This is a genomic window from Micromonospora narathiwatensis (genome assembly GCF_900089605.1).
In the GTDB taxonomy this organism is placed as follows: domain Bacteria; phylum Actinomycetota; class Actinomycetes; order Mycobacteriales; family Micromonosporaceae; genus Micromonospora; species Micromonospora narathiwatensis.
Window position 1 is genome coordinate 4336226 of record NZ_LT594324.1, and the last position, 57369, is coordinate 4393594.

The 57369-nt window shown below is 73.9% G+C and carries 49 protein-coding genes and 2 pseudogenes (2 of these 51 only partly in view); 22 read left to right on the top strand and 29 right to left on the bottom strand.

Annotated elements, in window-relative coordinates; genetic code table 11:
* Nucleotides 1-892, bottom strand: the 5' portion of a protein-coding gene (locus GA0070621_RS18655; protein ID WP_091197602.1) for an alpha-amylase family protein. The gene continues 761 nt to the left of window position 1, outside the view; the window shows 892 of its 1653 coding nt (coding positions 1-892); its start codon is at nt 890-892; its stop codon lies beyond the left edge, outside the window.
* A 79-nt stretch (nt 893-971) separates the two neighbouring features.
* Between GA0070621_RS18655 and GA0070621_RS18660 the strand changes: the two genes are divergently transcribed.
* Nucleotides 972-1571 carry a DUF1349 domain-containing protein gene (locus GA0070621_RS18660; protein WP_091197605.1) on the top strand — a complete coding sequence of 200 codons (600 nt, stop codon included), beginning with the start codon at nt 972-974 and terminating at the stop codon, nt 1569-1571.
* Nucleotides 1572-1657: 86 nt separating this feature from the next.
* On the opposite strand, the gene GA0070621_RS18665 is transcribed toward GA0070621_RS18660, so the two are convergent.
* The 5 genes from GA0070621_RS18665 to lysX all read right to left on the bottom strand — a co-directional run bounded on the left by GA0070621_RS18665 (nt 1658) and on the right by lysX (nt 9451).
* On the bottom strand, nt 1658-3220 hold the full coding sequence (locus tag GA0070621_RS18665; protein ID WP_091197607.1) for a cellulose binding domain-containing protein: 1563 nt from the start codon (nt 3218-3220) through the stop codon (nt 1658-1660).
* A 174-nt stretch (nt 3221-3394) separates the two neighbouring features.
* Nucleotides 3395-4822, bottom strand: coding sequence for a carbohydrate-binding protein (locus GA0070621_RS18670; protein WP_091197611.1), 1428 nt, complete (start codon nt 4820-4822; stop codon nt 3395-3397).
* Nucleotides 4823-4897: 75 nt separating this feature from the next.
* On the bottom strand, nt 4898-5641 hold the full coding sequence (locus GA0070621_RS18675; protein ID WP_091197614.1) for a YidC/Oxa1 family membrane protein insertase: 744 nt from the start codon (nt 5639-5641) through the stop codon (nt 4898-4900).
* Nucleotides 5642-5764: 123 nt separating this feature from the next.
* The gene (locus tag GA0070621_RS18680) at nt 5765-6043 is read right to left on the bottom strand and encodes a DUF6412 domain-containing protein (protein ID WP_091197616.1); all 279 of its coding nucleotides are present in this window, start codon (nt 6041-6043) and stop codon (nt 5765-5767) included.
* A gap of 78 nt (nt 6044-6121) precedes the next feature.
* Complete coding sequence (gene lysX / locus GA0070621_RS18685) at nt 6122-9451, bottom strand: bifunctional lysylphosphatidylglycerol synthetase/lysine--tRNA ligase LysX (protein ID WP_167667051.1); 3330 nt, start codon at nt 9449-9451, stop codon at nt 6122-6124.
* Nucleotides 9452-9757: 306 nt separating this feature from the next.
* Between lysX and GA0070621_RS18690 the strand changes: the two genes are divergently transcribed.
* From GA0070621_RS18690 to GA0070621_RS18705, 4 genes are all read left to right on the top strand, one after another.
* On the top strand, nt 9758-10915 hold the full coding sequence (locus tag GA0070621_RS18690) for a carboxylate-amine ligase (protein ID WP_091197622.1): 1158 nt from the start codon (nt 9758-9760) through the stop codon (nt 10913-10915).
* A 51-nt stretch (nt 10916-10966) separates the two neighbouring features.
* Nucleotides 10967-12349, top strand: coding sequence for an FAD-dependent oxidoreductase (locus GA0070621_RS18695; RefSeq protein ID WP_091202597.1), 1383 nt, complete (start codon nt 10967-10969; stop codon nt 12347-12349).
* A gap of 99 nt (nt 12350-12448) precedes the next feature.
* The gene (locus tag GA0070621_RS18700) at nt 12449-13870 is read left to right on the top strand and encodes a WGR domain-containing protein (RefSeq protein ID WP_091197623.1); all 1422 of its coding nucleotides are present in this window, start codon (nt 12449-12451) and stop codon (nt 13868-13870) included.
* 244 nt (nt 13871-14114) lie between these two features.
* Nucleotides 14115-14984 carry an aminoglycoside phosphotransferase family protein gene (locus GA0070621_RS18705; RefSeq protein WP_091197626.1) on the top strand — a complete coding sequence of 290 codons (870 nt, stop codon included), beginning with the start codon at nt 14115-14117 and terminating at the stop codon, nt 14982-14984.
* A gap of 6 nt (nt 14985-14990) precedes the next feature.
* On the opposite strand, the gene GA0070621_RS18710 is transcribed toward GA0070621_RS18705, so the two are convergent.
* Nucleotides 14991-15800 (bottom strand): Fpg/Nei family DNA glycosylase, encoded by an 810-nt coding sequence (locus GA0070621_RS18710; RefSeq protein WP_091197629.1) that lies wholly within the window; start codon nt 15798-15800, stop codon nt 14991-14993.
* Between the two features lie 143 nt (nt 15801-15943).
* On the opposite strand from GA0070621_RS18710, the gene GA0070621_RS18715 reads away from it, so the two are divergent.
* Nucleotides 15944-16609: a DMT family transporter gene (locus GA0070621_RS18715; RefSeq protein ID WP_231921075.1), complete on the top strand. Its 666-nt coding sequence runs from the start codon at nt 15944-15946 to the stop codon at nt 16607-16609.
* A 97-nt stretch (nt 16610-16706) separates the two neighbouring features.
* Here the strand turns inward: GA0070621_RS18715 and GA0070621_RS18720 are convergent, their stop codons facing one another.
* A complete protein-coding gene (locus GA0070621_RS18720; RefSeq protein WP_091197635.1) occupies nt 16707-17075 on the bottom strand; it encodes a winged helix-turn-helix transcriptional regulator in 369 nt (122 codons plus the stop codon).
* Between the two features lie 105 nt (nt 17076-17180).
* Between GA0070621_RS18720 and GA0070621_RS18725 the strand changes: the two genes are divergently transcribed.
* From GA0070621_RS18725 to rocD, 3 genes are all read left to right on the top strand, one after another.
* On the top strand, nt 17181-17819 hold the full coding sequence (locus GA0070621_RS18725) for an NAD(P)-dependent oxidoreductase (RefSeq protein ID WP_091197638.1): 639 nt from the start codon (nt 17181-17183) through the stop codon (nt 17817-17819).
* 167 nt (nt 17820-17986) lie between these two features.
* Complete coding sequence (gene ddaH, locus GA0070621_RS18730) at nt 17987-18808, top strand: dimethylargininase (RefSeq protein ID WP_091202598.1); 822 nt, start codon at nt 17987-17989, stop codon at nt 18806-18808.
* Nucleotides 18808-20022 (top strand): ornithine--oxo-acid transaminase, encoded by a 1215-nt coding sequence (gene rocD / locus GA0070621_RS18735; RefSeq protein ID WP_197674082.1) that lies wholly within the window; start codon nt 18808-18810, stop codon nt 20020-20022. The genes ddaH and rocD overlap by 1 nt, the downstream gene beginning before the upstream one ends.
* A 58-nt stretch (nt 20023-20080) precedes the next feature.
* Here the strand turns inward: rocD and GA0070621_RS18740 are convergent, their stop codons facing one another.
* From GA0070621_RS18740 to GA0070621_RS18765, 6 genes are all read right to left on the bottom strand, one after another.
* Nucleotides 20081-21235 (bottom strand): FHA domain-containing protein, encoded by a 1155-nt coding sequence (locus tag GA0070621_RS18740; protein WP_091197641.1) that lies wholly within the window; start codon nt 21233-21235, stop codon nt 20081-20083.
* Between the two features lie 160 nt (nt 21236-21395).
* Complete coding sequence (locus GA0070621_RS18745) at nt 21396-22445, bottom strand: fatty acid desaturase family protein (protein ID WP_091197644.1); 1050 nt, start codon at nt 22443-22445, stop codon at nt 21396-21398.
* 123 nt (nt 22446-22568) lie between these two features.
* Nucleotides 22569-26114 (bottom strand): SCO7613 C-terminal domain-containing membrane protein, encoded by a 3546-nt coding sequence (locus tag GA0070621_RS18750; RefSeq protein ID WP_091197647.1) that lies wholly within the window; start codon nt 26112-26114, stop codon nt 22569-22571.
* A 47-nt stretch (nt 26115-26161) separates the two neighbouring features.
* A complete protein-coding gene (cutA, locus tag GA0070621_RS18755; protein ID WP_091202602.1) occupies nt 26162-26482 on the bottom strand; it encodes a divalent-cation tolerance protein CutA in 321 nt (106 codons plus the stop codon).
* Between the two features lie 56 nt (nt 26483-26538).
* Entirely contained in the window at nt 26539-27561 is a 1023-nt protein-coding gene (locus tag GA0070621_RS18760) for a 1-acyl-sn-glycerol-3-phosphate acyltransferase (protein WP_091197649.1), read from the bottom strand.
* Nucleotides 27561-28394, bottom strand: a complete 834-nt coding sequence (locus GA0070621_RS18765; RefSeq protein ID WP_091197651.1) for a patatin-like phospholipase family protein — start codon at nt 28392-28394, stop codon at nt 27561-27563. Before GA0070621_RS18765 ends, GA0070621_RS18760 begins: the two co-directional genes overlap by 1 nt.
* Before the next feature lie 175 nt (nt 28395-28569).
* Between GA0070621_RS18765 and GA0070621_RS18770 the strand changes: the two genes are divergently transcribed.
* Nucleotides 28570-30117 carry a serine/threonine-protein kinase gene (locus GA0070621_RS18770; RefSeq protein ID WP_167667053.1) on the top strand — a complete coding sequence of 516 codons (1548 nt, stop codon included), beginning with the start codon at nt 28570-28572 and terminating at the stop codon, nt 30115-30117.
* A 4-nt stretch (nt 30118-30121) separates the two neighbouring features.
* Here GA0070621_RS18770 and GA0070621_RS18775 read toward each other — a convergent pair whose 3' ends face one another.
* From GA0070621_RS18775 to GA0070621_RS18815, 10 genes and pseudogenes are all read right to left on the bottom strand, one after another.
* Nucleotides 30122-31183 (bottom strand): glycosyltransferase family 4 protein, encoded by a 1062-nt coding sequence (locus GA0070621_RS18775; protein WP_231921076.1) that lies wholly within the window; start codon nt 31181-31183, stop codon nt 30122-30124.
* A 126-nt stretch (nt 31184-31309) separates the two neighbouring features.
* On the bottom strand, nt 31310-31978 hold the full coding sequence (locus GA0070621_RS18780; RefSeq protein ID WP_091197659.1) for a BON domain-containing protein: 669 nt from the start codon (nt 31976-31978) through the stop codon (nt 31310-31312).
* A 223-nt stretch (nt 31979-32201) separates the two neighbouring features.
* The gene (locus GA0070621_RS18785; RefSeq protein WP_091197662.1) at nt 32202-33854 is read right to left on the bottom strand and encodes a trypsin-like peptidase domain-containing protein; all 1653 of its coding nucleotides are present in this window, start codon (nt 33852-33854) and stop codon (nt 32202-32204) included.
* Between the two features lie 62 nt (nt 33855-33916).
* Nucleotides 33917-35032 (bottom strand): annotated as a pseudogene (locus GA0070621_RS18790) (HAMP domain-containing sensor histidine kinase); the annotation flags it as partial.
* Nucleotides 35033-35310: 278 nt separating this feature from the next.
* Nucleotides 35311-35467: pseudogene (locus GA0070621_RS31295) on the bottom strand (two-component sensor histidine kinase); the annotation flags it as partial.
* Complete coding sequence (locus GA0070621_RS18795) at nt 35464-36165, bottom strand: response regulator transcription factor (protein ID WP_091202603.1); 702 nt, start codon at nt 36163-36165, stop codon at nt 35464-35466. The pseudogene GA0070621_RS31295 and the gene GA0070621_RS18795, both read right to left, overlap by 4 nt.
* A gap of 85 nt (nt 36166-36250) precedes the next feature.
* Complete coding sequence (locus tag GA0070621_RS18800) at nt 36251-36868, bottom strand: PadR family transcriptional regulator (protein WP_091197667.1); 618 nt, start codon at nt 36866-36868, stop codon at nt 36251-36253.
* Complete coding sequence (locus tag GA0070621_RS18805) at nt 36865-37701, bottom strand: DUF4097 family beta strand repeat-containing protein (protein ID WP_091197671.1); 837 nt, start codon at nt 37699-37701, stop codon at nt 36865-36867. Before GA0070621_RS18805 ends, GA0070621_RS18800 begins: the two co-directional genes overlap by 4 nt.
* A gap of 112 nt (nt 37702-37813) precedes the next feature.
* Nucleotides 37814-38740, bottom strand: coding sequence for a lysophospholipid acyltransferase family protein (locus GA0070621_RS18810; protein ID WP_091197674.1), 927 nt, complete (start codon nt 38738-38740; stop codon nt 37814-37816).
* Nucleotides 38737-39516, bottom strand: coding sequence for a GNAT family N-acetyltransferase (locus GA0070621_RS18815; protein WP_091197676.1), 780 nt, complete (start codon nt 39514-39516; stop codon nt 38737-38739). Before GA0070621_RS18815 ends, GA0070621_RS18810 begins: the two co-directional genes overlap by 4 nt.
* Nucleotides 39517-39727: 211 nt before the next feature.
* On the opposite strand from GA0070621_RS18815, the gene GA0070621_RS18820 reads away from it, so the two are divergent.
* The 5 genes from GA0070621_RS18820 to GA0070621_RS18840 all read left to right on the top strand — a co-directional run bounded on the left by GA0070621_RS18820 (nt 39728) and on the right by GA0070621_RS18840 (nt 46530).
* Complete coding sequence (locus tag GA0070621_RS18820; protein ID WP_091197679.1) at nt 39728-40384, top strand: hypothetical protein; 657 nt, start codon at nt 39728-39730, stop codon at nt 40382-40384.
* A gap of 163 nt (nt 40385-40547) precedes the next feature.
* A complete protein-coding gene (locus GA0070621_RS18825) occupies nt 40548-41486 on the top strand; it encodes an ABC transporter ATP-binding protein (RefSeq protein ID WP_091202605.1) in 939 nt (312 codons plus the stop codon).
* The gene (locus GA0070621_RS18830) at nt 41483-42307 is read left to right on the top strand and encodes an ABC transporter permease (RefSeq protein ID WP_091197681.1); all 825 of its coding nucleotides are present in this window, start codon (nt 41483-41485) and stop codon (nt 42305-42307) included. Before GA0070621_RS18825 ends, GA0070621_RS18830 begins: the two co-directional genes overlap by 4 nt.
* 252 nt (nt 42308-42559) lie before the next feature.
* Nucleotides 42560-46258 carry a multifunctional oxoglutarate decarboxylase/oxoglutarate dehydrogenase thiamine pyrophosphate-binding subunit/dihydrolipoyllysine-residue succinyltransferase subunit gene (locus tag GA0070621_RS18835; protein ID WP_091197685.1) on the top strand — a complete coding sequence of 1233 codons (3699 nt, stop codon included), beginning with the start codon at nt 42560-42562 and terminating at the stop codon, nt 46256-46258.
* 92 nt (nt 46259-46350) lie between these two features.
* Nucleotides 46351-46530 (top strand): DUF6104 family protein, encoded by a 180-nt coding sequence (locus tag GA0070621_RS18840; RefSeq protein ID WP_091197688.1) that lies wholly within the window; start codon nt 46351-46353, stop codon nt 46528-46530.
* A 20-nt stretch (nt 46531-46550) separates the two neighbouring features.
* Here GA0070621_RS18840 and GA0070621_RS18845 read toward each other — a convergent pair whose 3' ends face one another.
* Nucleotides 46551-47138, bottom strand: coding sequence for a TetR/AcrR family transcriptional regulator (locus tag GA0070621_RS18845; protein WP_091197691.1), 588 nt, complete (start codon nt 47136-47138; stop codon nt 46551-46553).
* Nucleotides 47139-47187: 49 nt separating this feature from the next.
* Between GA0070621_RS18845 and GA0070621_RS18850 the strand changes: the two genes are divergently transcribed.
* The 3 genes from GA0070621_RS18850 to GA0070621_RS18860 all read left to right on the top strand — a co-directional run bounded on the left by GA0070621_RS18850 (nt 47188) and on the right by GA0070621_RS18860 (nt 50960).
* Entirely contained in the window at nt 47188-47691 is a 504-nt protein-coding gene (locus tag GA0070621_RS18850) for a GNAT family N-acetyltransferase (protein ID WP_091202607.1), read from the top strand.
* A 78-nt stretch (nt 47692-47769) separates the two neighbouring features.
* Entirely contained in the window at nt 47770-49842 is a 2073-nt protein-coding gene (gene pta, locus GA0070621_RS18855) for a phosphate acetyltransferase (RefSeq protein WP_091197695.1), read from the top strand.
* Nucleotides 49839-50960 carry an acetate/propionate family kinase gene (locus GA0070621_RS18860; protein WP_091197698.1) on the top strand — a complete coding sequence of 374 codons (1122 nt, stop codon included), beginning with the start codon at nt 49839-49841 and terminating at the stop codon, nt 50958-50960. Before pta ends, GA0070621_RS18860 begins: the two co-directional genes overlap by 4 nt.
* 229 nt (nt 50961-51189) lie before the next feature.
* On the opposite strand, the gene GA0070621_RS30070 is transcribed toward GA0070621_RS18860, so the two are convergent.
* Nucleotides 51190-51366 carry a hypothetical protein gene (locus GA0070621_RS30070; protein WP_167667056.1) on the bottom strand — a complete coding sequence of 59 codons (177 nt, stop codon included), beginning with the start codon at nt 51364-51366 and terminating at the stop codon, nt 51190-51192.
* 158 nt (nt 51367-51524) lie between these two features.
* On the opposite strand from GA0070621_RS30070, the gene GA0070621_RS18865 reads away from it, so the two are divergent.
* The 3 genes from GA0070621_RS18865 (at nt 51525) to GA0070621_RS18875 (ending at nt 54219) form a co-directional block, all read left to right on the top strand.
* Nucleotides 51525-52502, top strand: a complete 978-nt coding sequence (locus GA0070621_RS18865; RefSeq protein ID WP_091202608.1) for an alpha/beta hydrolase family protein — start codon at nt 51525-51527, stop codon at nt 52500-52502.
* A 156-nt stretch (nt 52503-52658) separates the two neighbouring features.
* Nucleotides 52659-53198 carry a nucleotidyltransferase domain-containing protein gene (locus tag GA0070621_RS18870; protein WP_091197702.1) on the top strand — a complete coding sequence of 180 codons (540 nt, stop codon included), beginning with the start codon at nt 52659-52661 and terminating at the stop codon, nt 53196-53198.
* Between the two features lie 58 nt (nt 53199-53256).
* Nucleotides 53257-54219, top strand: coding sequence for an alpha/beta hydrolase family protein (locus tag GA0070621_RS18875; RefSeq protein ID WP_091197705.1), 963 nt, complete (start codon nt 53257-53259; stop codon nt 54217-54219).
* A gap of 14 nt (nt 54220-54233) precedes the next feature.
* On the opposite strand, the gene GA0070621_RS18880 is transcribed toward GA0070621_RS18875, so the two are convergent.
* From GA0070621_RS18880 to GA0070621_RS18890, 3 genes are all read right to left on the bottom strand, one after another.
* On the bottom strand, nt 54234-55196 hold the full coding sequence (locus tag GA0070621_RS18880) for a zinc-binding dehydrogenase (protein WP_197673911.1): 963 nt from the start codon (nt 55194-55196) through the stop codon (nt 54234-54236).
* Nucleotides 55197-55265: 69 nt separating this feature from the next.
* On the bottom strand, nt 55266-56441 hold the full coding sequence (locus GA0070621_RS18885) for an NAD(P)-dependent malic enzyme (RefSeq protein ID WP_091197708.1): 1176 nt from the start codon (nt 56439-56441) through the stop codon (nt 55266-55268).
* A gap of 140 nt (nt 56442-56581) precedes the next feature.
* Nucleotides 56582-56938 carry a S24/S26 family peptidase gene (locus GA0070621_RS18890; protein WP_167667057.1) on the bottom strand — a complete coding sequence of 119 codons (357 nt, stop codon included), beginning with the start codon at nt 56936-56938 and terminating at the stop codon, nt 56582-56584.
* Between the two features lie 83 nt (nt 56939-57021).
* Here GA0070621_RS18890 and sodN point away from each other — a divergent pair, with 83 nt between their 5' ends.
* A protein-coding gene (gene sodN / locus GA0070621_RS18895) for a superoxide dismutase, Ni (protein WP_091197712.1) crosses the window boundary here: on the top strand, nt 57022-57369 show its 5' portion. Its footprint extends 57 nt past the window's final position; the window shows 348 of its 405 coding nt (coding positions 1-348); it begins with the start codon at nt 57022-57024; its stop codon lies beyond the right edge, outside the window.

Here is a 57369-nt window from a genome sequence, read left to right on the forward strand (position 1 = left end):
GCGCCGGGGTGTCCCGCAACGCCTCGATCACCGGCTCCGGGTCCTGCCGGGCCAGGGCGAGCATCAGCCGCCCGTTGAGCATGAAGTCGAAGAGCATGTGGATCCGGTTGGCCGAGCCGCCGCTGTCGCCGAAGTATGTCGGGAGCTGGTCGGGCTCGACGTTCGCCTCGGCCAGCAGGACCGCGTCGCCCCGCCGCCACTGCACGTACTGGCGCAGCTCGGTGAGGAATTCCAGGTCCTTCGGCGAGTCCGGGTTGCCGGGCTCGGTCAGCTCGATGATGAACGGTACGGCGTCCATCCGGAACCCGGAGACACCGAGTTGGAGCCAGAAGGACAGGATCTTCTTGATCTCGGCGCGGACCTCCGGGTTGGCGATGTCGAGGTCCGGCTGGAAGTTGTAGAAGCGGTGGTAGAACCAGGCCCTGGCGGTCCGGTCGTAGCTCCACGTCTCGCTCTGCTCGCCGGGGAAGACCATGCCCTGGTGGCGGTCCGGTGGCTCTTTCGCGGACCAGACGTACCAGTCCCGGTAGGGCGAGTCGGGCGAGGAGCGCGCGGACTGGAACCAGGGGTGCTCGTCCGAGGTGTGGTTGACCACCAGGTCGATGACCACCTGGATGCCCCGGTTCCGCGCCTGGTGCAGCAGCTCGGCGAAATCGCCGAGGGTGCCCAGGCGTGGGTCCACGTTGTAGAAGTCGGTGACGTCGTAGCCGCCGTCCCGCCGGGGGGACGGGTGGATCGGATGCAGCCACAGGCAGGTCACGCCGAGCCGGGCCAGGTAGTCCAGGCGGCCGATGAGCCCCCGGATGTCGCCCACCCCGTCGCCGTTCGAGTCCGCGTACGTGTCGATGTCGAGGCAGTAGACGACCGCCTCCTGATACCACCGCTCGCCCATGCCCGGTCTACTTCTCCCCGCCGCGTCGCCGGCAAACCAGGGCCCTCCTCCGGGGTCGCCGGGCGGGTACGGTGCCGGCATGAGCCTCGACAGCCACCCCGTCGACTGGTCCGCCGGCACCTGGCTGAACCCGCCGGCACGCACCGAGGAGTCCGGCGACGGCCTGCTGGTCGAGCCGCGCGGGGGCAGCGACTTCTGGCGGCGGACCAGCTACGGCTTCGTACACGACGACGGGTCGGCGTTGCTCGCGCCGTTCCCCGTGGACAGTGCGGTGGAGGTCAGCTTCCGCCTCGACTACGGCGCGCAGTTCGACCAGGCCGGGGTGCTGGTCCGGGTGGACGACCGGCGGTGGACCAAGGCGGGGGTGGAGGTCAGCGACGGGCAGCCGCAGGTCGGCGCGGTGGTCACCGACGAGGTGTCGGACTGGTCGGTCGCCCCGGTGCCCGAGTGGTCGGGGCGGGAGGTGACCGTCCGGGTCAGCCGGGTCGGGGACGCGCTGACCGTACGGGCCCGGGTGGACGGCGAGCCGTGGCGGCTGGTCCGGCTGGCCCCGCTGGACCCGACGGCCGAGGCGTCGGCCGGGCCGTACTGCTGCTCGCCCAGCCGGGGCGGCCTGGTGGTCCGGTTCACCGGCTGGCGGCGGGGGCCGGCGGACGCCGCGCTGCACCCGGAGGACTGACGCGCCGCGAGGTGGTGCGGATCCACCGGCGCCGTACGCGGCGCGACCGGCGGTCGGTGACCGCCGGTCGCTGACCGCGACGCCGCTCAGTACTTCGCGGTGATCGAGGTGAACTCCCAGGTGTTCTGGGCGATGCCGGAGCAGTTGGAGACGACGCCGCCACCCGGGCAGGCCCGGTCCCGGTTGACCGACCAGAAGGTGAACCGGGCCAGCCCTCGGGCCTTGGCCCAGTCCCGGATCTGGGTCCAGGTGGCCGGGGAGGTCAGCTCCTGCTGGTCGGAGAGGCCGTTCATGCCGGAGATGCCCATGTGGGCGTACGCGGTGGCGTCGGACCAGCCGAACGCGGTCTTCAGCGCGTTCTTCAGCCCCTCGGCCGCGTTGACCGTGTTCTGGTACATGTTCGCGCCGCCACCGAAGTCGAACGGCATGATGGTGAAGACGTCGATGTTGGCACCGAGCGCGGCGGCCTGGTTGATCAGCCGGGTGCCCCACCAGGACGGGCCGGTGGTCGACGTGCCGATGGTGACGATCGTTTTGATCCCCGGGTTGTTCTGCTTGACGATCTTCAGGGCGCCGAGGATCCGGTCCTGCACCGCCTCGTTCTCGAACTCGTCGGTGTTCTCGATGTCGATGTCGATGGCCTTCAGGCCGTACGCGTTGATGACCTGCTGGTACGCCCCGGCGAGGGCGCTCGCCGAGGAGCAGTTCGGGCCGAGCTTGTTGCCGCTCCAGCCGCCGAAGGACGGGATCACGTCACCGCCGGCCGCCCGGATCGCGGCGATGGTGTTGGCGTGCGCGCCGCCGGTGAGCGGGCCGCTGCCGTCCCAGGCCGGCGTGCAGCCGCCGCCGGAGAGCACGAACGCGATGGTGAACCACTTGACCCCGGTCGCGCTCATCACGGTGGACGGCGCGGGCGGGTCGCCCCAGCCCGGGTAGAGGTAGGGCGCGGCGGCCATCGCGCCGGTGCCACCGCCGGTGCAGCCGGTGGTGGTGGCCGACACGGCCGCCGACTTCGCCGACTCCCCGCTGGCGTTGTACGCGGTCACCGTGTAGCCGTACGTCGAGCAGGCGGCGAGGCCGGAGACGGTGGCCGAGGTGCCGGTGACGGTGGCCTTCACGGTGTTGCCGTCGTACACCCGGTAGCCGGTGACCGTGCCGGACACGGCGTTCCAGGCCAGCGAGACCGACGTGTTCGTGGTGCCGGTGACCCGCAGGCCGCCCGGGGTGGCCGGCGCCCCCGGGTTGCCGCCGCCACCGCCGCACGGACCGCCGTTGACGGTGCAGTTGGTCGGGTCGCCGTTGCCGTTGACGTTGAAGCCGAAGGTGGTGCTGGCGCCCGGGGCGAGGGTGCCGTTCCAGGACTGGTTGACGGCGGTGACGTGCTGGCCGGAGGCGGTCAGCAGGGCGTCCCAGTACACGCCGAGGCTACTGCCGGCGGGCAGGTCGAACTGGACGTTCCACGAGGTGATGGTCGATGAGCTGTCGTTCTTGACGGTGAACTTCGCCTCGTACCCTGTACCCCAACTGGATACGCGGGTGAAGGCGGCGGTGGCGGCGGAGGCGGGCGGCGCGGCCACGACGGTGGCCGCGACCAGGGCGGTGGCGAGCGCGGCGGCGAACGTCGCCACGCGGGTAGTGCGGAGTCTCACGGCGTCCTCCAGGGACCGGTGTGGTGGGAGGTGCCGGCCTGGCCGGGCCGACATGGCGAGGCATTCATGACTGTCGACGTCAGCGCCTATTATTAAGACTGTTAACTGTTTCTGTCCAGAGGGGTCCGGGCGTGAAGCGGGGCCCGTCCCGGAGGACGGGCCCCGCGCTCCCGGTCAGCGCCGGAAGGTGAACCAGTTGACGTTGACGAAGTCGGCGGGCTGGCCACTGGAGAAGGTCAGGTAGACGGTGTGCCGGCCGGTCACCGAGGCGACGTTGCCCGGCACCGAGCGCCAGCTCTGCCAGCCGCCGGTGTTGGCGATCGCGAAGCTGCCGATCGGCGAGTTGCTCAGGCTGTCCACCCGGACCTCGACCAGCCCGCTCACCCCGGCCGCCGCGCCGGAGGCGACCCGGGCCAGGAAGTCCCGCGGCGGGCTGCTGCCGAAGTCCACGTTGTCGTAGCGGACCCAGTCACCGTTGCTCAGCGAGCCGATGTCCTGACCGCCCTCGGAGCACGCCTCCACCTGCACCCCGTTCTGGGCGTTGAACGCCTCGGCCTGGATCGTCGAGTACGCGTCCACCACGCCTCCCGGCGGCGGGGTGGTCGGCGGCGCGGTGGTCGGCGGCGGGGTGCCGCCACCCCGGGTGTAGACGGCCACGTAGTCGACCAGCATCGGACGGCCGGAGACGGTGGCCGAGGTCGGCGTGGTGGTGCCGGCCACGCCGTTCGGGAAGCCGCCGCCCATCGCCACGTTGAGCAGCATGAAGTAGCCGCCGTGGTTGGTCATCTGCCCCCAGTACGAGCCGACCTGGCTCTGGCTGACGGTGTGGAAGAGTTGGCCGTCGACGTACCAGCGGAGCTGCTGGGGGCTGACCGAGGCGTCCCACTCGAAGCGGTACGTGTGGAACGCCGCCTGGCAGGTGCTGCCCGGGCAGGCCCGGGAGTTGCCGATGCCGTTGAACTCGTTGCACGGCCCACCAGGGGCGACGCCGCAGTGCAGCACCCCCCAGACCGAGTTGATCCCGTTGACGTTCTCCATCACGTCGAACTCGCCGACGCCCGGCCAGTTCTGGTAGTTGCCCCGGTACGGCGAGCCGAGGGCCCAGAACGCCGGCCAGTAGCCGGCCGCCTCCGCGCCGGTGACGTTCGGCATCTGGATCCGCCCCTCCAGGGCGAGGACTCCCCCGGCCGGCGGCTTGAAGTCGGTCCGTACGGTCTCGATCCGGGCCGAGGTCCACCGGCCGGAGCCGTCCCGCAGCGGGGTGATCCGCAGGTTGCCGGTGCCGTCCTGGCTGAGGTTGGCGGTGTTCGAGGTGTACGTCTGGATCTCGCCGGTGCCCCAGTTGGCCGGGCCGCCCGGGTAGCTCGTGCCGGTGTCGATGATCCAGTTGGCGGACGAGGGCAGGGTGCCGGCGGCGCCGGTGAAGTCGTCGCTCCACACCAGACTCCAACCGGACGGCGGGGGCGGGACGGCGGCGTGGGCGGTCATCGTGACGGTGGCCAGCGCGGTGGTGGTGGCGACCACGGCGGCCGCCAGGGAGAGCCGCCGGCGCGACCGGCGCACGGCGGACGGGGCGGCGGACGCCGCCGGGACAGGATTCATCGGAATGCCTCTCTGCGGGGACGGGGCGAGAGAGCGCTCTCTGGTTGCGATTTGTACGCCCCGCCCCCGCACTTGTCAACGTTCGTCGATGCCTGCCGGCTGCGGCCGGCGCAGGACGGCCTGCTCCAGGGCGGTCCACCCGGTCGTGGTGACCAGATAGAGCACCGCCGCCAGCGGCACCACCAGAGCCACCAGCACCGACGTGTACGGCAGCAGCGGCACCAGCCGACCCAGGGCGGCGGCGGGGCCCTCGGTGGGCGTACCGGTGGCCGCGGCCGCCCGGCGGGCCCGGCGCGACGACCACCAGGCCAGCGCCAGCAGGGCCGCCAGCAGCAGCCCGAAGACCGCCAGCACCGGGCCGGAGAGCCCGTCGCCGAGGTGCCAGCCCAGCGGCACGCCCGCCAGCCGCTCGTGCAGCAGGCCGGGCGAGCCGGCGTCGTCGAGGCCGTCGCCGGTGGCGAAGAGGCGGTACATGACCAGGAAGAACGGCGCCTGCAACAGCGCCGGGAGGCAGCCCGCGACCGGACTGGCCCCGGCCCGCCGGTAGAGCGCGACCAGCTCGCTCTGCAGGCGGGCCGGGTCGTCGGCGTACCGCTGGGAGAGGTCGCGGATCTCGGGGGCGAGCGCCGCACGGCGCCGCTCCCCGCGGACCTGGGCCAGGGTGAGCGGCGAGAGCATCAGCCGGACCCCGATGGTGAACAGGACGATCGCGGCGGCCGTCGCGGCCCCGCCGGTCAGCGGGGCCAGCGTGTCGGCGAGCCAGGTGACGACGGTGGCGGCGACGGAGGCCGCGGTGTGCAGTGGTGCGAAGGCGAGCACGGGGAAACCCCTCGGTCCGATTCCGGATGCCCCGACGGGACGACACGTCCCGACGGGACGGATGACGACGGAACCGGCCGCGTGGCAGCGACCACCCCCGCACGGAGCGAGGACGGCGGGACGCTACGCGGCCGAGGGGCGCGGGCCGGGTGCTCGGGGACGGGGCCGGCCGGAGGCGTCCGGGTCGGCCTGCCGGGGCACCCGGCGACCGCGGGACCGGGCGCGCAGGGCGGCGGCCCGCCGCCCGCCGGGCGGAGTGGGCAGCGCCCGCACCCGCAAGGCGAGCAGCGTGGCCAGCAGCAGCGCGGCGGCGACCGCCGCGCCGGCGAGCAGCCCCGCCGGCCGGTCGGCCATGAACTGGGCGAGGACGTACGCCCACGTCCCCGTCACCACCACCAGCATCCCCGGCACGCGCCCAGCCTAAAACCCCCTGTCACCCCCGGCCCACCCACTCGATGGCCGACCCGCCGGGTAGCCGGGTCAGGAGTCGCGGACCAGCGGGAACGGCAGGGTCTCCCGGATCGACCGGCCGGTCAGCAGCATCATCAGCCGGTCCACGCCGAGCCCGAGGCCGCCGGTGGGCGGCATCGCGTACTCCAGCGCGGTGAGGAAGTCCTCGTCCAGCTCCATCGCCTCCGGATCGCCGCCGGCCGCCCGCAGCGACTGCTCGGTGAGCCGGCGCCGCTGCTCGGTCGGGTCGACCAGCTCGGTGTACGCGGTGCCCAGCTCCATCCCGAACGCCACCAGGTCCCACCGCTCGGCCAGCCGCGGGTCGCGCCGGTGCTGCCGGGTCAGCGGGGACACCTCGGTCGGGAAGTCCAGGTAGAACGTCGGCCCCTCGGTCCGCGCCTCGACCAGCCGCTCGTACAGCTCCAGCAGCACCGCGCCGCGCCTCCAACCCGGGTCGTACGGCACCCCGGCGGTGTCGCAGAACTTGCGCAGGGCGGCCAGCTCGGTGTCGGCGGTGACCTCCTCGCCCAACGCGGCGGAGATCGCCTCGTTGACCGTCCGCACCGGCCACTCACCACCGAGATCGACCAGCCCGCCGCCCGGGCGGCGGGCCGCCGGCGTGCCGTGCACCGCCACCGCCACCCCGACGATCAGCTCCCGGGCCAGCGCCCGCATGTCGTGGTAGTCGGCGTACGCCTGGTACGCCTCCAGCACGGTGAACTCCGGGTTGTGGCTGTGGTCGACGCCCTCGTTGCGGAACGCCCGACCCAGCTCGTACACCCGCTCGACGCCACCCACGGCCAGCCGCTTCAGATAGAGCTCCGGCGCGATCCGCAGGCTGAGCCGCAGGTCGTACGCGTTGCTGTGAGTGACGAACGGGCGGGCGTTGGCCCCGCCGTGCACCCGCTGGAGGATCGGCGTCTCCACCTCCAGGAAGCCCCGCCCGACCAGCAACGAGCGCAGGCTGTGCAGGGCCGCGCCGCGCGCCCGCAGCAGCTCCCGCGCGTCGGCGTTGATGGCCAGGTCCAGGTAGCGCTGCCGGACCCGGGCCTCCGGGTCGGCCAGCCCGTGGTGCTTGTCCGGCAGCGGGCGCAGGCACTTGGCGGTGAGTCGCCAGTCGGCGACCCGGACCGACACCTCGTCGTGCCGCGTGGTGTACACCTCGCCGGTGGCGCCGACGTGGTCGCCGATGTCGATCGTGGCCCGCCAGCGGTCCAGGTCGTGCTCCAGCATGAGCTGAAGGTCGCCGCTGCCGTCCCGGACCGTGGCGAACAGCACCCCACCGTGGTCGCGGACCAGCAGCACCCGGCCGGCCACCGCCACGGTCTCCCCCGTCCCGGTGTCCGGGGCCAGCCCCGCGTGCCGCGCCCGCACCGCCGCGCAGCTCTCCGTACGGGGATAGCCCACCGGGTACGGGTCGACCCCGTCGGCGCGCAGCCGGTCCAGCTTGGCCAGGCGTACCCGGACCTGCTCCGGGCGCTCGATCGCGGCCGGCTCCGGCGGTACGGCCCGGACCGTCGCGGCGGCCGGCGGCACGAAGCGCACCCCGCCGCCGGGCGGCGGCACCCCGTACAGCGGGGTGGGCCGGCCGCCGGGCAGGGCGAGGAAGCCCTCGGCGATCGCCGCCGCGATGCCCACCCGGGCCAGCTCCCGGCGCTCGGCGAAGCAGAGGTAGCGGGGCAGCCAGTTCGGCTGGTACTTGGCGTTGGACAGGTAGAGCGACTCGAGCTGCCACCAGCGGGAGAAGAAGAGCAGGGCGTGCCGCCAGAGCCGGATGACCGGGCCGGCGCCGATCCGCGCGCCCTGCTCGAAGACCGAGCGGAACACCGCGAAGTTCAGCGACACCCGCTCGACGCCCAGCCGGTGGGCGGCGCCCAGCAGCGCGGCCACCATGAACTCCATGACCCCGTTCTCGGCCACCCGGTCCCGGCGCATCAGGTCCAGCGAGAGCCCGTTCGCGCCCCACGGGCTCAGCGACAGCAGCGCCCGCACCCGGCCCTCGGCGTCCCGGGCGTCGACCAGCACGCAGTCGCCGTCGGCCGGGTCGCCGAGCCGGCCCAGCGCCATCGAGAAGCCCCGCTCGTTCTCGGTGTCCCGCCAGGCGCTGGCCAGGCCGGCCAGCCGGGCCAGTTCCTCCGGCGGGATCTCGGCGTGCCGCCGCACCCGGGCGACGTAGCCGGCGCGTTCCACCCGGTGCACCGCCTGGCGTACCGGCCGCATGTCCCGCCCGTCCAGGTCGAACTCGCGGGTCAGCAGGATCGCCTCGTCGCCCAGGTGCAGCACCTTCAACCCGTGCCGCTGGTACGCCCGGGCCCCGGCCTCACCGGTGCCCATCACGGCCGGGATCCAGGCGTACGCGCGGGCCTGCCCGAGCCACGCCTCGATGGCCGGGCCCCACGCCTCCGGGTCGCCGACCGGGTCGCCGCTGGCCAGGCTGACCCCGTTGACCACCCGGTAGGTGATCGCCGCCTTGCCGCTGGGCGAGAAGACGGCCGCCTTGTCCCGCCGGGTGGCGAAGTAGCCGAGGGAGTCCCGCTCACCGTGCCGGGCGAGCAGCTCACGGATCCGCTGCTCCTCCTCGGGCTGCAGCACGGCGTTGGCGCGCTGCGAGCGGAGCAGGGTGAACAGGCCGGTCACGAAGGCGACCGCGCCGAAACCGCCGAGCAGCAGGTTGACCCAGCCGGGCGCCTGGCCCCGGCGGGTCACGTCGAGCGTGATCGCGCCACCGAACACCTTCTCCGCCGCGTACCCGAGCCGGTCCGACCAGGTGTGCAGGCTGCCCGGTTCGACCAGGAGCAGCAGGTAGCCGAGCCCGACCGAGAGCGCCGCCAGGCCGAAGAAGACGCCGAGCGCCCGCCAGGTGCTGCCGCCGCGTACCCGGGCGTAGAACTCCCGGCGGGCCGCGAGCAGGAGGGCCAGCGCGCCGGCGGCGAAGGCGATGCCGACCCACACCCCGACGGTCTCCAGGGTGGTGAAGAGCCGCTGCCCGGCGGCGGCGTTGAGCCGGTTGCTGCCGATCACCAGCAGCAGCACCCCGGCCAGCACGCTGACCGCCAGGGTCAGGCTGAAGTACGCCACCATCACCCAGTACGCCAGCCGCTTGCGGCGCAGCACCGCCGAGGCCAGGGTGCCGAGGAAGACCGCGTACGCCAGGTTGGCCGGCGCGGGCACCAGCAGGGCGTCGATCGCGGTGCGGACCGGCTGGAACCCGGTACGGAAGGCGCTGCTCAGCGCCGCCAGCGCGCAGACCACCGCGACGACCCAGAGCAGGGTGGCGAAGCCCCGGGGCACCTGCTCCCGCCAGCCACGGTCGGTACGCCGGCCCCCGTTCACCCTCCGCGACGTGCTGCTCGGAGTCAATGCGGCCTCCCTGGCGGCCGGCGACGACGCACGGGCACCGGCCGGTCCCCATCGTAGGCGCGCCGACACCACCCCGCCCGGACCTGCTCGCCCGGGTCGCCGCCCGGCCGCGGAGCGTGGCTGTTCCCGTGCCGCGTTCCACTGCCGAGGCAGGCGGCCCGTCCGGAGGGGCCGTGGTCCCTTCCCGAGGCAGTCGGTCCCTCGGGAGGGCTGTCGACACGCCGGGCCGGGTTTCCGGGCTCGGACACGCTGGGTAACAGGCCGTCGACCGGGCGGCACGGTGCCGCGGCCGGTACGGAACGGACGGTGAGGGCGATGAGCGGATCGGTGGCGGAGCGGGCACGGCGGGCCACGCCGGACGGCACCGACCTGCTCACGGTCGGGGTCGAGGAGGAGTTCCTGCTCGTCGACCCGCACACCGGGGCGGCCGTGCCCGCCGTCGAGCTGGTCCTGGAGCAGGTGCCGGCGGAACTGCGCGGCCAGGTGGAACGGGAGTTCCAGACCAGCCAGATCGAGATCGGCAGCCCGCCCGGGCTGGAGCTGTCCTCCGTCCGGCACTCCCTGAACCTGCTCCGCACCGAGCTGGCCGACGCCGCCGAGCGGGCCGGCGTACGGCTGCTCGCCATCGGCACCGGGCCGGTGGACGGGCCGGTGCCGCCGGTGGTGGACAAGCCCCGCTTCGACCGGATGATCGAACGGTTCCGGCTGCTGGTGCCCGGTCCCGGCAACAACGGCCTGCACGTGCACGTCGGCATCCCCGATCCGGAGGCCGGGGTGCGGGTGCTCAACCACGTCCGGCCCTGGCTGCCGGTCCTGCACGCGGCGACCGCCAACTCCCCGTTCGCCAAGGGCGCCGACAGCGGGTACGCGAGCTGGCGCTCGATCGAGTGGGAACGCTGGCCGTCGGTGGCGCCCACCCCGTACCTGGACTCGCACGAGCACTACGGGCGGCTCATCCGGCAGCTCACCGCCAGTGGCGTGCTGCTCGACGAGGGGATGCTCTACTGGTACGCCCGGCTGTCCGCGAGGTATCCGACGGTGGAGATCCGGATCGGGGACGTCTGCCCGTCGGTGGACGACGCGGTGCTGATCGCCGCCCTGGTCCGGGCCCTGGTGGCGACCGCACTGGCCGACGTCGCCGAGGGGCGGCCGGCCGTCCGTACCGACCACCACCTGCTGGTCGCCGCGCACTGGCGGGCGGCCCACGACGGGCTGGAGGGCGAGGGCGTCGACCTGACCGACGGGGAGCTGCGCCCGGCCTGGGAACTGCTCGACCGGCTGGTCGAGCGGGTCCGCCCCGAGTTGGCCCGGCACGGCGACCTCGACCGGGTGACCGACCTGCTGGGCGGGCTGCGCCGGCACGGCAGCGGCGCGGCGCGGCAGCGGGCGGTGTTCGCGCGTACCGGCCGGTTGACCGACGTGGTGGCGGACGTGGCCCGGCAGACCCGGGGCCGAGTGGGGTGACCCGCGGCGGGACCGGCCCGCGGTCGATCTCCGCGTGTCAGGATGGACCTCGTGGCGGAACGGCTGGTCGTCGTCGGCGGGGACGCGGCCGGAATGGCGGCGGCGTCCCAGGCCCGACGCCGCCGTGACCCCGACGAGCTGGAGATCGTCGCCTTCGAGCGGGGCCACTTCACCTCGTACTCCGCCTGTGGCATCCCGTACTGGATCAGCGGGGTGGTGCCGGACCGGGACCAGCTCGTCGCCCGCGACCCGGTCACGTTCCGGGAGCGGTACGACATCCACGTCCGGCTGCGGCACGCGGTCACCGCCATCGACCTGGGCCGCCGCGAGGTGTTCGCCCGCGACCTGGCGGGCGGCGGCGAGGTCCGCGAGCGGTTCGACGCCCTGGTGTACGCCACCGGCGCGACGCCGGTACGGCCCGAATGGGCGGGCGGCGACATCGCCGGGGTGTTCGGCGTACAGACCCTCGACGACGGCACGGCCCTGCTGGACTGGCTGGAGCGCGAGCCCCGGCCCCGCCGCGCGGTGGTGGTCGGCGGCGGCTACATCGGCGTGGAGATGGCCGAGGCACTGCTCCAGCGCGGTCTCTCGGTCGATCTGGTCGAGCAGGCCGACCAGCCGATGTCCACCGTGGACCCGGACATGGCCGAGCTGGTCGCCGACGCGATGCGCGGGATCGGCATCGTCATCCGTACCGGCCTGATGGTCACCGACCTCCGGGAGCGGGACGGCCGGATCGCCGCGGTGGACACCTCGGCGGGGCCGATCCCCGCCGACGTCGTGGTGCTCGGTCTCGGCGTACGCCCGAACAGCGCCCTCGCCGAGGCCGCCGGCCTGCCGATCGGCCCCACCGGCGGGGTCCGCACCGACCGCCGGATGCGGGTGCCCGGGGTGCCTGGCGTCTGGGCGGCCGGCGACTGCGTGGAGACCCTGCACCGGGTCAGCGGGATGCCGGTGCACATCCCCCTGGGCACCCACGCCAACAAACAGGGCAGGGTCGCCGGGATCAACATCGGTGGCGGGTACGCCACGTTTCCCGGGGTGATCGGCACCTCCGTGACCAAGGTCTGCGACCTGGAGGTGGGGCGGACCGGCCTGCGGGAGCGGGACGCGCTGGCGGCCGGCTTCGAGTTCGTCTCCGTGATCGCCGAGTCGACCAGCCGGGCCGGCTACTATCCGGGCGCCCGGCCGATGACGGTCAAACTGATCGCCGAGCGGCCCGGCGGCCGGCTGCTCGGGGCGCAGATCGTCGGCTGGTCCGAGGCGGCCAAGCGGATCGACGCGCTGGCCGTGGCGCTGTGGAACGGCATGACGGTGGACGAGATGACCGCGCTGGACCTCGGCTACGCCCCGCCGTACGCCCCGGTCTGGGATCCGGTGCTGATCGCCGCCCGCAAGGCCGTCGACGCCCTCACCACTGCCGGCCGCCGGTAGCGAAGGTCCTCCTGGCACCCGTTCTTTGTCGGTGGGCGCGGTTAGCGTGTGCGCGCTGTCGCGGTGCCGGTTCCGGCGCCCTTCCCCTCGGAGGCATCCATGTCGCAGGAGACGACCTACCTCGAACTGTCCGAAGTGGACGGAGGAGCGCACAAGTTCTACGAGGTCGTGGTGGAGGACACCGCGATGACCGTGCGCTACGGCCGGATCGGCGACCAGGGCCAGGCCAAGACCACCAGCTACCCGGACAACGCCCGCGCCCGGGCCGCCGCCGCGAAGAAGATCGGCGAGAAGGTCCGCAAGGGGTACGCCCCCGCGGTACCCGGCGTACGCCAGAAGCGGGCGGTCTCCCGCCGGCAGATCGTCAGCACCCGCTCCACCGCCCGCACCGCCCCGGTCCTCTGGCGGTACGACTCGGGCGCGCCCGCGTTCGGCATCTTCATCGACGGGCAGAGCTGCATGGTGGGCAACGAGCACGGGGTGATCACCACGTTGGGCCACGACGCCCGGGTGCTGAACCAGGTCCGGCTCCCCGACGGGGTGAAGTGCATCGTCGCCGACGACGCCTGGATCTACGCCGGCTGCGACGACGGCAACGTCTACGACCTCTCCGGCAAGGTGCCCCGGGTGGCGTACGCGATCGCCCCGGACATCGACATCTACTGGCTGGACATCCACGACGGCGTGCTCGGCGTCTCCGACCGCGAGGGCGGCATCGCCGCGGTCGACCACGAGGACGAGTTCCTCTGGCGCCGGCCGGGACGGGGCCGGTCCGCCTGGATGGTCCGCTGCGATCCCGACGCGGTCTACCACGGGCACTCCCAGGGGGTCACCGGCTACGACTGGCGTACCGGGCGGGAGCTGTGGCACACCCGGACCGGGGCGGTGCTCTTCGGCTGGCAGGAGCGGGACACCGTGTTCGCCGGCACCGGCACCCGCGAGGTGGTACGGCTGCGCAAGGACGGACGCGCCGAGCGGACGTACCGCTGCGACGCGGCGGTCTTCTCCTGCGCCACGGCCGAGGGCGGCCGGTACGTCTTCGCCGGCGACAGCGCGTCCTCGATCTACTGCTTCGACGCGGCCGGCAACCGGCTGTGGAAGCTCGGCACCGGCTGCGGCTCGGCGTACTCGATGCAGTATCACGAGGAGCGGCTCTACGTGGTCACCACCAGCGGCCACCTGGCCTGCATCGACGCCAGCGAGCCGGCGATCCGGGCGGCCGAGGCGGGCAGCGTGCCCGAGGTCGTGGACGTCAAGGCCCCGGCCCGGCTCCCCGAGCCGGCCGCCTGGACCACCGTGGAGGTGACCACCGACGACCGGTCCGGCGTGGTGGTGCAGTGCGTCGAGGACGGCGGCCGGCTGCGCATCCACGTGCTCTCGGACGGCTACCGCCGGGACTGGTCGGTGCAGTTCCCCAAGGGCATCCGGGAGCCGGGCGCCCGCTACCTGGTCACCGAGATCCGGGAGTCCGGCCGGGGCGGCTTCTACCGGGCGTACGGCGACATCCGCCGGCTGCGCTGAGCCGCCCGGCGGCGGTGATGCGCGTGCGGGCGTGCCAGCGCGGCCCGGCCGGCTGCTCTCCGACCGGGCCGCGCTCCCCCGTTGACCGCGTCGAATCGGCGCGACCGTCCCAGTCTCGCGGGAGCCGGTTGCCGAATAGTTGCCATCACCGCCCGTCGCCGGACCGGCCGGATCGGGGCACCGGCGACGACGGGCGGCCGGAAACGGTTGTGCCCGACCGGCCGGCAGGACCGAGGATGGCCGGATGGAGATCCCTGAGAGCCTGCGGTGGACCGAACGGATCCCGGCCGGCCGGGCGTGGCGGACGGCGCTGCCGCAGCGGCTGGCGGAGTGTGTCGATCGGTGGGATCTCCGGGCGGTGGGACGCCCGTTCGGGTACGCCTTCGCCTCGCTGGCGGTGCCGGCCGAGCTGCCCGACGGCACGGCGGCGGTGCTGAAACTCCAGTACCCGGACGCGGACAGCGTGCACGAGGCGACCGCGCTGGCGTACTGGGCCGGGGCCGGCGCGATCCGGCTGCTGGCCCACGACGCGCGGCGCCGGGCGCTGCTGGTCGAGCGCTGCGTGCCCGGCGACGCGCTGCGCGAGCTGCCCCTGGACGCGGCCCTGGACGTGGTGGTCGAGTTGCTCCCCCGGCTCGGCGTGCCGGCCGGCGCGCCGTTCACCCCGCTCGCCGAGGAGGCGGCCGGCTGGGCGGAACGGATGCCGGCCAACTGGGACCGGGCCAACCGCCCGTACGAGCGGCGGCTGGTGGACACCGCGCTCGGGCTGCTCGCCGACCTGGTGCCCAGCCAGGGCGAGCAGGTGCTGGTCAACCAGGACCTGCACGCCGGCAACGTGCTCCGGGCCGCCCGGGAACCGTGGCTGGCCATCGACCCGAAGCCGCTGGCCGGCGAGCGGGAGTTCGCACCGGTGCCGATGGTGCGCGGGGCGGAGCTGGGGCACTCGCCCGAAGCGGTGCGGTACCGGCTGGACCGGCTCAGCGCCGAGCTGGGCCTCGACCGGGAGCGGGTGCGGGGCTGGACGATCGTGCACACCACGGCCTGGAGCATCGCCGGGGATCAGGTGTTCGCCGGCAACGTCGAGGTGGTCCGCTGGCTGCTCGACGCGGACTGAGTGCGGTCAGCCGGGCTGGCAGGTGGGGCACCAGTAGAGGTTGCGGCCGGCCAGGTCGCCGCGGCTGATCCCGGTGCCGCAGACGTGGCAGGGCGCGCCGGGGCGGCGGTAGACGTACACCTCGCCGCCGTGCCGGTCGACCCGGGGCGGGCGACCCATCGCCTCCGGCAGGTGCGCCGGGCGTACGGTGTCGATCCGGCCGCGCCGCACGGCGAGGGTCATCAGGTCGACCAGGTCCGCCCAGAGTTCCGCCCAGCCGGTCGGGGTCAGCGCCCGGCCCGGCCGGTCGGGCGGCAGCCCGGCCCGGAACAGCGCCTCGGTCACGAAGATCAGGCCGGTGCCGGCCACCACCGACTGGTCCAGCAGCAGCGCCGCCAGCGGGGTGCCGCTGCGCCGGATCCGCGCGTACGCCCGATCCGGGTCGGCGTCGGCGCGGAGCGGGTCCGGGCCGAGCCGGTCGCGCAGCGCCGCCACCTCGGGCGGGGTGAGCAGTTCACAGGCGGTCGGGCCGCGCAGGTCGACCCAGTGCCGGTCGCTGTTGAGGCGCAGCCGGATCTGCCCCACCGGGGGCGGCGGCTCGCCGGGGCCGTCGGCGAACTTCCCGTACAGCCCGAGGTGCACGTGCAGGGTCAGCTCGCCGGCGTAGTGGTGCAGCAGGTGCTTGCCGTACGCCTCGGTGCCGTCGAGGACGTTTCCGGTGAGCCGGGCCGCGCCCTCGGCGAAGCGGCCCTGCGGGCTGGCGGTGTGCACCTTGTCGCCGGCGAACAGCTCGGCGTGCCGGGCCGCCAGGCGGTGGATGGTGTGTCCCTCTGGCACGGACGCCAAGCATAGACAGGGCGTACCGCGAAGGTCCGAGTCCGGACACCAGCCGTCGACGGGTGTCGAATTCCCCGGTGCTGGGTACCTCCCCACCGTGATGCGCGGCCTCCGCGCCCTGATCAGGAGGTATCGAAGTGAAGATGATGTCCCGCCGGAACGCCCCGGCGAGCAGTACGGATGTGAACGACGACGGCAGCGCGGTCGCGGACCGGGTGGACGGCCGACCGGTGGCCACCGACCGCGACAAGGAACGGACGACGTACCGGAAGGGCGCGACCGCCACCGACGCGGAGCGGCGCGCGGCGGAGCGGGCCACCACGGCGCGGGCGGCCACCACCGGGCGGCCGCTGGGCGCGGACGCCCGGCCCACCGACCCGGACCCGACCCAGGAACGGACCGTCGACCTGGACCGGGACGGTCGCCCGGACCGGCCGGTGGAACGCGCCGACGCCGGACTGACGGCTCCCGTGGCCCTCGGCCCGAAGCCCCGGGCCAGCCTGCTGGCCACCCTCGGCCTGATCGTCTCGGTGGTCGGCGCCCTGTTCGTGGTCTCCGGCACCCTGGCCGGCTACGGCATCGGGCTGGGCGCGGTGGGTGCGGTGCTCGCCGTGCTCGGCCTGGTCGCCACCCGCCGCCGGCACGTGGCCGGCACGACCGACGCGCTGATCGGCGTGGCGGTCGGCCTGGGCGCCGTGGTGCTCGGCATCGTCGCCCTGACCGGTCAGTTCGACTGGCCGACCACCGACGGCGAGTGGGTCGGCCGATTCCGGGAGTGGCTTGATTCACAGTTCGCCGCGACGTTCTGACGGGCATTGATCGGCTCGCCGGCACGCCCCGACCAGATCGCCGGGCACGTCCTCTTCCGGGGGCGGCGGTTCGCCGCCCCCGGAGGCGTTTCCCGGCTCAGTCCGCCGCGACGACGCCCTCGCGCGCGTCGATCAGTTCGTCCCAGTGCTCCCGTGCCCAGGCGCAGGCGACCTCGATCGGGCCGAGCAGACTGCGGCCCAGCGGGGTGAGCGCGTACTCGACCCGGCGGGTGGGTGCGGCATGGACCGTACGCCGGACCAGCCCGTCCTGCTCCAGCTTCCGCAGCGACCGGGTGAGCACCTTCGCGGTGACGCCCCGCAGCGGCACCCGCAGCTCCGAGAACCGCCGGGGTCCGCCCTCCAGGCAGCGGATGATCATGCCGGCCCACTTGTCCCCGAACCGGATCGGCGTCAGGTCCGACGGGCAGAGCTCGTCGAACATGTCCGGGGCGAGCGGGGCGACCATGCGCCCCACCGTAGTCGGTATCCCGTGGGAAACCGGCCACCCGGATAGCGTCCGCCGCGACCGGTCGGCGACCACGCCGACCAACGGGTGATGAGGGGTACGTCGATGAGCAGGATCATCGTCTTCGGCGCCGGGGGCCGGGCCGGCCGGGCCGCGGTACGCCAGGCGCGCGACCGGGGGCACCGGGTCACCGCGGTGCTCCGCGCCCCGGCCCGCCACCCCGACCTGTCCGCCGACGGGGAGGTGACGGTGGTCCCCGGGGACGTCACCGACGCGGACCGGGTCGCCGACCTGGCCGCCGGGCACGATGCGGTGGTCCATGCGGCGGCCGACCTGGCCGCGCCACCCGACGTCTTCTTCCCGGCGGCGGCGCGGGCGCTGCTGGGCGGACTCGGCCGGGCCGGGGTGGACCGCCTGCTGGTGGTCGGGCTCGCCTCGGTGCTGCCGACCGCGGCCGGCGTGCCGCTGCTGGACGTGCCGGGCTACCCGCAGGAGTATCGGACCTTCTGCCTGGGGCACGGGGCGGGGACCGAGGTGCTGCGGCGCGACGGTGCGGCCGTCGACTGGCTGGTGCTCAGCCCGGCCGGGGACTTCGACCACGGCGGCACGCCGACCGGCCGCTACCGGTTCACGCCGGGCGAGGCCACGAGCCGGATCACGTACGCGGATCTGGCGGTGGCGCTGCTGGACGAGATCGAGACGCCCCGGCACCGACAGCTCCACCTCGGGGTGGAGCGGGCCTGAGCGGTGACGCAACGATCCACCGTGAGGAGTACGCCAGACGCAACGATCCGACGTCGAACGCAACTTCTCGCGGTGGATGTCGCCGCCCCGGGCCGCATACCGTTGGACCACGGCGCCAGCCCGTGGGCCGACGGTGGCCGGGCGCGCCCGACCCCTGGGAGTACGACATGACGACGGACGCAACCCGCCAGCGCTTCCTGATGTGCCGGCCGACGCACTTCGCCGTCGACTACGCGATCAACCCGTGGATGGACCCCACCGCGCCGGTCGACGCCGACCTGGCGATCCGGCAGTGGGAGCAGCTCCGCCAGACGTACGTCGATCTGGGCCACGAGGTCGAGCTGATCGACCCGGTCGTCGGCCTGCCGGACATGGTCTTCGCCGCCAACGGCGGCACGGTGATCGACGGCAAGGCGATGGCGGTGCAGTTCCGCGACCCGCAGCGCGCCGACGAGGCCCCCGCCTACCGCGCCTGGTTCGAGGCCGCCGGCTTCGAGATGTACGACCCGAAGCACGTCAACGAGGGTGAGGGCGACGTCCTGCTGGCCGGCGACCACCTGCTCGCCGGCACCGGGTTCCGCACCGCGCACGCCTCGCACGCGCAGTTGCAGGAGGTCTTCGGCTACCCGGTGGTCACCATGCAGCTCGTGGACCCCCGCTTCTACCACCTGGACACCGCGCTCACCGTGCTCGACGAGCGGACCGTGGCGTACCTGCCGGAGGCGTTCTCGCCGGGCAGCCAGGCGGTGCTCCGCCGGCTCTTCCCGGACGCGATCCACGCCACCATGGCCGACGCCGAGGTGCTGGGGCTGAACGCGGTCAGCGACGGGCGGCACGTGGTGCTGCCCGCCCAGGCCACCGACCTCGCCGCCAAGCTGCGCGACCGGGGCTACCAGACCATCGGGATCGACCTCTCCGAGCTGCGCAAGGCCGGGGGCGGACCGAAGTGCTGCACGTTGCGACTCCGTCAGGGAAAGGCAGTCAAGTGATCATCGACGACATGCTGCGGACGCCGTCCGCGGTACGGGACGCAGAACGCCACACGGCACACAACTACCACCCGCTGCCCGTGGTGATCTCGTCCGCCGAGGGCTCCTGGCTGACCGACGTGGACGGCCGCCGCTACCTGGACTGCCTGGCCGGCTACTCGGCGCTGAACTTCGGCCACCGGCACCCGAAGCTGATCGAGGCCGCGCACGCGCAGCTCGACCGGCTCACCCTGACCAGCCGCGCGTTCATCCACGACCAGTTCGCCGACTTCTGCCGGGAGCTGGCCGAGCTGTGCGGCAAGGACCTGGTGCTGCCGATGAACACCGGCGCCGAGGCGGTGGAGACCGGCATCAAGGTCGCCCGCAAGTGGGGCTATCAGGTCAAGGGCGTGGCCCCGGGCCAGGCGAACATCGTGGTCGCTGAGGGCAACTTCCACGGCCGGACCACGACCATCGTCAGCTTCTCCACCGACGAGGACGCCCGCGCCGACTTCGGGCCGTACACCCCGGGCTTCACGGTCGTCCCGTACGGCGACCTGGACGCGCTGACCGCCGCGATCGACGAGAACACCGTCGCCGTGCTGCTCGAACCGATCCAGGGCGAGCAGGGCGTCGTGGTGCCCGCGGAGGGCTACCTGCCGGGCGTACGCCGGGTCTGCACCGAGCGGAACGTGCTCTTCATCGCCGACGAGATCCAGTCGGGTCTGGGGCGGACCGGTGCGACGTTCGCCTGCGACCACGAGGGCGTCGTCCCGGACATGTACCTGCTGGGCAAGGCGCTCGGCGGCGGCATCGTGCCGGTCTCCGCGGTGGCCGCCAACGCCGACGTGCTCGGCGTGCTCAAGCCGGGCCAGCACGGCTCGACGTTCGGCGGCAACCCGCTGGCCTGCGCCGTCGCCACCGAGGTGGTCCGACTGCTCGCCACCGGCGAGTTCCAGCGGCGCTCGGCCGAGCTGGGCGAGCGGCTGCACGCCGGCCTGCGCGGCCTGATCGGCAAGGGCCTGGTCGCCGTCCGGGGCCGGGGCCTCTGGGCCGGCCTGGACATCGACCCGGCGCTGATGACCGGCCGGGAGGCCTGCGAGCGGCTGATGGAGCGCGGCGTCCTGGCCAAGGACACCCACGGCTCGACCATCCGGCTCGCCCCGCCGCTGGTGATCACCGAGGAGGAGATCGACCACGCGGTGGCCCAGCTCGCCGCCGTACTGGAGGGCTGACCCCGTACGCCGAAGGGCGCCGGGACCGCGACGGTCCCGGCGCCCTTGCGCGGCGGCGTCAGGGACGCGGCAGCCGCATCGCCATGGTGGGTGCCTCGGCCATCACCGAGTTGGGGCTGAACTTCGCGTCGCTGGCCAGCTCCGCGGCGCGGCCGATCTGCACGCCCGGGTACAGCTCGACGAGGTCGCCGTCGGCCAGCACCCGGGACTGCTGCGGGGCCAGCGCGATCCGGTCCGGTTCGGCCATCGAGCCGCCTGGTCGCACGCCCGAGCCGTTGGTGCTGGTGTCGGTCACGACCACCTCGCCTCGGCCGGCCCGCAGTTCGAACCGGACGTGGCTGCGGCTGATCCAGCGCCGCGCCTCGTCGTTGAGCCACTGGCCGAGCACGACCCCGCCGGAGGAGTCCGGCGCCCGCCCGACCAGCACCGGCTGGGCCTCGGTAAGCGCGAACCGCCGCCGGATCAGCCCGCCGATCCGGACCGCCAGCACCTCGGTACGCGGCCGGGGCCCGGTGTCGCCCAGCCGGGCGCCGTGCCGGGGGCAGGTCGGCACGCCCTTGCGCAGGGCTGGTGGCGGCTGCCCGGCCGGGGCGCGGTCGACCCGGGCCAGGTCGGCGAAGGCACCGCCGCCCCCGCCGCTGCCGAAGAGCGCGCAGCCGGACTCGGGGCAGCGCCACTGCCGGGCCAGCAGCTTCACGCCGGCCGGCGACCGACTGCCGGAGGCCGGGCTCTGCCCGCCCCCGACGTGCGCGATGAACACCGGGCCACCCGCGCCGGGCACCGGCGCGAGCACCCGCCCGGCCTGACCGAGCCACGGGTAGCGACCGCCCAGCCCGTCGAAACGGACCCGGCTGAGCACCGGCAGCCCGAGCAGGTCGGCCACCTCCAGCATCCGGTCGCCGGGGTGGTCCAGCACCTCGACCAGGCCGTCGTCGGCCCAGCGCCGGACCACCATCCGTTCGTTGGAGGTCAGGTCGGCGTCGGAGAGCAGGGCCCGGTGCACGATCGCGTAGACCGGGACGCTGTCCTCCTCCAACTGGCGGGAAAGGGCGTCGATCACCATGCCGAGCCGCAGCAGGCTGGCCGGCCGCCCACCGTCCAGGTCCTGCCAGCGGATCACCTCGGCCAGGTCCACCACGGCCCGGGCCAGCGAGGGGTCGGTGCAGACCCGTCCCTCGATGGCGTCGAGCACCTTGCTGATCTCGAATCTCATGCGGCACTCCGGACGCTGTCGTCGATCCGCCGGGTCGGGGTCAGCCCACCCGGCGCGTCCCGCACCGCGTCGGCGGTGAGCACGTCTGCCATGCGCCGACCCTACCGGGCACCACGCCCCGGCCCCGGCACGGCCTGAGCAGGCCCCGGGCCCTCGACGGTCACCCGGCCCGCAGCGGGCGGCCGACCTCGTGCAGGTGGGCCAGCGCCTGGCGGTACGACTCGACCAGCCCGGTCTCCGCGTACGGGATGCCCTGCTCGGCGCAGTACGCCCGGACGATCGGCCGGGCCCGGCGCAGGTTGGCCCGGGGCATGTTCGGGAAGAGGTGGTGCTCGATCTGGTAGTTCAGCGCGCCCAGCGCCACGTCCACGAACCGGCCGCCCCGCACGTTCCGCGAGGTGAGCACCTGCTTACGCAGAAAGTCCAGGTCGTCCTCGGCGGTCGGCATCGGCATGCCCTTGTGGTTCGGAGCGAACGCGCACCCCATGTAGAGGCCCCAGAGCCCCTGGTGAACGGCGACGAAGAGCAGCGCCTTGCCCGGCGACATCACCGCGAACAGCAGGCCGAGGTAGCCGACGGCGTGCGCGAGGAGCAGCAGCGCCTCGACCGCGCGGTGCCGTACCGGGGTGGTCCACCGGCCGTTCTCCCGGCCCGTCAGCGCGCGCACGCTCGCCACGTGCAGCGCGAGCCCTTCGAGCAGGAGCAGCGGGAAGAACAACCACGCCTGCCGCCGGGCCAGCCACCGGCCCACCCCCCGGGTCGCCGCCGCCTGCTCGTACGTCCAGACCAGCGCGCCCGCGCCGACGTCCGGGTCCTCGTCGGTGTGGTTCGGGTTGGCGTGGTGCCGGTTGTGCTTGTCCACCCACCAGCCGTAGCTCAGCCCGACGGCGAGGTTGCCGGCGATCAGTCCGGCCAGCTCGCTCGCGCCGCGCCGGCGGAACATCTGCCGGTGACCGGCGTCGTGCCCGAGGAACGCGACCTGGGTGGTGGCCACCGCCATCCCGACCGCCAGCAGCAGCTGCGCCCAGGAGTCGCCGACCGCCACCACCACCGCCCAGCCGGCCAGGAAGGCGCCCAGGGTGAGCCCGATCCGGGCCGCGTACCAGCCCGGCCGGCGGACGAGCAACCCGGCCTCGGCGATCCGGCGGGACAGCCGCGCGTAGTCGCTGCCCCGCCGGCTCGGTGGCGCCGTCAACGTCGATGAGGTCATGCCGATACCCGTCCCCTCGTTCGGTGGGGTCGCGCAGGCGGCGCAACTCTCCGTAACCAAGGATGCCTTGATCGACTGCGTTGGGTAATCCCGCCAACCCCCCAGCCGTGGGTGGTGCTACCCCTACCCCAACCGGCTGACCAGAGTGCGCAGCCGGGCAAGGTCGCGCCGGCGCCGCTCGTACGTGGCGGCCAGCGTGATCAGCGCCAGCCCACCCAGGCCGAGGAAGATCCAGCGGGGCAGCAGGTCCCAGCCCCGGGCCAGCTCGTGCAGCGCCAGCGGGACCAGCGTGGCCGCGCCCAGCAGGACCGGCGCCTGCCAGCGCCGGACCGCTCCGCCAAGCACCGCGCCCAGCGCCACCAGGCCGAGCGCCAGCCGCCGCCCCGGCTGCGGGTCCGGCGCCGCCAGTACCGACACCAGGCTGGGCAGCAGCGCCGCGGCGAGCCCCGGCCCGAGCGCCAGCCAGCTGTTCAGGCCGGGCCGGGTCCGCAGCGCCACCAGCCCCGCGCCGAGGGCGAGCGCCGCCGCCGGCACGGTGTACGCCTCCAGCACCGTCACCCCGCCGGCGGCCAGCAGCAGCCAGCCGCCGAGCAGTTCGGTGCCGCCCGCGACGCCGGCGAGGATCCACCGTCGGGCCGGCGACTCGCCCCGTCGCACCACGCGTACCGCCACGGCCGCGCCCCACAGCGCGCAGACCGCCGCCGCGTGCCGCAGCGCGCCGACGGTGAGCAGCAGCGCCAACAGGGCGACCGCCTGCGCCGCGACCTCCAGTGCCGGCGTACCGACCGGAGTGGCCGTCCGGGCCCGCAGCAACGGCACGGTGTGCAGGGCCGGCGCCGCCACCGCCAGCACCGCGAAGGCGGCGGTACGCAGCGGCAGCCCGCCGGCCAGCGACGCGGTCACCGCGAAGCCGGTGGCCGCGGCCAGGGTCATCAGCCAGCCGGCGAGCCGGGTGCCGGCGAGCCGCCCCACCACACCGACCACGGCCGCCGCGACGACCACCGCGCCCAGCCCGGCGAGCGTCCCGGCCCGGGTGGCGAGCAGCCCACCCAGCCCGGCGACGCCCAGCGCCACCCCGAGCGGCAGGGTGACCGGCACCAGTGCCGGACGCGCCACGGCGAGCGCGGCCACCAGCAGCACGGCCAGCCCCGTCCCGAACGCCACCGTGGGCACCACCGGCCAGGGCGCGCCGACCGCCGCCAACAGCACCGGCACGGCGATCGCGCCGAACGGCAGCGCGACCAGCGCGGGCCGCCGCCAGCCGCCGCGCCGACCGCGCCGGCTCGGCCCGTCGGACACCCCGCCGCGACCGGACGCCGTCGCCGACAACGGCTGGCTCGCCGCGTCCGACGGCACGCCGCGATCGGACGTCGCGCCGCGACCGGGAACCGCCGGCAGCCCGGCGTACGCCGCACCGGCGGCGCCGAGCAGCAGCAGCGCCAGCCCGGCCCGGGCCGCACCCGGCGCCGGCGTCACGGCCGGCACCCCGGACCAGACCGGTACGGGCAGCTCCAGCAGTACCCGCAGGGCCGCCGGAGCGGCGGCGATCAGCGCCAGCCCGGCCAGCCCGGCGCCGGCCACCCGCGGCGCGTCGCCGGGTCGGGCCGCCCCGCCGGAGGCGAGAGCCAGCAGCACGCCCGCCGCGGCGTAGAGCGCCACCGGTTCGGCGCCGGGTACGACCAGCGGCGCGGACCCGACCGCGGCGAGCGCGACGGCGAAGCCGGTCGAGGCGTACCCGTGCAGGTCGGGCCAGTGTCGACGGACGGCGGGAACGGCGACCACCAGCACCACGACGGCGACCGCCGCGCCGCGCAGCTGCCACCAGGACGGCGCGCCGAAGCCGAACAGCGCGACCGCCACCCCCGCCGGTACGGCGAGCAGCGCCACGCCCAGCGCCACGCCGGCGATGGCCCGCTGCACGGCCTCGCCCCGGCGGCCCCGCACCGCGACGGCCGGGCCGACGGCGGCGAGCACGGCGAGCGCCGCGCCCGCCCCGGCCGGCGCGGCACAGCCGACCAGCAGGGCGTGGCCGAAGAGGACCGCCGCGGCCAGGGCGGAGACCAGCACGGTCGGGTGCCGCCGGCTCGGCCGGAGCACGGCACCGACCAGCAGTGCGGTGGCGGCGACCAGGTCGAACGCCAGCACCAGCGGCCACGGTGCGGTCGCCACGGCCAGCACCGCCAGCGCGCCTCCGACCACCCCGACCGCCAGCCGGACCGCCCGGGGCACCAGCAACGTCACCGCCCCGGCGGTGAGCAGCACGGCGACCGGAAGCTGCCAGTCCCAGGACGGGGTCGGCACCACCCGCCCGCTTTGCCAGGCCGGGAGAGCGGCGCCGGCGACGAGCATGGTGTGGGTGGTGACGGACTGGCCCAGCCCGGCCGCGACCACGAACGCACCCACCCGTGGCCCGACCCACAGCCGCCGCGGCAGCGACCACACCGCGCCGGCCGACCCGACCACGACCAGCCCGGCCGCCACCAGCGACAAGTCTGGGCGCAGCGCGGCGACCGGCCGGATCAGCGCCATGGCCAGCACCGGCACCAGCAGCCCGGCGGCGACCGCCCGATAGGCCCGGCCACCGGCGGCCAGCGCCCCGGCGAGCAGGGCCACCGCCACGAGCACGAGCGGTCCGCCGGCCAGCAGCGGGGTGCCGGCCGCCCGTCCGCGTACGAGCGGAACCAGCGCGCAGCCGGCCGCGGCGACGAGCGCGACGCCGTGCCCGACCCAGCCGAGCACCCAACCGGCGAGCACCGCCGGACTCCCGCCGCCGGCCGACGCCGGTGCGACCCGGTGCCGCAGGGCCACCACCACCGCGAGGTCGCCCAGCGCCACGCCCGTGAAGACCAGCGCCCAGCCGGTGGGCGACGGCTCGGCCGCCGCCACGGCCAGCGGCAGCACCGGCTGCCCGACCAGCAGCGCCGCGAACCACGGCACGGTGAGCCGGCTGAGCCGCGCGTACCCGGCGGCGACCGCCGCGCTGGCCCCCCCGACCAGCGCGGCGTACCGGCTCCCCGGCCAGCCGGCCACCCCGAACAGATCCACCGACCAGGCGGCGTACCCGTCGAGGAGCACCAACAGCAGCCCCACCGCGGCGAACGTCTCGGCGGTGCCGCGCAGCCCGCGCCGACGCGCCACCAGCGGCCCGGCGAGGGCGAGCGCGGTGAAGCCGAGCAGGATCAGCGCCCGGCCACCGACTCCGAAGGCGGCCCAGGCGACCGCGGTGAAGACCACCGCCGCGGTGCCGAGCAGCAGCCCGCCGAGAACGAAGAGCAGGCCCTGCACGGCCCGCGTCGAGGTCTCCGCGCCACCGGGAGGCGGGGCGGCGACCGGCGTCGGACCCGGCGACGGCACCGGCCCGGCCGGACCGGCCGGCGGCACCGACGCGACCGGGCGCGGCAGCGACCCGACCGGGCGCGGCGCGGGAATCTCCGACCGGATCCGCGCGGCCAGTTCCGCCCGGTGCTGCCAGGCCGCGCCGAGCCGGGCCGCCAGGTCCTGGTACGCGACCCGGGCCTGCTCGACCTGCGGCGTCAGCGCGGCGATCTCCCGGTCCAGCCGGACCACCTCAGCGGCCGGCGGGTACGGCGGGCGACCGCAGCCCGGACAGCCGGAGGCGAGATCGGCGGGAGCGCCGCAGCCGGGGCAGGGGTAGCCGGTGTTCTCCACCCGGCCATCATCGTGACCGGCGGGCCGGCCGGACAGAGTAGCGGTACCTAGAAACGGGTGTGCTCGTGCACCCAGGCCGCGTAGTCGGGGTTGCCGCTCTCCACCCGGGTCACCAGGATCTCCGGCACCTCGTACGGGTGGTTGGCGCGGATCTGGTCGACCAGCGCGGCCACCCGGTCCGGTGTGGTCTTGAACTGCACCGACCACTCAGCCGTGGTCTGGATCGCGGACTGCCACCAGTAGGTGCTGTCCACCGGACCGCCGACCTGGGCACATGCCGCCAGTCGTCCGGCGACGGCGGCGGCGGCCAGCAGGTCCGCGACCCGCCGGGCGTCCACCACCGTCGTCACCACGCAGATCTGCTCCACGGACCGCACGATACGTGGAGTTCCTGCCAATCCGCTGTACCCCTACCCGGGACGGCTCAGCCGTCGGCCGACCCGTCCCGGTGCGCCGCGATCCACCGGTCGATCCGCGCCCACCAGTCGAAGAGCCACTCGACGCGTTCCTGGTGCCCGGCGGGAATCTCCTCGGGCGGCACCGACCAGAACCGCATCACGATCCGCTTGTCCATCGGCAGTTCCCGCCACACGTCGGTGACGGTGAGCATCCGGTCCAGTCCGGTGTGGGCGACGAAGACGACCCCGGCCTGCGGGGCGGCGTCCAGGGCGGCCAGCAGCCCGCCCGGCTGCGGGGCGAGCACGTGCCGCATCCGCTCGGCGCGGGACGCCATCCGGTCCAGCCCGAGCGCGCGCAGCCGGGCGATGGCCCGCAGCCGCCGGCCGGGAGTGAAGTTGCCGCCCTCCGGAAAGATCACGAACGCGTCGTCACCGTCCAGGTCCTCGGCGAGGTGGCCGATCTGCGCGACCGCCGCCTCCCGGCCGTCCGGCCCCGGCGCGATGAACCGGTTGGGCAGCCGGTTGAGCAGGACGTCGATCGCCGGGTCCCACTGGAGGCTCTCCTTGAGCACGATCCGCGGTTCCCGGTGGAACCAGTTCACCAGCGCGTGGATCAGGATGAACGAGTCGCCGGGCCCGGCGTGCCGGCAGATGACCAGCTCTGGACGGCCGGGCAGGGCGACGTCCGGGTCGGCGCCGGCCACGTCGATGCGCAGCCGCAGCGCCCAGCGGGCCTGCCAGAACAGCGCCCGCAGGAACCAGCCGGCGAGCCGGTAGTGCGCCCGCTGGAAGGCCGGTGACCGCTTGCGCGCACCGAAGCCGGAGGCCAGCCAGAGCGCGAAGAGGGCGACCAGCGCGGCCGCGTCCCAGGCCAGGTAGACGGTGCCGATCCAGAGCAGCCGCAGCGGCCGCAGCCGCCCCGGCACCAGCGGCGAGAGGGCCAGCGCCAGCAACGCCCAGGCCGGCAGCGTGGTCACCACGGCGAACGCGAGCAGCACCACGCCGGGGGCCAGCAACAACCGGCGTACCCACCGTGGCGGCAGCGGCATCAGCGCTCCAGCCGGGTGTCCAGGTAGCGGCGGGAGGCGGTGTACGCGCGGCTGATCCGGCGCCCCACCGCCGCCAGGTCCCGGTACGCCCACGGGCTGTCCTCGCGCGGTTCCAGCCCGCCGGTGGGCAACACGTGCACCTCGACCCCCTCGGGCAGGGCCGCCATCTCCCGGGCGAACCGGTGCCGTCGCGCGATCTCGAAGGCCACCTGGGCGATCTCCCAGGGCCGGCGGGGTGGGCTGAGCGCACGCTCGATCCGGCCCACCTGAAGCACGAAGATCTGCTTCGCACCGAGGGCGACCGCCTCGCCGACCGGGATGGAGTTCACCACCCCGCCGTCGATGTAGTGCTGGCCGTCGATCTCCTTCGGCGGGAGCAGCCCGGGCACCGAGGCGGAGGCGAGCACCGCCGGCACCAGCGGGCCGCTGTGGAACCAGTGCTCGGCGGCACGCTCGATGTTCGCCGCGCAGCAACGGAACGGGACCTTCAGGTCGGCGAAGGTGGTCTCCTCGCCCAGCTCGTTCTCCAGCAGCCGACGCAGCGGCCGGGGCGAGTGCAGGTGGGTACGGGCGGCGAACCGGCGCACCTGCCGGGCGACCGAGTCGCCGTACACCTCGCTCGCCTCGGGGGAGGCCCAGAGCCGGACCAGCCGGTCGGTGACCGCTTCGCTCGGGTCGGCGGCGACCAGGGCGCCGTTGACCGCGCCGATCGACGTACCGAGCACCAGGTCGGGCCGGATCCGCGCCCGGAACAGGGCCCGCAGCATGCCCACCTCGACCGCGCCGAGCACGCCGCCACCGCCGAGCACGAACGCCACCGGACCGCCTGCCATGCCGTTCATCCTGGCACGCGCCGGTCAGGGCGGCCGGCCGGAGCCGATCGGGCCGCCCCACGCCGCCCCCGGGCAACCCCCGGAATGCACCTTGCGACAACGGACCGGACAGCCGTTGACAGCCCGGACACATTCCCGCAACCTGATACCGCTCCCAAGCCCAGGCAGGTGCGATGTGAAGGCGTCACTGCACGCCGGCAGGCTACTCGCCCGCAGGTACCGGCTCATCGACCAGATCGGGGCCGGCGGCATGTCGGTGATCTGGCGGGCCCGGGACGAGGTGCTGGACCGGATCGTGGCGCTGAAGGTGCTCGCTCCCTCGCTCGCCGCCGACGCCCGGTTCCGCGACATGGTGCGCGAAGAGGCCCGGTCCGCCGCCCAGCTGGTGCACCCGCACGTCACCGCCGTGCACGACTACGGGGAGACGGTGGCGCCGGACGGCGGCATCACCTCGTTCGTGGTGATGGAACTGCTCGCCGGCGAGGAGCTGGAGCACCGGCTGACGGCCGGTCCGCTGCCCTGGCCGGAGGCGGTGGAGATCGGCGCCCAGGTGGCCGAGGCGCTGGCCGCGGCGCACCGGCTGGGCATCGTGCACCGCGACATCACCCCGGCGAACGTGATGATGACCCAGGTCGGCGCCAAGGTGCTCGACTTCGGCATCGCCACCCGCGTCGGCGCGCCCGACGAGGACGAGGACGGCGGCACGTTCGGCACCCCGGCGTACGTGGCGCCGGAGCGGCTGGACGGGGCACCGGCCCAGCCCGCCACCGACGTCTACTCGCTGGGCGTGCTGCTCTTCGAGACGCTGACCGGCCAGCCGCCGTACGCCGCGGACACCTGGGAGCAGCTCAGCGCGGCGCTCGACGAGGCCGGCCCACCGACGCTGGACGGCGTACCCGGGCTGCCGCCGGCGGTCGCGGACGTCTGCCTGCGCTGCCTGGCCCGCGACCCGCGGCGGCGGCCCACCGCGCACCAGCTCGCCACCGTGCTGCGCGACCAGCTCCTGCCCGCCGACCCGCAGGCCGCCACCATGCTCGCCCCGACGGTGACCCTGCCGGCGTTGCCCGCCCCGGCGGCACCCGGGCCGGACCTCCGGCACCCCGCCGTCGGGCCCCACCCGGTCGCCGCCGCCCCACCTCGACCGGCGACGGACGACGAACCGGCCCGGCCCGCGCCGGACGGCGACGCCTCCGCCGGGGCGGGACGACGCCGGTCCGGCGGGCGGCGGCCTCGGTCCCTGCTCGTGGTGGTGGGCGTGGTGGTGGTCGGTGGCGGCGCGCTGCTGACCCCCACCCTGCTCCCGGACGAGCAGCCGTCGCCCGGCGGGCTGCCGACCTCCGGGCCCGTGGTGGCCCCCTCCGCGACGCCGTCGAGCCCCGCCCCGACCTCGACGAGGCCATCGCCCCGCCCGACCCGACCGGCCCCGACGACCAGCGGCGCCACGTCGCTGCCGCCGGCCGGCGGGCTGATCGAGGCGGCCAACCGGATGGACGGGCTGATCGAGGCGGGGCTGGCGGCCGGCGAGATCCGCGACGACGTCGGCGTCGACCTGCGCAACCTGCTGCGCAACGCCGTCGCCGCGACCGGCGAGGGCGCGCTGACCACCGCCGTGGACCGGCTCCGCGCCAAGATCGGCGAGCGGCAGCGCGAGGGCAGCATCAGCCCGGCGTACGCCCAGCGGCTCGACGCCGCCGCCGCCCAGCTCGCCGCGACCCAGGCTTGACCGGTCAGCGGGCGGTGACCGGCACGGGCGCCCGCTGACCGGGTCGCGCCGCGCGGGTGGCGAGGAAGCCGCGGTAGACCGACTCGTAGCCGCCGGCCATCCGCTCCACGGAGAAGTTCTCGGCGACGTGCGCCACGCAGTCCGCCGGGTCCAGGCGGGACGACTCGATCAGCGCCGCCGGCAGCTCGTCGGGGTCGTCGCAGACCAGCCCGGTCAGCCCGGGTCGGACCAGCTCCGGTACGGCACCCCGGCGCAGCGCCACCACCGGCGTACCGGTCGCCATCGCCTCCACCATCACCATGCCGAACGGCTCCTCCCACTGGATCGGCATGATCAGGCAGCGGGCGTCGACCAGCAGCCGCAGGGTCGCCTCCCGGCCGGCGTTCAGCACCAGGGCCACGTCGTCGTCCAGCAGCGGCTCGACCACCTGCTCGAAGTAGCGCCGCTCGGCCGGCTCGTTGCACTTGCCGGCCAGGGTGAGCGGCAGACCTGCCCTCCGGCAGGCACGGATCGCCACGTCGGGCCCCTTGTCCGGGCTGAACCGGGCGAGCCAGAGCACCGGGCCGCGCCCCGGCGCCCGCTTGCGCGGGAAGTCCCGCAGCGGCATCGCGTTGTGCACCGTCCCCACCCAGGGCAGCCCCGGGTTGCCCCGGCGCTGGGCGTGGGATATCGCCACCAGCCCCACTCCGCAGTCGGTGTCGCTGAGTACCGTGCCGTACTCCCCCACCGGGTTTCCGTGCACGGTGGCCACCGTGGGCACCGCCCGGCGGCCGGCGACCAGTGGGCCGATGGTGGTGTGGTCGTGGATCACGTCGAAGTCGGCGGGGGCGATCAGATGGTTGATCCGGGCCAGGTGGGCCAGCTCGGGCAGAGACTCGCCGAGCCGGGCGTACTGGAGTTCCGGAGTGGTGGAGACGAAGTCCGCAGCCGTGCCGTGTTCCCGACCGGTGCCGAAGACCGTCACCCGGTTGCCCCGCTCGATCAGGGCGTCCACCAGCCCGGCCACCACCTGCTCCAGCCCGCCGTAGCCGGGCGGCGGCACCGACAGCCACGGCGGCACCACCATTGCGATCCGCAACGGCCGATCCCGCGAGCGGTCCGACGGCTGGTGGTTCACGGCCACGAGTCCTCCCCGATGGTCCCGGCGTGCGTGATCGGCGGCGCTTTCCCGGCCCGGCCGAGGGCAAACGGGTCAGCCGGCCACCACGATCCGGTCCTTCACCTCGCGTATTCCCGGGGTGGCCCAGGCCGCCCGTTCCGCTTCCTCCCGCTGCCACCACGAGCGGACCACCCCGTCGAGCACCACGGTGTCCCCGCTGAGCCGCACCTCGATCCGTTCCGTGCCGGTCCGCCGCAGCAGGACCCGTTGCAGGTCACGGCGGGTCTGCTCGTCACTCGACGGGGCGGGTGGCCGGACCTCGACCAGGTTGGTGACCCCGCGTACGCCGCGCAGCCGGCGCAGCTCCCGCTCGGCGGTACGCCGCTGGAACCCGTACTCCACCTCGCCGCGAAGCATGATCCAGCCGTCGGCGACGGTCACGTCCAACCGCTCGGCGGGAACGAAGCTGTCCCACTCCAGCGCCCGGCTGGCCGCGATCGCGATGTCGGCGTCGGTACGCTCCTCGACCGCGGGCAGGCGTACCTCGATGTCGCTGGCGACGGCGCGGGCCCCGCGTACCCGGTGCGCGCAGCGCTCGGCGGCCCAGCGCCGGGCGTAGCTGTCCACCTGGCCGGTCAGCGTCACCACGCCGTCGACCACGGTCACCCCGATGTCGGTCGGCCGGGTCTGCGCGTCCCAGTCCAGCTCGGCGAGCACGTCTCGCTGGATCTCCTGATCGGTACGGACGGTGGCGGTGGTCATGGCGTCCCCTCCCGTGCGGGTCCCGGTCAGTCGAGGGTGCCGCCGGACGGGGTGAGCCGGGCTCACCCGGACCGGGTGGGAGACGGGACCGGGTGGAGACAAAGAAGCGGCGGCGGGTGACGGAGCCAACCCCCTTGACTCCGTCACCCGCCGCCAGTGGAGGAGGCAGGTCTGTGTCCCTCAGGACGTCTCGATATCCCTCAGGACGTCTCGTCCGTATCCATTAGGACGTCTCGGCGAGCGTCACGGTTGCCGTCTGGTCCGATCCGTTTCGCTTGAACTGCACCTCGACCCGGTCGCCGACCTTGCCCGACTGGACGGCGCCCACCAGGTCGTTCGAATCCTTTATCACCTTGTCGCCGAACCGGGTGATCACGTCGCCCCGCTGCAGCCCGGCCTTCTCGGCGGCGCTGCCGGGGGTGACCGCGGCGACCAGCGCGCCGCCGTCCTCGGCGCCGTTCACGCTGACCCCGAGCGACGGGTGGCTGACCTTCTCACCGCGCTGGAGCTTCTCGGCGACGTCCTTGGCCTTGTTGCTCGGGATGGCGAAGCCGACGCCGATGTTGCCGTTGCTGCCCTGCCCGGCGGTGGCGATGGCGGTGTTGATGCCGATCACCTCGCCCCGCGTGTTGACCAGCGCGCCGCCGGAGTTGCCCGGGTTGATCGGGGCGTCGGTCTGGAGCAGCCCGGAGATCGAGCTGGCACCCTGCCGCGGGTCCATCTGCTGGCCGCTGTCGCCGGCCTGGATGGTGCGGTCGCGGGCGCTGAGGATGCCGGCCGTGACCGAGCCCTGGAGGCCGAGCGGGCTGCCCAGGGCGAGCACCTGGTCGCCGACCTGCATCGCGTCGCTGTCGCCGAACTTGGCCGCCTTCAGGCCGCTGACCCCGCTGGCCTTGACCACCGCGAGGTCGGTCTTCGGATCGGTGCCGACGATCTTCGCCTGCGCGTTCTTGCCGTCGGCGAAGACGACCTTCACCGTGTCACCACTGGCGGAGGCGACCACGTGGTTGTTGGTCAGCACGTACCCGTCGGCGCTGAGGATCACCCCGGAGCCCTCACCGCTGTCCGTCATGATCGAGACCACGCTGTCCTGGACGGAGGCGGCGATCTTCGGCAGGTCAGCGCTGTTGATCACGGGCGCCGCCGAGTAGTTGCGGGTGATGGTGGTGCCCGAGTTGCCGTTCAGGGCGAGCGCGAGCGCGCCGCCGGCCACCCCGGAGCCGAGCATCAACGCCAGGGCCAGCGCCCCCACGCCGACGAACTTCCCCGCTCGGCTCGGCCTCGGCGCGGGCTGCGGCGAGCCCCACGGCGGGACCGGCTGACCCGGCTGGTGCGGCTGCGCGCCCGGATACGGCTGGTGCGGCTGGTACGGCGGGACCGGCCCGCCGGCCGCCGTCGGGTAGCCGGCACCGTGGTGCGTGGCAGTGCCCTGGTGCGTGGCGGCGCCCTGGTGCGTGGCGGGGGCCCAACCGGTCGGCTGCTGCTGCCCGTACCAGGTGCCAGGCTGCTGCGGCTGTCCGGAGACGGGCTGCTGCGGCTGTCCGGGGACCGGGTACGGCGGCGCGGACGGGGTCGCCGTCGGCCGGGCGTACGGGCTGGCGGGCTGTGCCGCATCGGTGCGGCCGAACTCGGCGGTGGCCGGCGCGTCCGTGCGGCCGAACTCGGCGGTGGCCGGCGCGTCCGTGCGGCCGAACTCGGCGGTGGCCGGCGCTTCGGTGGTCCCGGCCGGGGAGTCGGCCGGAACCGGCGTGGCGGCCGGGGCGGGGGTGGAGGCCGAGGGCACGCTCCCGGTGCGGGGCAGCTCGGCGGTGGGATGCGACGGCTCGGCGTCGGCGAGAGCCGGCGACCGCTGCGGGTCGGTCTCGTGGTCGGTCATGTGTCCACCTTCTCCACTGGCACTGCAATCAGCCTGGAATGCGCCTGAATGTTTTCTGAAAGTCAGTCGCCCGGCTCCGGCGACTGGGGCAGCAGTGGCAGTCTGACCCGGAACGTGGCCCCACCGCCCGGCGTTTCGGCCACCTCGACCGTGCCGTGGTGCGCCGCCACCAGCGCGGCCACGATGGCCAACCCCAGCCCCGTGCTGATCGGCCCGCCGGCCCGGCGGGTCCGCGCGGCGTCCACCCGGTAGAACCGCTCGAAGACCCGCTCGGCCTGTTCCGGGGTGAGGCCCGGGCCGGTGTCCGCCACCTCGACCACGGCCAGGTTGCCGGGCTCGACCCGCAGCCGCAGGGTCACCGAGGCGTCCGGTGGGGTGTGGGTGAGCGCGTTGGTCATCAGGTTGCCGATCACCTGCCGCAGCCGGGCGTCGTCGCCGAGCACCACCAGCGGCCCGGCGCCGGGCTCGATGTCCAGCTCGATCCGGCGCTCCGGGTCGACCGCCCGGGCCGCCTGCACCGCGTCGGAGGCGAGTACCGGCAGCTCCACCGGGGCCAGCGTGATCGGCCGTTCCCGGTCCATCCGGGCGAGCAGCAACAGGTCCTCCACCAGCAGCCCCATCCGGGCCGCCTCGTCCTCGATCCGGCGCAGCAGCCCGGCGGTCTCCTCGGGCTGCCGGGCCGCGCCCTGCCGGTACAGTTCGGCGAAGCCCCGGATTGTGGTCAGCGGGGTGCGCAACTCGTGCGAGGCGTCCGCGATGAACTGCCGCATCCGCTCCTCGGAGCGGCGGGCCCGCGCCTCGGACGCCAGCGCCGACGCGGCCGCGTCCCGGGCGCTGACCTCCGCGCTGCGGGCCGCCGCCTCGGACGCCGCCCGCGCGGTGAAGGCCGCCTCGATCTGGGCGAGCATCGCGTTCAGCGCCCGGGAGAGCCGCCCCAGCTCGGAGGTCGGGCAGGCCCGGCCCTCCTCCGGGTCGGGCACCCGCCGGCTCAGGTCGCCGCCAGCGATGGCCGCTGCGGTCCGCTCGATCTCGACCAGCGGCTTGAGACTGGTACGCACGATCCCCGCCCCCACCGACGCCACGATGATCAGCACCGCCCCACCCACCAACAGGTCGATCCAGACGAGCTGCTTGACCGCCTGGTCCACGCCGGTAATGTGCTGGCCGACCGCAATGAAGCTGTCGCTGTCAACCTGCTTGATCACCACCCGCCAGCGCAGGTGTTTGTCGGCCGCGTCGGTGGTGAAGGCGCCCTGACCGGCGTGCTGCTGATACCAGGGAAACTGCTTGAGCGAGCCGGGCAGGTCGTCCCAGGCGAGCCTCTTGTCCCAGACGACGTTGACCCTGCCGCTGGTCCCGCTGGCGTAGGCCACCATGTAGTCGCTGGGCAGGATATTGTTCTGGGCCGTTTCATCGGCCGGCTTCTCGACCCGGTTCAGGTACGCGTTCAGGTCGTCGTCGACCCGGTTCACCAGATAGCTGTGCAGGAAGTAGGCAGTGAGCGAGCTGATCACGATCAGCGCCGCCGCCACCAGCGCCAGGACGGCGGCGACCAGCTTCACCCGTAGCGGGACGCTGCGCAGCCAGCCCTTCGCGTCGTGGACGGCGCTCACGCCGCCGGCTTACGGAGCACGTAGCCGACCCCGCGCAGAGTGTGGATCAGTCGGGGCTGGGTGTTGTCGACCTTGCGCCGGAGGTAGGAGATGTAGGACTCGACGATGTTGTCGTCCCCACGGAAGTCGTAGTTCCAGACGTGGTCGAGGATCTGCGCCTTGGAGAGCACCCGGTTGGCGTTGAGCATCAGGTAGCGCAGCAGCTTGAACTCGGTCGGCGAGAGCTGCACCCGCTGGCCGGCCCGGTGCACCTCGTGGGTCTCCTCGTCCAGTTCCAGGTCGGCGAAGGTGAGCCGGGAGGGCGCGTGCTCGCCGGTGGCGGTACGCCGCAGCACCGCCCGGATCCGGGCGGTCAGCTCCTCCAGGCTGAACGGCTTGGTGACGTAGTCGTCTCCGCCCAGGGTGAGCCCGCGGATCTTGTCGTCGGTGGCGTCGCGGGCGGTCAGGAAGACCACCGGGGTACGCGTACCCCCCTCGCGGAGCATCCGGATGACCTCGAAGCCGTCCAGGTCGGGCAGCATCACGTCGAGCACCACCAGATCGGGCCGGTGGTCCTTGGCGGCGGTCAGCGCGGCACTGCCGCTGGTCGCGGTGGCGACGTCGAAGCCGGCGAAGCGCAGGCTCGCGGAGAGCAGCTCGAGGATGTTCGGGTCGTCCTCGACGACGAGCAGTCGAGCCTCGGTCTGGGTAGCCACCATGTCACCCATCATCCGTGCCCCGGCTGCGGTCCTGCTGGGTGGATGCTGGAAACAACCTGTGAGCGGGCCGTGCCGGGGCAGCGGATCAGCGGAGCAGCCGGCGCAGCCCGTCCAACGCGCCGTCGAGCAGCCGGATCGCCGTCCGGAGCTGGGTGTCGGTGAGCCGGCCGGCGCGGACCAGCGCGCTCACCTCGACGGTGAACGCGGCGAGCCGCTGGTCGAACTCGGTGAGCACCGGTGACTCGGCGCGCGCCGCCGGACCACCGTTGGCGGTGGGCCGGGTCGGCGGTGGCTCCCAGTGCCCCCGCCGGGTCTGTCGGGCCGCCTCGCGCAGCTCCCGCTTGAGGTCGCGCACCGAGCCGCGTACCTCGCTGCGGATCTCGCCGGCCAGGGCGGACAGGTCCTCGACCGAGGCGCTGATGTCCGATTCCAGCGTGGCCAGCTCGTCGGCGCGCTGCCGCAACTCCGCGCGGCCCGCCTCGGTGATCTCGTACACCTTGCGGCCGCCCGCGGCGGTGTGGGTGACCAGCCCTTCGACCTCCAGGCGTTGCAGCCGGGGGTAGATGGTGCCGGCGCTCGGCGCGTACAGGCCGAGGAAGCGGTCCTCCAGCAGCCGGATCAGCTCGTAGCCGTGCTTCGGGCCGTCGTCGAGGAGCTTGAGCAGATAGAGCCGGAGCCGCCCGTGACTGAACACGGCGGTCACGGCAGCTCCTCCCGGTCGGCGGCGTCCTCGACGGGCCGGGCGAGCAGCGCGATGCTGCCGGAGGTCGCGGACGCCCAGAGCTTACCGCCGCCGCTACCGATGACCCCGTGGCTGTCCTTGATGGAGCCGAAGCCGCTGCCGCCGCCCACCAGCGGGAAGCCGCTGGTGATCCGGCCGGAGGTGGTGTGCAGGTGGACGGTGAGGTCGCTGTCCTCGCGGACGCGGACCGTGATGCTGCCGGAGATGGCACTGAGCCGGATCTCGCTGCCCCGCGGGTTGTCCAGGTCGCAGGTGATCGATCCGGAGACCGCGTGGGCGCGGACCCGCTCGGGCGCGCTGTCGGCGAGGATCAGCTCGCCGGAGACCGTCTCCAGGTCCAGGTCGCCGGCCACGCCGAGCGCCTCCACCGGGCCCGAGATGACCTTCGCCATGGTCTGACCGCGCAGCCCCATCAGGGTCACCTGACCGGAGGTGACGTCGACCCGGGTGTCCCGGCGCAGGCCGGAGACGACCAGCGAGCCATCCACCAGGTGCAGGTCGGCCAGCACGTCGGCCGGCACGGCGACGGAGACCTCGGCCCGGAACCGGCGGCCGAGCTGACCGAGCCACCAGAGGAACCCGGGCCAGCGGGGGTGTCGCTCGTGCCCGACGAAGAGGCGGCCGTCGCGGTGCTCCACGACGACCGGCCGGCGGCTGACCCGGGTGATGTCGACCCGGGCCGGACCGTCGGTGGCGACCACGTTGAGACGGCCGGTGACCAGCCGTACGTCGAGCCGGGTGACCGGCTCGTCCAGAGTGAGCCGCTGCGGGCTGTCGACCGTCCAGTTGGCCATGGCGTCCTCCCCTCGGTGACGCGCCGACCCACGGCACGTCGAGTGACGGGAGAAAGCATAACGCGATACATCGCGACTGAACAAGACTGTCGCGAGATATGTCGCGAGAGCGTCAGGCGGCCAGGTCCAGCACCTCCCGATCCGACGACAGCGCGGAACCGGGGCCGCCCGGAAGGACCGGCGGGAGGTCCAGCACCGGGGCGGGCCGACCGGTGGACACCGGCCGGGCCGGAGTCAGGTGGATCGCCGACTCGGCGGCGCGGGCCAGCACCCGCCGGTCCGCCTCCCGGGCCGGATGCAGCGCGGCGGCCACCACCACCGACACCGTCAGGTCCCGCGCCGCCAGCACCCGGCGTACCGACTCCCAGAGCGTCTCCTCACCGAGGAAGGCGGCCAGGGTGGTCGGGTCGCCGGCGTACCGGTAGGTGAGCCGCAGCGGCACGATCGGCGCGCCGGCGTCCACCGCGGCCTGGAACATGGCCGGCCGGAATCCCCGCCCGGGGCGGCAGTCGGACGCCTCACCACACCAGGTCGTCCCCTCGGGGAAGACCGCCACCGAGTGCCCGGCGCGCAGCGCGTTGGTCACCCGACCGACCGTGGCCGGCAGGTCACGTGGCCGGGACCGGTCCACGAAGACCGTGCCGCCGGCGGCGGCCAGCGGCCCCATCACGGGCCACGCCCGCACCTCCCGCTTGGCGAGCATCCGGGCCGGCGCGACCGCGAGCACGGCGAGGATGTCCAGCCAGGAGACGTGGTTGGCGACCAGCAGTGCCCGCCGGCGCGGCAGCCGGCCTCGGACCACCAGCCGCACGCCGAGGGCACGCAGGGTGCCGCGGGCCCAGCCACGCAGCGCGGCTTGCCGGTCCCGGGCGGGCAGCAACGGCAGGAGTACGGCCAGCCCGACCCCGCCCAGCAGCATCCCGCACACCCCCAGCAGCCGCGCCACCCGGCGCGGGAGCGACACGGCCGGCGCGGCGGCGGCCGGCAGGCACCCCGGTCCGCAGCCCGAGGCGGGCCGCCACAGGTCGTCGGCGGTCACGACGGCTCCCCACCGAGGAAGTGCCGCAGGTAGCGAGGGTTCATCCGGTCCAGCGAGAGCAGCACATAGAAGTCGGCACAGGCGAAGTCCGGGTCGTACGCCGGCTCCCCACAGACCCAGGCGCCGAGCCGCAGGTAACCGCGGAGCAGCGGCGGGATCAGCGCGTGGCGCTCGGCCGGCGACAACGTGCCCGGGTCGACGGCGGCCGGCGCCTCGGCGAACCACGGGCGGCGGGGCGTGACCCGCAGCGGCGGCGGGGCCAGGTGCCGGGCACTGGCCTGGGCCCACACCTCGGCGACCGCGGTCCCACCGTCGCTCACCGGGACCGAGGCACAGCCGCCGAGCCAGCGCGACCCGCGCAGGTGCAGGTACCTGGCGATGCCGGCCCACATCAGATTGATCACGGCACCGGAGCGGTGGTCCGGGTGCACGCAGGAGCGTCCCGCCTCGACCAGGTCGTCCCGGAGCGGGGCGAGCGCGGTCAGGTCGAACTCGCCGTCGGCGTACGGGCGACTCGCGCGGCCGGGCGGCAGCAGCCGGTACGTGCCGACCACCTCGTCGGTGCCCTCCCGGAGCACCACCAGGTGGTCGCAGTGGGCGTCGAACTCGTCGGTGTCGAGCCCGGCGGCCCCCGGATGCAGGGTCGCGCCGAGCTCGGTGGCGAACACCTCGTGACGGAGGCGTTGCGCGGCCGCGACCAGGTTCGGGTCGTCGGCGATCAGCAGGGTGTAGCCGCTGGTCGTGAGGGGTGCGCCAGCGGCGTGCAGAACGGCCATGGGTATCTGTGTAAGTGGCCCGGTTGCCGGCCACGGGGATGAGGGGTGTCGATCCGGTGAACGCCGGTCGGCGCTCCGGTCCCGCCTCCCACCTGCGGCGGACCACCACCCGTCCCACGATCGGGCGGGTGGAGCCGGCGAAGGCGGGCGTGCGAGGCTGCCGGGCGGGGCCGGCGCGGGGCCGGGACCCGGACCAGCCTGGAGGACGTACATGATCATCGAGTCGCGCTTCCACGGGCCTGCCGGCTCGGGCAACGGCGGCTGGAGCGCCGGGATCTTCGCGGCGGTGGTCGACGACCGGGGGCCGGTGGAGGTCACCCTGCGCAAACCGCCCCCGCTGGAGACCCCGCTGACCGCGGTCGACGGCACGGTCCGCGACCCGGACGGCGAGGTCATCGCGCAGGTACGCCGGGTCGACGCGGTCAGCGCCGTGGTCCCGCCGGTGGACCGGTCGACGGCCGAGGCCGCCGCCCGGGCGTACCCGGGGCTGGTGGAGCACCCCTTCCCCGGCTGCTACGTCTGCGGCCCGGAGCGTCCGGACGGACTGCGCATCTTCCCGGGCCGGCTGCCGGACGGCCGGACCGCCGCGCCGTTCCGCGCCCCGGCCGAGGTGGTCCCGGCGACGGTCTGGGCGGCGCTGGACTGCCCCGGCGGCTGGGCGGTGATCGCGCCCGGCCGCCCGTACGTCCTGGGCCGGATGGCCGCGGTGGTCGCGGCGCTGCCGCGGCCCGGCGACGAGTGCGTGGTGACCGGCGCGATGGTCGGCGGCGAGGGGCGCAAGGCCGAGGTGCACTCCAGCCTGTACGGCCCCGACGGTGCCCTGCTCGGCCACGCCCGGGCCACCTGGATCGCGCTGCCGCCGGCCTGACCTCTCCTCCCTGAGAACGACCGCCTCCTGCCCCCGGCGGAGGAGGACGTACGAGTCTCGCCTGATTGACCAGGTTGCGCGGGGTTGCGAGGCTGTGCCACGGCGCTGTCCGCGACGGCGCCCCCACCGGCGCGCCCGCGCGCCGTGCCAGGAGAGGAGAATGATGTCCGACGGGCAGTCAAGCCCCAGTGCCGGAACCGGCCAGATCGTGGTGTCCGGGCTGACCAAGCAGTACAAGAACGTGCGGGCGGTCGACAATCTGTCCTTCACCGTCCAGCCCGGGCGGGTGACCGGCTTCCTCGGCCCGAACGGCGCCGGCAAGACCACCACCCTGCGCATGCTGCTCAACCTGGTCACCCCGACCGCCGGCGGGGCCACCATCGGCGGCCACCGGTACGCCGACCTGGCCGACCCGCTGCGCTCGGTGGGCGCGGTGCTGGAGGCGTCCAGCGCACACAAGGGCCGTACCGGGATCAACCACCTGCGGGTGATCTGCGCGGCGGCCGGCCTGCCCCGTGAGCGGGCCGACGAGGCGCTCGCGCTGGTCGGGCTGACCCCGGCCGCGAAGCGCAAGTTCAAGGGCTACTCGCTGGGCATGAAGCAGCGGCTCGGCATCGCCGCCGCGATGCTCGGCAACCCGCAGGTGCTGATCCTCGACGAGCCGGCCAACGGCCTCGACCCGGAGGGCATCCGCTGGATGCGCGGCTTCCTCAAGGGGCTGGCCGCTGAGGGACGGACGGTGCTGGTCTCCAGCCACCTGCTCTCCGAGATGCAGCTGCTCGCCGACGACGTGGTGATCATCGCGGCCGGCAAGCTGGTCCGGCAGGGGCCGGTGGAGCAGGTGATCGGCTCGATGACGCACGGCACCCGGGTACGGGTCCGCACCCCGCAGGCCGAGGAGCTGACCACGGCGCTACGCGAGCAGGCGGCCACCGTGGCCACCGACGAGCACGGCGCGCTGCTGGTCACCGGGGTGGACGCCCCGACGGTCGGCCGGGTCGCCCTGGCCGCCAAGGTGGAGCTGCACGAGCTGACCACGGAGCGCCCCGACCTGGAGGGGGTCTTCCTCGAACTGACGGCCGGAAAGGCGGACATCCGATGAACCTGGTCCGATCCGAGCTGATCAAGATCCGTACGACCAGCACCTGGTGGATCTTCGGGCTCATCACCCTGCCGCTCTGGGCCCTCGCGGTGTTCTTCAACTGGTTGCAGGCCGACGCCCTGACCAGCGGAAACATCGGCGAGGTGCCGGCCGATCAGGCCGACCAGGTGCAGGCGGTCGCCAGCGTGGACAGCCTGGCCGCCAACCTCTACACCAGCGGCCAGTTCTTCGGCCTGCTCATCGTGATGTTGCTCGGCATCGTCGTGGTGACCAGCGAGTTCTTCCACCAGACGGTGACCACCACCTTCCTCACCGCGCCCCACCGCGCCGCGGTGATGCTGGCCAAGCTGGCCGCCGCGGGCGTGCTCGCGCTGCTGTTCTGGCTGGGCACCACGCTGCTCAACCTGATCGTCGCCCCGCTGGTGCTGAACGCGGTGGACGTCGGCTCCCAGTTCGGCAACGGGGCGGTCTGGCGGGCGGTCGCGCTCAACGGCCTGGCCTACCTGCTCTGGTCGGTGCTGGGGGTCGGGATCGGCGTGCTCATCCGCAGCCAGATCGGCGCCACGGTGACCGGCATCCTGCTCTACCTGGGTGGCACCATCGGCGCCGCCATCGCCATCGGCCTGCTGGCGCAGCGGTTCGGCGAGTGGATCAACAAGCTCCAGCTGCTGGTCCCCTCGCTGGCGTCGAGCCTGATGGTGAGCGGGGCCGAGATCCCCGGCAACCCGCCACGCTGGGCGGGCGCCGCGGTGTTGATCGGGTACGCCGTGGTGGCCGGCGTGATCGGAGTGCTGACCATCCGTCGCCGCGACATCTCCTGAACCGAGCCTCGACCGGCCCTGGGCGGTGACCCTGCGTCACCACTCAGGGCCGGTCGTCGCATAGCAGGAGGCGGCGGGACCCGCAGGGTTTGCCGAACTTCTGGCATCTTCTGTGAAACGGACCACCAGCCGGAGGCGAGAATGCCCACCGCATTCGTACGGCGTAGCCTGGGAGCCGTCCGTGCGCCCATTTCCGGGCACCGACGGACACCGCGTGCATACGAACCCGCGTGAAAGAGGCGATCAGCGGCCGTGTCGACCCAGCAAACTTCGCAGGAGAACCCACTGGCGGGTTTCGGCCCGAACGAGTGGATCGTCGAGGAGATGTACCAGCGCTATCTCGCCGACCCCTCGAGCGTGGACTCGGCCTGGCACGACTTCTTCGCCGACTACCGGCCCGCACCGGGCGCCGCCACCCCGCGCCCCGACGGCAAGGCCAAGCCGGCCGCCCGCCCCGAGCCCGGTGAGCAGCAGGAGGCCGTCGCCAGCGTCGCCCAGCAGCCCGCCCCGGCCAAGCCGGCCCCCGTCGTGAAGGCCCCCGCGAAGCCCGCCGCCAAGCCGGCCGCGAAGCCCGCCGCCAAGGCCCCGACCGCCAGCGCCGCCGGCACCACCCCGCTGCGCGGCGTCGCCGCCAAGATCGTGCAGAACATGGACGCCTCGCTCGCCGTCCCGACCGCCACGAGCGTCCGCGCGGTCCCGGCGAAGCTGCTGGTGGACAACCGCATCGTGATCAACAACCACCTGGCCCGCGGCCGCGGCGGCAAGGTGAGCTTCACCCACCTCATCGGCTACGCGATGGTCCGGGCGCTGGTCGAGCACCCGGAGATGAACAACTCCTTCGCCGAGGTCGACGGCAAGCCGGCGATGGTCCGCCCGGAGCACGTCAACCTGGGCATCGCCATCGACCTGGCCAAGCCGGACGGCTCCCGCAACCTCGTGGTGCCCTCCATCAAGGCCTGCGAGCAGATGGACTTCCGGCAGTTCTGGCAGGCGTACGAGGACGTGGTCCGACGCGCCCGCCGCAACGAGCTGACCATGGAGGACTACTCCGGCACCACCATCTCGCTGACCAACCCGGGCGGCATCGGCACGGTCCACTCGATCCCGCGCCTGATGCAGGGGCAGAGCGCCATCATCGGCGTCGGCGCGATGGAGTACCCGGCGCCGTACCAGGGGATGAGCGAGGCCACCCTGGCCGAGCTGGCGGTCAGCAAGATCATCACGCTGACCAGCACGTACGACCACCGGATCATCCAGGGCGCGCAGTCGGGCGAGTTCCTCAAGGTGATGCACGAGCTGCTGCTCGGCGAGCACGGCTTCTACGACCAGATCTTCACCTCGCTGCGCATCCCGTACGAGCCGGTGCGCTGGGTGCAGGACGTGGCCGTCAACTCCGAGGGCCAGATCAACAAGACCGCGCGGGCGCACGAGCTGATCCACGCGTACCGGGTGCGCGGCCACCTGATGGCCGACACCGACCCGCTGGAATTCAAGATCCGCAAGCACCCGGACCTGGACGTCCTCCAGCACGGGCTGACCCTGTGGGACCTGGACCGGGTCTTCCCGGTCAACGGTTTCGCCGGCCGGCAGCGGATGAAGCTGCGCGAGATCCTCGGCGTGCTGCGCGACTCGTACTGCCGCCGGGTCGGCATCGAGTACATGCACATCCAGGACCCGGAGGAGCGCCGCTGGATCCAGGAGCGGATCGAGCGCAAGTACGAGAAGCCGAACCGGGACGAGCAGAAGCACGTGCTCAACCGGCTCAACGCCGCCGAGGCGTTCGAGACCTTCCTGCAGACCAAGTACGTCGGCCAGAAGCGCTTCTCGCTGGAGGGCGGCGAGTCGCTGATCCCGCTCCTCGGCGAGGTGCTGGAGTGCTCCGCCGAGGCCGGGCTGGACGAGGTCGTCATCGGCATGGCCCACCGCGGCCGGCTCAACGTACTGGCCAACATCGTCGGCAAGCCGTACGAGAAGATCTTCTCCGAGTTCGAGGGGCACCTCGACCCGCGCTCCACCCAGGGCTCGGGCGACGTGAAGTACCACCTCGGCCAGAACGGCAAGTTCACCACCCCGGACGGCGAGCACGCGGTCAAGGTGTCGGTGGTGGCGAACCCGTCGCACCTGGAGGCCGTGGACCCGGTGCTGGAGGGCATCGTCCGGGCCAAGCAGGACCGGATAGACCTCAAGCTGGAGGGCTACACCGTGCTGCCGCTGGCGGTGCACGGTGACGCGGCCTTCGCCGGCCAGGGCGTGGTCGCCGAGACGCTCAACCTGTCGCAGCTGCGGGGCTACCGCACCGGCGGCACGGTGCACGTGGTGGTCAACAACCAGGTCGGCTTCACCACCGCCCCGGAATACAGCCGCTCCAGCCTCTACAGCACCGACGTCGCCCGGATGATCCAGGCGCCCATCTTCCACGTCAACGGCGACGACCCGGAGGCGGTCGTCCGGGTGGCCCGGCTCGCCTTCGAGTACCGGCAGGCGTTCAACAAGGACGTCGTGATCGACATGGTCTGCTACCGCCGGCGCGGGCACAACGAGGGCGACGACCCGTCGATGTCCAACCCACAGATGTACAAGATCATCGACTCGAAGCGGTCGGTCCGGAAGCTCTACACCGAGGAGCTCATCGGGCGGGGTGACATCACCGTGGAGGACGCCGAGGAACTGCTGCGCGACTACCAGGCGCAGCTGGAGCGGGTCTTCAAGGCCACCCGCGACGCGGCCACCACGCCACGCCAGCTCAGCCGGCCCCGCCGCGAGGAGGAGCCGGAGCCGCGGGTCGACACCGCCACAGACACCGCCGTGGTCAAGGCGATCGGCGAGGCGCACGTCAACCTCCCCGAGGGCTTCACCCCGCACAAGCGCATCCAGCAGCTGCTGGACCGGCGGGCCAAGATGTCCGTCGAGGGCGGCATCGACTGGGGCTTCGGCGAGATCATCGCGTTCGGCGCGCTGCTGCACGACGGGGTCACCGTCCGGCTCGCCGGGCAGGACTCCCGGCGCGGCACCTTCGTCCAGCGGCACGCCTCGATCGTCGACTCGAAGACCGGCGACGACTACCTCCCGCTCAAGTCGCTCACCGGCGACGGCGAACGCTCCCGCTTCTTCGTCCACGACTCGCTGCTGTCCGAGTACGCCGCGATGGGCTTCGAGTACGGCTACTCGGTGGAGAACGTCAACGCGCTGGTCTGCTGGGAAGCCCAGTTCGGTGACTTCGTCAACGGCGCCCAGTCGGTGATCGACGAGTTCATCTCCTCCGGCGAGGTGAAGTGGGGCCAGCGTTCCGCGGTCACCCTGCTGCTGCCGCACGGCCACGAGGGCCAGGGCCCGGACCACACCTCCGGCCGTCCGGAGCGGTTCCTCCAGCTCTGCGCCGAGGACAACATGCGGGTGGCCATCCCGACCACCCCGGCGAACTACTTCCACCTGCTGCGTCGCCAGGCCCTGTCGCCGAAGCGCAAGCCGCTGGTGGTGTTCACGCCGAAGTCGCTGCTGCGGCACAAGCTCTGCGTGTCGCCGGTGGAGGACTTCACCTCGGGCACCTTCGAGCCGGTCCTGCGGGACACCGCCGCCCCGGCGCCGGAGCAGGTGAAGCGGGTGCTGCTCTGCTCGGGCAAGGTCTACTACGACCTGTTCCAGGCCCGGCAGGAGCGGGGCGTCACGGACACCGCGATCCTGCGGATGGAGCAGCTCTACCCGCTGCCCGTCGAGGAGATCCGGGCCGCCCTGGCGCAGTACCCGAACGCCGAGGACTTCGCCTGGGTCCAGGAGGAGCCGGCCAACCAGGGTGCCTGGTCGTTCGTCGCGCTCAACCTGCTGGAGCACCTGAGCGACGTCCGGCTGCGCCGCATCTCCCGTCCGGCCGCCGCCGCCCCGGCGGTCGGCTCGGCGAAGATGCACGAGGTCGAGCAGACCGCGCTGATCGAGGCGGCTCTTCCCCGCCCGTGACCTGACCGCGCCGCGAGACACCGGGGCAGCGACCGTTACGACGGCCGCTGCCCCGCCTCGTGTGACGACGCCGTTTTCGAGAGGACGAACCGTTGTACTTCACCGACCGTGGCATCGAGGAGCTGGTCGAGCGCCGGGGCGACGAGCAGGTCAGCCTGGAGTGGCTGGGCGAGCGGCTGCGCGACTTCGTCGACCTGAACCCGGAGTTCGAGACCCCGATCGAGCGCTTCGCCACCTGGCTGGCCCGGCTGGACGACGAGGACGAGGAGTAGGCCGACAGCGCCGGCCAGGGTTACCGGGCCGCTGCCCCGATCAGGCCCAGGTACCGCTCGACGACCGCCGTCGCGCGCTCGGCGTCGCCGGTGGCCAGTAGGTCGAGCAGGGCACCGCGCAGCAGCGCCAACCCGAGGGCAGGATCGGTGCCGCCGGCAGGGTGGTCGCCGCCAGCCTCGCCGTGGACGTCGGCCAGCAGGCCGAGCCAGTCCTCCACCGTCTGCCGGGCGAAACCCGCCCAGGGCCCGTCCGGCTCGCTGAGCGAGCGGGCGTACGCCTGGAGCCAGAGGACCAGCAACGGTCGGTGCGCCGGATCCACGAGCCACCGCCACGTCGTCCGCACCGCAGCGGCGAAGTCGTCGTGCCCGCCCGCCTCCCGGACCCGACGCAGCGCCGCCAGCTCGTCGGCGCGGGCGCGGGCGAGCAGGGCGCGGATCAGCTCGTCCTTGGAGCCGAAGAGGAAGAGCAGTACCCGGGGACTGGACCCGATGGCGGCGGCGAGCGGGCGCAGCGACAGTTCCGTCAGCCCGTGCTCCAGCGCGTACCGGTAGGCCCGCTCGGTGAGTTCGTCCCGGCGGGCGCTGGGGGGTCGCTCGTGCTCCGTCACAGCGCTACTCTGCCACTGAAACGACTGTTTCAGTTGAGGAGGGGTGTCGATGAGCTCGGAAATCCTCGTTCGTCCGCTGGGTCGTCCCGGTGACCTGGGCTGGGTGGTGATGGCCCACGGCGAGATGTACGCCGCCGAGTTCGGCTGGGACACCAGCTTCGAGGCACTCGTGGCCCGGATCGTGGCCGACTACGCCGCCGGTCACGACGCGGCCCGGGAGGCCGCCTGGATCGCCGAGGTCGACGGCGAGCGGGTGGGCTGCGTCTTCTGCGTGGCCGCGGACGAGCGGACGGCGCAGCTCCGGATCCTGCTGGTGGACCCGGCGGCCCGGGGACGCCGGGTCGGCGGCCGGCTCGTCGACGAGTGCCTCGCCTTCGCCCGGCGCGCGGGGTACACCCGGATGCGGCTCTGGACCAATCACCCCCTGATCGCCGCCCGCCGGATCTATCTCTCCCGCGGCTTCCGGCTGATCGAGGAGGAGCCCCACCACAGCTTCGGAGTGGACCTGACCGGGCAGGTGTACGAGCGGGAGCTGGCGCCGGCCGGCGGGTGAGCCGACCACTGGTCGCGCCCGGTCGGCCCGGGCCCAAGGACCCGGGCGGGGGACACCGCGATCTTGTAGCGTGAGGCCGTGGCGCGAAGCGTGTACGTGACCGGTGTGGGTTCGGGTGGTGGCAAGTCGACCGTCGCGCTCGGGCTGGCCGAGCTGCTGTCCCGGCAGGTCGAGCGGATCGGCGCGTTCCGGCCACTGGTACCCGGCACCGGCCCCGACCAGATCCTGGCCCTGCTCACCGAGCGCTACCGGGTGGAGCTGCCGATCGACGAGCTGCACGGCTCGACGTACGCGGAGGCCACCGCGTTGGTCGCCGACGGACGGCGGGAGGAGCTGATCTCCCGGATCGTCGCCCGTTACCGCGAGGTCGAGCGACGCTGCCCGGCGGTGGTCGTGGTGGGCAGCGACTTCGCCGACGGGGACGGTGCCGGTCCTCGCGAGCTGGCCTTCAACGCCCGGCTGGCCACCGAGTTCGGCAGCGTGGTGGTGCCCGTGGTCGACGGGTTCGGCCAGCAGCCCGAGACGATCGCGGCGGCGGCGCGCGGGGCGTACCACGACCTGACGGACCTGGGCGCGACCGTGGTGGCCGTGGTGGCCAACCGGGTGCCCGGGCCGATGGCGCTGCCCGAGCTGCCCGTCCCCGCGTACGCGATCCCGGAGGTGCCGGCCGTGTCGGCGCCGACGGTGGCCGAGGTGGCGGCGGCGCTCGGCGCCACCCTGCTCTCCGGCGACGACGACGCGCTCGACCGGGACGTGCTCGACTACGTGGTGGGCGCGGCACACGTGCCCACCCTGCTCGACCACCTGACCGACGGGGCGTTGGTGATCACCCCCGGCGACCGGGCCGACCTGCTGGTGGCGGCCGGCGCGGCGCACGTGGCCGGGCAGGTCTCCCTGGCCGGCCTGGTGCTCACCCTCGGCGAGCAGCCCGACCCGCGGGCGATGCGGCTGGTCGAGCGGCTGAACACCGGGCTGGCCGTGCTCTCGGTGACCAGCGACAGCTACGACACGGTCTCGGCGTCCAGCCGGATCGAGGGCCGCCCCAGCACCGCGAACCCGCGCAAGGTGGAGGCCGCGCTCGGCGCCTTCGAACGTTGCGTGGACACCGTCGACCTGGCCGGCCGGCTGCGGGTCGGCCGCTCCAGCCGGGTCACCCCGCTGATGTTCGAGAACGACCTGATCGACCGGGCCCGGACGCGGCGTCGGCGGCTGGTGCTGCCGGAGGGCGCGGAGGAACGCATCCTGCGCGCGGCGGAGATCCTGCTCCGCCGGGGCGTCGCCGACCTCACCCTGCTCGGCCGCCCCGACGACATCGCCCGGCGTACCCGGGAACTGGGCGTGGACATCGGCGGCGCGCAGGTGGTCGACCCGGTGACCAGCCCGTGGCGGGACGAGTTCGCCGTCGAGTACGCGAAGCTCCGCGCACACCGGGGCCTGAGCCTCGAACTGGCCCACGACATCGTGGCCCAGCCCAACTACTTCGGCACCATGATGGTGCAGACCGGGCACGCCGACGGCATGGTCTCCGGCGCCACCCACACCACCGCGGCCACCATCCGGCCGGCCTTCGAGATCATCCGGACCGTGCCGGGCGTCTCGGTCGCCTCCAGCGTCTTCTTCATGCTGCTCGCCGACCGGGTGCTGGTCTACGGCGACTGCGCGGTCAACCCGGACCCGGACGCCGCGCAGCTCGCCGACATCGCCATCTCGTCGGCCGACACGGCGGCCCGGTTCGGCATCGAGCCCCGGGTGGCGATGCTGTCGTACTCGACCGGCGAGTCCGGCTTCGGCGCGGACGTGGAGAAGGTCGCCGCAGCCACCAAGCTGGTCCGGGAACGCCGGCCGGAGCTGCTGGTGGAGGGCCCGATCCAGTACGACGCGGCGATCGACCCGCAGGTGGCGGCCACCAAACTGCCGGACAGCCCGGTGGCGGGGCGGGCCACGGTGTTCATCTTCCCGGACCTGAACACCGGCAACAACACGTACAAGGCGGTGCAGCGGTCGGCCGGCGCGGTGGCGGTCGGCCCGGTCATGCAGGGCCTGCGGCGCCCGGTGAACGACCTTTCCCGGGGCGCCACCGTGCCGGACATCGTCAACACGGTGGCGATCACCGCCATCCAGGCCGCCGCGTCGTCGGAGGAGGTCGCGTGACCGACCGGATCCTGGTCCTCAACTGCGGGTCGTCGTCGGTCAAGTACCGGCTGTACGACGGCGAGGAGGTCCGCGACAAGGGCACCGTCGAGCGGATCGGCGAGCCGGGCGGTGGCCCGGTCGACCACGAGAGCTCGGTACGGGAGATCATCGCTCGGCTCGACCTCGACGGGCTGGCCGGGGTCGGGCACCGGGTGGTGCACGGCGGGCGGAGGTTCAGCGAGCCGGTGCTGATCGACGACGGGGTGATCGCCGCGATCGAGGACCTGGTGCCGCTCGCGCCGCTGCACAACCCGGCCAACCTGGCCGGCATCCGGGTGGCTCGGGAGGCGCTGCCGGACACTCCGCAGGTCGCCGTCTTCGACACCGCGTTCCACCACACGCTGCCCGAGGCCGCCGCCACGTACGCCATCGACCGGGACACCGCCGAGCGGTGGGGCATCCGCCGGTACGGCTTCCACGGCACCTCGCACTCGTACGTTTCCCGACGCACCGCCGAGCTGCTCGACCGGCCGTACGCGGAGCTGAACACGATCACCCTGCACCTGGGCAACGGGGCGAGCGCCTGCGCGGTCCGCGGCGGACGCAGCGTGGCCACTTCGATGGGCATGTCCCCGCTGGAGGGCCTGGTCATGGGCACCCGCAGTGGTGACCTGGATCCGACGATCATCTTCCATCTACGCCGCGAGGCCGGGATGGGCGTGGACGAGATCGACGACCTGCTCAACCACCGCAGCGGCCTGCTCGGGCTGACCGGGGTCAACGACATGCGCGAGGTGCTGGCCCGCCGGGACGCCGGCGACCCGGCCGCCGCGCTCGCCTTCGACGTCTACCGCCGCCGGATCACCGGATACGTGGGCGCCTACTACGCCCTGCTCGGGCGGGTCGACGCGGTCACCTTCACCGCCGGCGTCGGCGAGCACGCGGCGCCGGTCCGGGCCGCGTCGCTGGCCGGCCTGGAGCGGCTCGGGATCGCCGTCGACCCGGCCCGCAACGACGGCAGCGGCGACCGGGTGATCTCCCCGGACGGCGCCGAGGTCGCGGTCTGCGTGGTCAACACCGACGAGGAGCGCGAGATCGCCCGGGAGACCCGGGACGTGCTCGGCTCGCCCGGCTGAGTTGCCGGCGGGCGGGCGGCACCTGGGTATCCGCTCGCTGTGGACCTGATATCGCAAACGATTCACCGATGCGGCGGGCTGTCCACCCAACTGGCCGTCACCGATCCGACCGAGCACAGGCGCGGGCAGCCGGCATCGGGCCCGAGTCGTTCACGACATCAGGTCCACAGCGTCACGAACCGGGTACGCGGCTGTCCGAGCGGACAGCGACGGCTCCCGGCGGCGGGGCTCAGGCCAACGCCAGCCAGGCGACCAGGGCGATGACCACGACGGCGGCGCCGATGCCGGCGAACAGCGGCAGCCGGGAGGGTGCCTTCTCCGCCGCCGCCGCTGCCGGGTCGGGCGAATCGACGAACGCACGGAACTGCGCGGTGTTGCCGCTCGGGTCGGTGTAGTTCTCAGCCATGCGCGTGACCCTAGCGAAGCTCGTCCACCCGGACGTTCTCGCACCGTGCCGATGACGACAACACCGTCCGGCCGGTGGAGGGACGTCGGCCGGGTGTCGGCGACGCCCGGTCCGGACGTCCGGGCCGCACCGGCCACCCGGCCGCCTACCGTGAAAGGGTGAGGTTGCAGCGGCTGGTCGCCGCGTTGGTGACGGCGCTGCTCGCGGGGTGCGGTCCGGCCACGACCGAGGTTCCGGAGCCGCCCACCGGCCAGCCGTCACCGCAGCGGGCGTACGCCGTCGGGGTGCGGCAGTTCGTCGTCGACCCGGGCAGCCCCCGGCCGTTGCCGGTCACCGTCTGGTATCCGGTGGAGCCGACCGCGCCGCCCGTCCCCGCGACGGCGGCACCCACCCTCACGATGCCCGTGGCCACGCCGTCCCCGAGCGCGCCGGTGGTCCGCCCGGGCGCGCCGGTGGCCGCCGGACGCTTCCCGGTGGTGATCTACAGCCACGGGCTGCGCAGCCTGCCCGAGTTGCACGCCCCGCTGACCACCCGCTGGGCCGCCGCCGGCTTCGTGGTGGCCGCGCCGACATTTCCGCGTACCAACCTGCGGGCGCGCGACTTCACCCGGGCGGACGTCCGCAACCAGCCCGCCGACGGCTGGCGGCTGATCCGCCACCTGGTACGTCTCGACGCCCGCCGTGGCGACCCGCTCGCCGGGCACCTGGCCGTCAACCGGTTCGGCGCGGCCGGGCACTCGGCGGGCGGCTTCACCACGGCCGGCATGTTCACCTCCGGGCACTCGGCGCGGCTGCACGCGGGAATCGTGATCGCCGGCGGCGGACTGGCCGGCAGCTTCGCCGGCCCGATCGCCCCGCTGCTGTTCGTGCACGGTAGCGCCGACCCGGTCGTGCCGGAGCCGGTCGGCCGGGCCGGGTACGCCCGCGCCCTCGGGCCGGCCGCCTTCCTGAGCCTCCCCGGTCAGGGCCACGGCGAGTACCTGATCCCGGGCCGCCCCGGCTTCGTCCAGGTCCTCGCCGCCACCATCGACTTCCTCCGCTGGACCCTCTACGACGACCGGGCCGCCCTGCGCCGGCTCCCCGCCGACGCCCAGCTATCCGGCGTCACCACGCTCACCAGCCGCCTCCCCCGCTGACACCGCACAGGCCACGGACACCGCGGAAGCCACCGCTCCACCGCACGGCCGCCGCTCCACCGCACGACGACCGGAGACCGCCCCGCGACCGACCCGCGACCGACCCGCGACCGTCGCGGGACGGCGCGGTCGGCCGGCGGACGCTAGCGTGGCCGGATGGACGGTGACGGGCTGGCGGGGCGGCAACTCGACGCCATCCGCGAGGTGACCGCGCTGGCGGAACGGGCCGGCATCGGGGTGTGGCTGCGCGGCGGCTGGGCGATGGACTTCCACCTCGGCGCGGTGACCCGGCCGCACGTCGACGTCGACTGGTACTGCTGGCGGCGCGACGCCGCCGCGCTGGCGGCCCTGCTCGCCGGAAAGGACTGGCGACCCGACCCACGGATGCCGGCCACGACCCAGCTCGACCTGCTCCGGGACGACGTCGAGCTGAGCTTCGCGTACCTCGACCGGGACGCCGAGGGCCGGGTGGTGGTGGGCGCCGGGCCGTGGGCCGGCACGCCACTGCCCGACGGGATGCTGGACGCCCGGCCGGGCCGGATCGGCCCGCTGGCCGCGCCGATCATCAGCGTGGCCGCGCAGATCGAGTTCAAGGAGATGTTCCCGGTCTGGATGCCGACGCGGCCACGTCGCGCCAAGGACGCCGCCGACCTGGCCCGCCTCCGGAGCAGCGTGTCCGAGCCGCGTGGAAGGTGACAGCCGGCCTGAGCCGATGCCGGCCGGCCGCCCCGGACGGCGAGGCAGAATCGTCCTCATGCTCCGTCGCCGTGCCGCCCTGGTCACCGCCGCCCTGCTCACCGCGGCCCTGACCGGCTGTTCAGGCGGCACCGTCCCGGCCGAGCGCACCGCCCCGAGCGCGTCGCCGAAGGCGACCACCCCGGCGGCGCGGCCACCCGCCGGGCACGCACCCACCGAGAGCTTCGCCGTCGGCGTACGCCAGCTCAAGCTGAACCGCGACGGCCACCGCGCCCTTCCGGTGGTCCTCTGGTATCCGGCCCGGGGTGCGGCCGGCGGGGCGCCCGAGCGGTCCGCGCCGGCGGCGGACGGGCGGTTCCCGGTGGTGATGTTCAGCCACGGGCTGGGGGCCCAGCCGGAGGACTACCAGCCGCTGCTGAGCCGGTGGGCGGCGGCCGGGTTCGTGGTGGCCGCGCCCCGGTTCCCGCACACCAGCACGGGCAGCGACGGCAACGTGCTCGACGTGCTGAACCAGCCCGCCGACGTGTCGTACGCGCTGACCCAGGTGCTGGCCGCCGACGAGAAGCCGGACGACCCGCTGCACGGCCGGCTGGCCGTCGACCGGGTGGCCGCGGCCGGGCACAGCGCGGGCGGGGTGACCACGGTCGGGCTGTTCACCGCCGGCCGGGACGAGCGACTCGACGCCGGCATCGTCTTCGCCGGGACGGCGCTCGGCGTCGGCACCGCCTTCGCCGGGGCCGCCGCGCCGCAACTCTTCGTGCACGGCCAGGCCGACGAGGTGGTGGACTACGCCGCCGGCAAGGCGGTCTACGACGCGGTGCCCTGGCCGAAGGCGATGCTCAGCCTGCCGAAGGGCGACCACGGCCGGGCCCTGCTCACCGACGGCGCGGCGCTGCGGGTGGTCGCCGACACCACCGTCGAGTTCCTGCGCTGGACGCTCTACGCGGACGCGGCGGCGAAACGACGCCTCCCCGCCGACGCCACCCGTGGCGGCCTGGCCACTCTCGACGACCACCTCTGACCAGGGCCGCGCGGTCAGGCGGTGTGGTCGATGACCACCTTGCCGAAGACCTCGCCCGAGGCGAGGCGGGCGAAGCCCTCCTCGATCCGGCTGAACGGCACCACGCTGTCGACCACCGGGCGTACGGCGTGCTCGGCGCAGAACGCGAGCAGCTCGGTCAGCTCGTCCGGGCTGCCCATCGAGGTGCCGAGGATCTCCAACTGCATGGCGAAGACCCGACGCAGGTTGATCTTGGGCTCGTGGCCGGAGGTGGCGCCGGAGACCACGATCCGGGCCATCGGCGCGGCCGACTTCAACGAGTGGTCGAAGGTGGCCGCCCCGACCGTCTCGATCACCACGTCGACCCGCTCGGGCAGCCGGGCACCCGGCTCCAGCGCGGTCGCGCCCAACTCGGCGATCCGCTCCCGCTTCGCGGCGTCGCGGCTGGTCGCGTACACCCGCTTGCCGAGCGCGACGCCGAGCGCGACGGCGGCGGTGGCCACGCCCCCGCCGGCCCCCTGCACCAGCACCGACTCGCCGTCGGCCACCCGGCCCTTCGTGGTGAGCATCCGCCACGCGGTGAGCCAGGCCGTGGGCAGGCAGGCCGCGTCGGTCGCCGACAGGCCGGCCGGCAGCGGCAGCAGGTTCATCCGGGGTACGGCCACCCGCTCGGCGAAGGTGCCGGGGAAGTGCTCGGAGAGGATCGAGACCCCGCGCGGGTCGCCCGGGGTGGGCACCACCGGGTAGATGACCACCTCGTTGCCGTCCGGGTCGGTGCCGACGGCGTCACAGCCGAGGATCATCGGGAGCTGGTCGCCGGTGAGCCCCACCCCGCGCAGCGACCAGAGGTCGTGGTGGTTGAGCGAGCTGGCCCGCACCCGCACGGTGACCCAGTCCGGATCGGGGTGGGTCGGCTCGGGGCGGTCGCCGACGGTGAGGGTGGCGAGCGGGTTGTCGGCGTCGAAGGCGGAGGCAAAGGCGGCACGCATGATCGGCACCGTAACAAGCCGAGCGGCCGACACGAAGGGCGAACGGGCCGAGGGAGGCCCCGGCCCGTTCGCCACCCGTCAGCGGCGGGCGACCCCGTCGTGGCGGGCGGCCTCGGCGACCGCCTCGGCGACCGCCGGGGCGACGCGCGGGTCGAGCGGCGAGGGCACGACGGCCTCCGGGGTGAGCGTCTCCGCGACCACGCCGGCGATGGCGTCGGCAGCGGCCACCTTCATCCCCTCGGTGATCCGGGTGGCCCGGGCGTCCAGCGCGCCCCGGAACACGCCGGGGAAGGCGAGCACGTTGTTGATCTGGTTGGGGTAGTCGCTGCGCCCGGTGGCGACCACGGCGACGTGCCGGGCGGCCACCTCGGGATGCACCTCGGGGGTGGGGTTGGCCAGCGCGAAGACGATGCCGCCGGGAGCCATCCCGGCCACCGCCGCCTCCGGGATCTGCCCGCCGGAGACGCCGACCAGCACGTCCGCGTCGCGCAGCGCCTCGGTGATGTCCCCCTGCCGGCCGTCGGCGTTGGTGGTCTCGGCCAGCTCGGCCTTGGTCCCGGTCAGCTCGCGGTGCCGGCCGAGGATGCCCTTGGAGTCGCAGACGACCACCTGGTCCGGGTTCACTCCCCCGGCGATCAGCATCTTCGTCACCGCCACGCCGGCGGCTCCGGCCCCGCTCACCGCCACCCGCAGGTCGCCGAGCTTGCGGTTGAGCAGGGTCGCCGCGTTGCGCAACGCCGCCAGCACCACGATCGCGGTGCCGTGCTGGTCGTCGTGGAAGATCGGGATCGGCAGCGCCTCGTCCAGCCGGCGTTCCACCTCGAAGCAGCGCGGTGCGCTGATGTCCTCCAGGTTGATCCCGCCGAACGAGGGAGCGAGGGCCCGGACCGTCGCGACGATCTCGTCGACGTCCTGGGTGTCCAGACAGATCGGGACCGCGTCCACGCCCGCGAACTGCTTGAACAGCACCGCCTTGCCCTCCATCACCGGCAGCGCCGCGCGCGGGCCGATGTTGCCCAGGCCGAGTACGGCGGAGCCGTCGGTGACCACGGCGACGGTGTGCGACACCCAGGTGTACTCGTCGGCGAGGGCGGGATCGGCGGCGATCGCCTCGCACACCCGGGCCACCCCCGGGGTGTACGCCAGGGAGAGGTCCTCCCGGCTGGTGAGCGGCACGGTCGAGGTGACGGCCATCTTGCCGCCGGTGTGCAACCGGAAGACGGGATCAGCGGGGTCCGGGGTGGACGTAGACATGGTGACTCCAGGATCTGTCGAGCAGACGGACCGGCCGGCTCGGCGCGCGATGGTCAGCGGCCAGCGGGGCGGCGGTGCGGGGGGTCACCCGGGCACTTTCCGAGCATAGTCAGGCACCCGTCACTCGCGTGTGAGCGGGGTCATATCCACCGCTGTCGACCGTTGACCAGCCCGGGGCGCGGCCAGTAGCGGGCCACCACCCGGCCCCGTACGTCGGCCACCCCGTAGGCCCGGGAGTCGTCGGTGACCAGGTCGTTGTCGCCGCGTAGCCACCAGCCGCCGTCCTGCGGGCGGACCGCGCGCTTGACCACGAGCAGGTCGGGGCGGCTGCGGAAGACCGCGACCACCACGTCGCCGGGGCGCACCGCCCGACCGCCGGTACGCACCAGCAGCGCGTCCCCGTGTCGCAGCGTCGGAACCATGGAGGGGCCGGTGACCAGCACGGCCGCCAACGGGCCGCGCAGCACGGGCGGGGTCGAGCCGTTCGCGGCGCCCACCGGTTTCACCTCCCGCCCGCCGGGGAGCATCTCCAGGAGTAATGTCGGCTTGGATCATCGCAAACATCCCATGGAGGACCCTGATGCGCCTTCCCCGCATCCTCACGCCCCGTGTGACCGTCAGCGCCCACTGCGACCTGCCGTGCGGCGTTTACGACCCCGCGCAGGCCCGGATCGAGGCCGAGTCGGTCAAAATGATCTGTGAGAAGTACCAGGCGAACACCGACCCGGAGTTCCGCACCCGGGCCATCCTGATCAAGGAGCAGCGCGCCGAGCTGGTCAAGCACCACCTCTGGGTGCTCTGGACCGACTACTTCAAGCCGGCGCACTTCGAGAAGTACCCGCACCTGCACCAGCTCTTCAACGAGGCCACCAAGATGGCCGGCGCGGCCGGCGCCAAGGGCGCGACCGACCCGGCCAAGGCCGACGAG

Coding starts and splice junctions, on each gene's coding strand:
- GA0070621_RS18660 (WP_091197605.1), top strand. CDS start 972: ATGAGCCTCGACAGCCACCCCGTCGACTGGTCCGCCGGCACCTGGCTG.
- GA0070621_RS18670 (WP_091197611.1), bottom strand. CDS start 4,822: ATGAATCCTGTCCCGGCGGCGTCCGCCGCCCCGTCCGCCGTGCGCCGG.
- GA0070621_RS18680 (WP_091197616.1), bottom strand. CDS start 6,043: ATGCTGGTGGTGGTGACGGGGACGTGGGCGTACGTCCTCGCCCAGTTC.
- GA0070621_RS18700 (WP_091197623.1), top strand. CDS start 12,449: ATGTCGCAGGAGACGACCTACCTCGAACTGTCCGAAGTGGACGGAGGA.
- GA0070621_RS18705 (WP_091197626.1), top strand. CDS start 14,115: ATGGAGATCCCTGAGAGCCTGCGGTGGACCGAACGGATCCCGGCCGGC.
- GA0070621_RS18715 (WP_231921075.1), top strand. CDS start 15,944: ATGATGTCCCGCCGGAACGCCCCGGCGAGCAGTACGGATGTGAACGAC.
- GA0070621_RS18720 (WP_091197635.1), bottom strand. CDS start 17,075: ATGGTCGCCCCGCTCGCCCCGGACATGTTCGACGAGCTCTGCCCGTCG.
- GA0070621_RS18725 (WP_091197638.1), top strand. CDS start 17,181: ATGAGCAGGATCATCGTCTTCGGCGCCGGGGGCCGGGCCGGCCGGGCC.
- ddaH (WP_091202598.1), top strand. CDS start 17,987: ATGACGACGGACGCAACCCGCCAGCGCTTCCTGATGTGCCGGCCGACG.
- GA0070621_RS18740 (WP_091197641.1), bottom strand. CDS start 21,235: ATGAGATTCGAGATCAGCAAGGTGCTCGACGCCATCGAGGGACGGGTC.
- GA0070621_RS18745 (WP_091197644.1), bottom strand. CDS start 22,445: ATGACCTCATCGACGTTGACGGCGCCACCGAGCCGGCGGGGCAGCGAC.
- GA0070621_RS18760 (WP_091197649.1), bottom strand. CDS start 27,561: ATGCCGCTGCCGCCACGGTGGGTACGCCGGTTGTTGCTGGCCCCCGGC.
- GA0070621_RS18765 (WP_091197651.1), bottom strand. CDS start 28,394: ATGGCAGGCGGTCCGGTGGCGTTCGTGCTCGGCGGTGGCGGCGTGCTC.
- GA0070621_RS18775 (WP_231921076.1), bottom strand. CDS start 31,183: ATGGTGGTGCCGCCGTGGCTGTCGGTGCCGCCGCCCGGCTACGGCGGG.
- GA0070621_RS18780 (WP_091197659.1), bottom strand. CDS start 31,978: ATGACCACCGCCACCGTCCGTACCGATCAGGAGATCCAGCGAGACGTG.
- GA0070621_RS18785 (WP_091197662.1), bottom strand. CDS start 33,854: ATGACCGACCACGAGACCGACCCGCAGCGGTCGCCGGCTCTCGCCGAC.
- GA0070621_RS18795 (WP_091202603.1), bottom strand. CDS start 36,165: ATGGTGGCTACCCAGACCGAGGCTCGACTGCTCGTCGTCGAGGACGAC.
- GA0070621_RS18805 (WP_091197671.1), bottom strand. CDS start 37,701: ATGGCCAACTGGACGGTCGACAGCCCGCAGCGGCTCACTCTGGACGAG.
- GA0070621_RS18815 (WP_091197676.1), bottom strand. CDS start 39,516: ATGGCCGTTCTGCACGCCGCTGGCGCACCCCTCACGACCAGCGGCTAC.
- GA0070621_RS18820 (WP_091197679.1), top strand. CDS start 39,728: ATGATCATCGAGTCGCGCTTCCACGGGCCTGCCGGCTCGGGCAACGGC.
- GA0070621_RS18825 (WP_091202605.1), top strand. CDS start 40,548: ATGTCCGACGGGCAGTCAAGCCCCAGTGCCGGAACCGGCCAGATCGTG.
- GA0070621_RS18830 (WP_091197681.1), top strand. CDS start 41,483: ATGAACCTGGTCCGATCCGAGCTGATCAAGATCCGTACGACCAGCACC.
- GA0070621_RS18850 (WP_091202607.1), top strand. CDS start 47,188: ATGAGCTCGGAAATCCTCGTTCGTCCGCTGGGTCGTCCCGGTGACCTG.
- GA0070621_RS30070 (WP_167667056.1), bottom strand. CDS start 51,366: ATGGCTGAGAACTACACCGACCCGAGCGGCAACACCGCGCAGTTCCGT.
- GA0070621_RS18870 (WP_091197702.1), top strand. CDS start 52,659: ATGGACGGTGACGGGCTGGCGGGGCGGCAACTCGACGCCATCCGCGAG.
- GA0070621_RS18875 (WP_091197705.1), top strand. CDS start 53,257: ATGCTCCGTCGCCGTGCCGCCCTGGTCACCGCCGCCCTGCTCACCGCG.
- GA0070621_RS18885 (WP_091197708.1), bottom strand. CDS start 56,441: ATGTCTACGTCCACCCCGGACCCCGCTGATCCCGTCTTCCGGTTGCAC.